The sequence below is a fragment of the Acinetobacter sp. NIPH 1852 genome, assembly GCF_022549455.1.
GTDB lineage: Bacteria > Pseudomonadota > Gammaproteobacteria > Pseudomonadales > Moraxellaceae > Acinetobacter.
Map to the genome: position 1 here is coordinate 1 of NZ_JAKZGG010000024.1, position 48,950 is coordinate 48,950.

The 48,950-nt window shown below is 38.1% G+C and carries 39 protein-coding genes and 1 tRNA gene; 25 read left to right on the forward strand and 15 right to left on the reverse strand.

The window, feature by feature from the left end; all coding sequences use genetic code 11:
* The 8 genes from MMO38_RS15020 to MMO38_RS15055 form a co-directional block, all read left to right on the forward strand.
* Positions 1 to 2,932, forward strand: a 2,932-nt coding sequence (locus MMO38_RS15020; RefSeq protein ID WP_241324045.1) for a BapA/Bap/LapF family large adhesin, incomplete at its 5' end; no start/stop codon positions are given.
* Positions 2,933 to 3,066: 134 nt separating this feature from the next.
* A complete protein-coding gene (locus MMO38_RS15025; protein ID WP_241324046.1) occupies positions 3,067 to 4,734 on the forward strand; it encodes a poly alpha-glucosyltransferase in 1,668 nt (555 codons plus the stop codon).
* A gap of 4 nt (positions 4,735 to 4,738) precedes the next feature.
* Entirely contained in the window at positions 4,739 to 7,930 is a 3,192-nt protein-coding gene (locus MMO38_RS15030) for a CapA family protein (RefSeq protein WP_241324047.1), read from the forward strand.
* 37 nt (positions 7,931 to 7,967) lie between these two features.
* Positions 7,968 to 9,728: a WavE lipopolysaccharide synthesis family protein gene (locus MMO38_RS15035; protein WP_241324048.1), complete on the forward strand. Its 1,761-nt coding sequence runs from the start codon at positions 7,968 to 7,970 to the stop codon at positions 9,726 to 9,728.
* 10 nt (positions 9,729 to 9,738) lie between these two features.
* Entirely contained in the window at positions 9,739 to 10,104 is a 366-nt protein-coding gene (locus MMO38_RS15040) for a capsular biosynthesis protein (protein ID WP_241324049.1), read from the forward strand.
* Positions 10,105 to 10,114: 10 nt separating this feature from the next.
* Complete coding sequence (locus MMO38_RS15045; RefSeq protein ID WP_241324050.1) at positions 10,115 to 10,819, forward strand: capsular biosynthesis protein; 705 nt, start codon at positions 10,115 to 10,117, stop codon at positions 10,817 to 10,819.
* 10 nt (positions 10,820 to 10,829) lie between these two features.
* The gene (locus tag MMO38_RS15050; protein WP_241324051.1) at positions 10,830 to 12,395 is read left to right on the forward strand and encodes a phosphotransferase; all 1,566 of its coding nucleotides are present in this window, start codon (positions 10,830 to 10,832) and stop codon (positions 12,393 to 12,395) included.
* A gap of 95 nt (positions 12,396 to 12,490) precedes the next feature.
* Positions 12,491 to 13,195 carry a zinc-dependent metalloprotease gene (locus MMO38_RS15055; RefSeq protein ID WP_241324052.1) on the forward strand — a complete coding sequence of 235 codons (705 nt, stop codon included), beginning with the start codon at positions 12,491 to 12,493 and terminating at the stop codon, positions 13,193 to 13,195.
* Positions 13,196 to 13,203: 8 nt separating this feature from the next.
* On the opposite strand, the gene MMO38_RS15060 is transcribed toward MMO38_RS15055, so the two are convergent.
* Positions 13,204 to 13,941 (reverse strand): metalloprotease, encoded by a 738-nt coding sequence (locus MMO38_RS15060; protein WP_241324053.1) that lies wholly within the window; start codon positions 13,939 to 13,941, stop codon positions 13,204 to 13,206.
* 96 nt (positions 13,942 to 14,037) lie between these two features.
* Between MMO38_RS15060 and MMO38_RS15065 the strand changes: the two genes are divergently transcribed.
* The gene (locus tag MMO38_RS15065; RefSeq protein ID WP_241324054.1) at positions 14,038 to 14,352 is read left to right on the forward strand and encodes an MGMT family protein; all 315 of its coding nucleotides are present in this window, start codon (positions 14,038 to 14,040) and stop codon (positions 14,350 to 14,352) included.
* 98 nt (positions 14,353 to 14,450) lie between these two features.
* Positions 14,451 to 14,957 carry a hypothetical protein gene (locus MMO38_RS15070; protein ID WP_241324055.1) on the forward strand — a complete coding sequence of 169 codons (507 nt, stop codon included), beginning with the start codon at positions 14,451 to 14,453 and terminating at the stop codon, positions 14,955 to 14,957.
* 127 nt (positions 14,958 to 15,084) lie between these two features.
* On the opposite strand, the gene MMO38_RS15075 is transcribed toward MMO38_RS15070, so the two are convergent.
* From MMO38_RS15075 to carA, 5 genes are all read right to left on the reverse strand, one after another.
* Entirely contained in the window at positions 15,085 to 15,522 is a 438-nt protein-coding gene (locus MMO38_RS15075) for a universal stress protein (protein WP_004669163.1), read from the reverse strand.
* Between the two features lie 235 nt (positions 15,523 to 15,757).
* Entirely contained in the window at positions 15,758 to 16,381 is a 624-nt protein-coding gene (locus MMO38_RS15080; protein ID WP_005195596.1) for a CatB-related O-acetyltransferase, read from the reverse strand.
* A 73-nt stretch (positions 16,382 to 16,454) separates the two neighbouring features.
* A complete protein-coding gene (gene greA, locus MMO38_RS15085) occupies positions 16,455 to 16,931 on the reverse strand; it encodes a transcription elongation factor GreA (protein WP_004669155.1) in 477 nt (158 codons plus the stop codon).
* Positions 16,932 to 17,022: 91 nt separating this feature from the next.
* A complete protein-coding gene (gene carB / locus MMO38_RS15090; protein ID WP_005195606.1) occupies positions 17,023 to 20,256 on the reverse strand; it encodes a carbamoyl-phosphate synthase large subunit in 3,234 nt (1,077 codons plus the stop codon).
* A 17-nt stretch (positions 20,257 to 20,273) separates the two neighbouring features.
* Positions 20,274 to 21,413 carry a glutamine-hydrolyzing carbamoyl-phosphate synthase small subunit gene (carA, locus tag MMO38_RS15095; RefSeq protein WP_121928563.1) on the reverse strand — a complete coding sequence of 380 codons (1,140 nt, stop codon included), beginning with the start codon at positions 21,411 to 21,413 and terminating at the stop codon, positions 20,274 to 20,276.
* A gap of 362 nt (positions 21,414 to 21,775) precedes the next feature.
* Here carA and MMO38_RS15100 point away from each other — a divergent pair, with 362 nt between their 5' ends.
* Positions 21,776 to 22,318, forward strand: a complete 543-nt coding sequence (locus tag MMO38_RS15100) for a hypothetical protein (RefSeq protein WP_004669149.1) — start codon at positions 21,776 to 21,778, stop codon at positions 22,316 to 22,318.
* A 55-nt stretch (positions 22,319 to 22,373) separates the two neighbouring features.
* Here MMO38_RS15100 and MMO38_RS15105 read toward each other — a convergent pair whose 3' ends face one another.
* Together MMO38_RS15105 and yhbY are read right to left on the reverse strand one after the other, a co-directional pair.
* The gene (locus tag MMO38_RS15105; RefSeq protein WP_241324056.1) at positions 22,374 to 22,910 is read right to left on the reverse strand and encodes a DOMON-like domain-containing protein; all 537 of its coding nucleotides are present in this window, start codon (positions 22,908 to 22,910) and stop codon (positions 22,374 to 22,376) included.
* A gap of 5 nt (positions 22,911 to 22,915) precedes the next feature.
* A complete protein-coding gene (gene yhbY / locus MMO38_RS15110) occupies positions 22,916 to 23,239 on the reverse strand; it encodes a ribosome assembly RNA-binding protein YhbY (protein WP_004669144.1) in 324 nt (107 codons plus the stop codon).
* A gap of 226 nt (positions 23,240 to 23,465) precedes the next feature.
* Between yhbY and rlmE the strand changes: the two genes are divergently transcribed.
* The 6 genes from rlmE (at position 23,466) to MMO38_RS15140 (ending at position 30,350) form a co-directional block, all read left to right on the forward strand.
* Entirely contained in the window at positions 23,466 to 24,116 is a 651-nt protein-coding gene (rlmE, locus tag MMO38_RS15115; protein ID WP_004669142.1) for a 23S rRNA (uridine(2552)-2'-O)-methyltransferase RlmE, read from the forward strand.
* A gap of 137 nt (positions 24,117 to 24,253) precedes the next feature.
* The gene (gene ftsH / locus MMO38_RS15120) at positions 24,254 to 26,149 is read left to right on the forward strand and encodes an ATP-dependent zinc metalloprotease FtsH (protein WP_005195612.1); all 1,896 of its coding nucleotides are present in this window, start codon (positions 24,254 to 24,256) and stop codon (positions 26,147 to 26,149) included.
* Between the two features lie 132 nt (positions 26,150 to 26,281).
* Complete coding sequence (gene folP, locus MMO38_RS15125; RefSeq protein WP_241324057.1) at positions 26,282 to 27,133, forward strand: dihydropteroate synthase; 852 nt, start codon at positions 26,282 to 26,284, stop codon at positions 27,131 to 27,133.
* Positions 27,134 to 27,256: 123 nt separating this feature from the next.
* A complete protein-coding gene (locus MMO38_RS15130; protein ID WP_241324058.1) occupies positions 27,257 to 28,852 on the forward strand; it encodes a VWA domain-containing protein in 1,596 nt (531 codons plus the stop codon).
* Positions 28,853 to 28,939: 87 nt separating this feature from the next.
* Positions 28,940 to 29,860, forward strand: coding sequence for a pyridoxal-phosphate dependent enzyme (locus tag MMO38_RS15135; protein ID WP_241324059.1), 921 nt, complete (start codon positions 28,940 to 28,942; stop codon positions 29,858 to 29,860).
* Positions 29,861 to 30,035: 175 nt separating this feature from the next.
* Complete coding sequence (locus MMO38_RS15140) at positions 30,036 to 30,350, forward strand: DUF5713 family protein (protein WP_241324060.1); 315 nt, start codon at positions 30,036 to 30,038, stop codon at positions 30,348 to 30,350.
* A gap of 35 nt (positions 30,351 to 30,385) precedes the next feature.
* On the opposite strand, the gene MMO38_RS15145 is transcribed toward MMO38_RS15140, so the two are convergent.
* Together MMO38_RS15145 and MMO38_RS15150 are read right to left on the reverse strand one after the other, a co-directional pair.
* Complete coding sequence (locus MMO38_RS15145) at positions 30,386 to 31,981, reverse strand: CocE/NonD family hydrolase (protein WP_241324061.1); 1,596 nt, start codon at positions 31,979 to 31,981, stop codon at positions 30,386 to 30,388.
* Positions 31,982 to 32,080: 99 nt separating this feature from the next.
* The gene (locus MMO38_RS15150) at positions 32,081 to 33,031 is read right to left on the reverse strand and encodes a DMT family transporter (protein WP_241324062.1); all 951 of its coding nucleotides are present in this window, start codon (positions 33,029 to 33,031) and stop codon (positions 32,081 to 32,083) included.
* Positions 33,032 to 33,432: 401 nt separating this feature from the next.
* On the opposite strand from MMO38_RS15150, the gene pnuC reads away from it, so the two are divergent.
* Positions 33,433 to 34,008 carry a nicotinamide riboside transporter PnuC gene (gene pnuC / locus MMO38_RS15155; RefSeq protein WP_277602883.1) on the forward strand — a complete coding sequence of 192 codons (576 nt, stop codon included), beginning with the start codon at positions 33,433 to 33,435 and terminating at the stop codon, positions 34,006 to 34,008.
* Between the two features lie 45 nt (positions 34,009 to 34,053).
* On the opposite strand, the gene MMO38_RS15160 is transcribed toward pnuC, so the two are convergent.
* Together MMO38_RS15160 and MMO38_RS15165 are read right to left on the reverse strand one after the other, a co-directional pair.
* Entirely contained in the window at positions 34,054 to 35,199 is a 1,146-nt protein-coding gene (locus tag MMO38_RS15160) for a glycerophosphodiester phosphodiesterase (protein WP_241324063.1), read from the reverse strand.
* A gap of 171 nt (positions 35,200 to 35,370) precedes the next feature.
* Positions 35,371 to 36,984, reverse strand: coding sequence for a phosphoethanolamine transferase (locus tag MMO38_RS15165; protein ID WP_241324064.1), 1,614 nt, complete (start codon positions 36,982 to 36,984; stop codon positions 35,371 to 35,373).
* 329 nt (positions 36,985 to 37,313) lie between these two features.
* On the opposite strand from MMO38_RS15165, the gene MMO38_RS15170 reads away from it, so the two are divergent.
* The 3 genes from MMO38_RS15170 to MMO38_RS15180 all read left to right on the forward strand — a co-directional run bounded on the left by MMO38_RS15170 (position 37,314) and on the right by MMO38_RS15180 (position 42,693).
* Positions 37,314 to 40,415, forward strand: coding sequence for an efflux RND transporter permease subunit (locus tag MMO38_RS15170; RefSeq protein ID WP_241324065.1), 3,102 nt, complete (start codon positions 37,314 to 37,316; stop codon positions 40,413 to 40,415).
* A 282-nt stretch (positions 40,416 to 40,697) separates the two neighbouring features.
* Entirely contained in the window at positions 40,698 to 42,035 is a 1,338-nt protein-coding gene (mgtE, locus tag MMO38_RS15175) for a magnesium transporter (RefSeq protein WP_241324066.1), read from the forward strand.
* 73 nt (positions 42,036 to 42,108) lie between these two features.
* Positions 42,109 to 42,693, forward strand: coding sequence for a DUF4112 domain-containing protein (locus MMO38_RS15180; protein WP_241324067.1), 585 nt, complete (start codon positions 42,109 to 42,111; stop codon positions 42,691 to 42,693).
* 57 nt (positions 42,694 to 42,750) lie between these two features.
* Here the strand turns inward: MMO38_RS15180 and htpX are convergent, their stop codons facing one another.
* Together htpX and MMO38_RS15190 are read right to left on the reverse strand one after the other, a co-directional pair.
* On the reverse strand, positions 42,751 to 43,656 hold the full coding sequence (htpX, locus tag MMO38_RS15185; RefSeq protein WP_004669119.1) for a protease HtpX: 906 nt from the start codon (positions 43,654 to 43,656) through the stop codon (positions 42,751 to 42,753).
* A 219-nt stretch (positions 43,657 to 43,875) separates the two neighbouring features.
* The gene (locus MMO38_RS15190) at positions 43,876 to 44,757 is read right to left on the reverse strand and encodes a lytic transglycosylase domain-containing protein (RefSeq protein ID WP_241324068.1); all 882 of its coding nucleotides are present in this window, start codon (positions 44,755 to 44,757) and stop codon (positions 43,876 to 43,878) included.
* Positions 44,758 to 45,252: 495 nt separating this feature from the next.
* Between MMO38_RS15190 and ttcA the strand changes: the two genes are divergently transcribed.
* Positions 45,253 to 46,158 carry a tRNA 2-thiocytidine(32) synthetase TtcA gene (ttcA, locus tag MMO38_RS15195; protein WP_005195634.1) on the forward strand — a complete coding sequence of 302 codons (906 nt, stop codon included), beginning with the start codon at positions 45,253 to 45,255 and terminating at the stop codon, positions 46,156 to 46,158.
* 197 nt (positions 46,159 to 46,355) lie between these two features.
* Entirely contained in the window at positions 46,356 to 46,739 is a 384-nt protein-coding gene (locus MMO38_RS15200; protein ID WP_004669116.1) for an SCP2 sterol-binding domain-containing protein, read from the forward strand.
* Between the two features lie 47 nt (positions 46,740 to 46,786).
* Here the strand turns inward: MMO38_RS15200 and MMO38_RS15205 are convergent, their stop codons facing one another.
* Positions 46,787 to 47,896 (reverse strand): transglycosylase SLT domain-containing protein, encoded by a 1,110-nt coding sequence (locus MMO38_RS15205; RefSeq protein ID WP_005195636.1) that lies wholly within the window; start codon positions 47,894 to 47,896, stop codon positions 46,787 to 46,789.
* Positions 47,897 to 48,271: 375 nt separating this feature from the next.
* On the opposite strand from MMO38_RS15205, the gene greB reads away from it, so the two are divergent.
* Positions 48,272 to 48,760, forward strand: coding sequence for a transcription elongation factor GreB (gene greB / locus MMO38_RS15210; RefSeq protein ID WP_005195637.1), 489 nt, complete (start codon positions 48,272 to 48,274; stop codon positions 48,758 to 48,760).
* Between the two features lie 96 nt (positions 48,761 to 48,856).
* A tRNA-Ser gene (locus MMO38_RS15215) sits at positions 48,857 to 48,946 on the forward strand.
* The last annotated feature ends 4 nt before the right edge of the window (positions 48,947 to 48,950 follow it).

The following is a 48,950-nucleotide window of genomic DNA, read 5'->3' on the forward strand; positions in this document are numbered from 1 at the left end:
TGTTGACGAAGATGGCAACTGGAGTGTTCCAAACCCAGGCAATCTAGAAGATGGAGACGAAGTTACTGCGGTTGCAACAGACCCAGCAGGCAACACCTCTGATCCAGCAACAGCGATTGTGGACACAACCCCACCTTTAATTGCATTCGATAATGTTGATGATGCGTTTGTTAATGCTCTACCGTTGCAAGTTGGAGATGATGTTTCAGTGGGTAGTCATACTTACTTGTTACTCGCTTCTCTAGCAGGGCTTGATCTACAGCTCGGCTCGGCAGGCATTGGTTTCAACATTGATGAAGGTCATACAGGTGATATGACGTTCAACTACAGTGCACTGATTAGTGCGGATGCGTTGGCTGACTATGTACTTGTTCTTCAAAAATTTGATGAAGAAACAGGACAATGGACTGCAGTGACTGGTCCAGGTCAAGCTGATCTATTGAGCTTGTCATTGTTTGGTGGTACTACAGTAACGGTTGATGGACTTGAAGAAGGTCAATACCGTGCCTTCATGGCCTTTGATGGATTGCTTGGCGTAGGATTGCTAGGTACTTTGTCAGGAACTGCAGATCTTTACGATCAATCACAAATTGGTGGTTATGAAGTTATAGCCGCTGAAGGTAACGTCATTACTGATGCTGGTATTGATGGTGACGTTGATGTTATTACAGACACCACCGTTGTCAGTATGGTAAATGGTGTAGCCGTAGTAGATGGTGGAACAACCATTGATGGAACCTATGGTACCTTGGTGATCAATCCAGATGGCAGTTATACCTACACACCATTTAGTGGTGATGCAGGTTTAGGTCAAGTGGATCCATTTGTTTATACCTTATTTGATCCTGTAACAGGTCAAACTGCAAGTGCAACCCTCTATCTACATATAGATAGTGATGATGTCGATATGACATGGAACCCAGCAGATCCATCTCAACCTGCAACAGTAGATATTGTTGCAACAGATGATCTGAATGTTGCAGAAATCAATCCACAAGCATTGCTTGTCGGTGATGATATTCCATCAGGTAGTCATACTTACTTGTTACTTACTTCTCTAGCTGGTCTAGATTTACAAGTAGGTTCAGCAGGTATCAACTTCAATATTGATGACGGTCATACTGGTGATATGACATTCAACTACAGTGCATTGATTAGTGGAGATTTATTAGCAGACTACGTACTGTGTATTCAGAAGTTTGATGAAGAAACAGGACAATGGACTTCGATCACAGGTTCAGGTGATGCTGATCTGTTGAGTTTGGCACTGTTCGGTGGAACAACGATCACTGTTGATGGACTTGAGGCTGGTCAATACCGCGCCTTCATGGCCTTCGATGGATTGTTTGGCTTAGGTTTAGTAGGCACCTTGTCTGCAACCATGGATCTTTATGATCAATCGCAAGTTGGTGGTTATGAAGTGGTAGCGGCATCAGGTAATGTCATTACTGATGATGGTATTGATGGTAATGCCGATGTTACGACACCATTTACGACTGTTAGCAGTGTCAATGGCGTAGCAGTTGTTGCTGGTGGAACAACCATAGACGGCACTTACGGTACCTTGGTCATTCAACCAAACGGAAGCTACACCTATACACCGTTCAATGATGTAACTGGCTTAGGTCAAGTGGATCAATTCACTTATACCTTATCGGATCCTATTGGTGGAGCTGATGCGGCAAGTGCAACGCTGTACTTCCATATCGATAGTAGTGTTGTAGATATGACTTGGAATCCAGCGGATCCATCAGAACCTGCAACATTCACATTTACTGCAACCGATGATGTCGATACTGCATCACTGTTGATGGTAAATGAAGTGGACAATGACTACTTTAATGCCTCGGCTTCATTGTTAGGTATTTTAGCAACCACACAGACCTATACATCAGGCACATTCACATTAGATTCTAATATGGATGCGAATGGATTGATTACAGTTAACTCTTTGGCAACTGCAGGAAGTGTTAACATTAATTTAAATCTACAGATGAATATAGGTGGTGTTTGGACAACAGTAGCGAATGATAATTACTCTGGAATAATCTCGTTACTTGGTACTTTGGCATCACTAGATCTATCTACTTTAGATTTAGCTGCTGGAACCTACCGTATCCAAACTACGATGCAACAACCATTGTTCGGTGGATTGGCAGCATTAGTTGGTATCAATACTGATGTAAATGTTACTTATCTTGACCAGTTTGTAGTAGCTGACACAATTGTTGCTGAAGGTAATATCTTCGGTAATGATTCAACAGGTTCTACATTCACTCAACTACAAGTAACAGATGCAAATGGCAATGTAATCGATGTTTCATATGGCACTGTGATCGAAGGCCTACATGGTAATCTAGTGATTAGTGCAAATGGTGATTACACTTATACACCAACATCGGGTACTACCGGTGGCAGTGAAAGCTTCAGTTATACCTTGACTCACTTGAATGGTGAAACAGTGACAGCAACATTGAACATCAATGTTGGTTACACGATCCAAGGCAGTACAGGTAATGACATCATTATTGACAGTGCTGGTGATGATCTGATCTATGCAGGAGCAGGAAATGATACGATCAATACTGCAAATGGTGGTTCTGATACCTTAATCTTTGATCTGTTGAATGCTGCAGATGGTACAGGTGGAAATGGAAGTGATACTTGGGAGAATTTCCATGTTGGAGATACTTCTATAGATGGTGAAGCTGATAAGATTGATATCAGTGATCTGTTGATTGGTTACGCTGGTGATGGAAGTGAAGCATCCCTAAGCGCTTATGTGAATGTCACCTTCGATGGTACTGATACGATTATTAGTATAGATCGAGACGGTGGGGCTGGAGTACATAGCTCAACAGAGCTTCTTACATTGAAAAATGTAGATACCTCTTTAGATGAGCTACTACAAAACAATCAGCTTTTGTTCTAATCTAAATTGATCAAAAAAGAGGACCTTCGGGTCCTCTTTTTTTTAATAAAAAAAGTAAACGCATATTTTAAAATCAGTGTTATATGCTATATTTTGAATCAGGATAAATGTTTATAAACAATAAAGTGGAAGATATGACCGTTCAAACTTATAATGAACTACAAGACTTTAAAAAGAATTTAGAGAAGTGGATTGATGAACAAATACAAAGTAATAAAATAAATCAACAAGCCTATTGTATTTTTTTATCTTATGGAGATAGCAACCAAAGGTGTAACGTTTGGAATAATGTAGACACTAATATTAAGTTGGTTGTAAAAAGATTATTGAGCTTTATAGAAAAAATCTTTGAGAAAAATAAGAAACTACTTAAGTTTATAAAAATTGATTTTGCGCATAACGTAGAAAAACAGCCTTGGCCAAGTGTTGTTTATCAAGTCATCAACCAAGAGCATAATAATCATTTTCGTAAAGGTATTAGCTTGGATGAAAACTTCAATATTGCTTTTATGGAACAAGAGATTTATGGTCGGGCAATTATACGAGGATTGCGCTATGATCAAGCCAATTTCTTTGATGAACAAAATCTAAATAATGCGATCAATAAAAAATATCCAAATATTCAGAAAAAAATTACCTTAGATCAACTTCAATTTGTATGGACCTTTGAAACCTACGGTGCTATTTATGAAGCCAATCAATTTGTAGAGTTACAAAGTGGTGACTGTCAGAATGGTGTTAGGGTGTTAACTGAGAATAAAAAAGAGCATTTAACGAGCTTAGTTGAAAACAATGCAAATTTTTTATATCAGCAAATTCAGGAAAGTGGACGTTTTATTTACGGTTATTTCCCTGCTTTTGATCGTGAGTTAAAAAGCTATAATACGGTACGTCATTGTACTTCTGTATATGCTTTGATAGAAAGTTTTGAGGTAAAAGAACAAAAAGAATATTGGGAAAAAATATACAAAGCCATTGAATATGCAATAGATACTTTCTATCGAGAAAAACAAGAAAATGTCGCATTTATGATTGATGGGGAAAAAGACCAAGAAATTAAATTAGGGTCAAATGCAGCTGCAATTTTGATGTTCACGAAATATCAGGAGCTTACCCAAGATGATCGCTATCTAAAATACGCAGAGGCAATTGCCAATGGTATTTTAGCAATGATCGATGCAGAAGGGCAGACCACACATGTATTACATTACCCAAGTTATGAAATAAAAGAAAAATTCCGTATCGTTTATTATGATGGAGAAGCCGCATTAGCATTATTACGTTTATATCAGCTTAATCATGATGAAAAATTATTGGCTACAGTAAAATTAATGTTCGAACATTTTATTGAGAAAAAATATGATAAATACCATGATCATTGGTTGAGTTATTGTACCAATGAATTGACTAAAATATGTCCTGAAGAAAAATACTTTCAATTTGGTTTGAATAATTATTTAAAACATATGAATTTTATTAAAAACAGAAAAACAGTTTATGCAACATTTCTAGAGATGTTAATGTCTGTCTATAAGATGGTCAACCGGTTAAAAGAACAAGGATATAATGATCTATATGACAAAGCTGAATTTGAAAAATTAAAAGAACTGATTGAAATAAGAAGTGAATTTCAGCGCAATGGTTATTTCTATTCTGAAGTTGCAATGTATATGGAACGACCAGATAAAATATTAAATGCATTTTATGTGCGTCACGACCGTTTTAGAACACGTATAGATGATCAAGAACATAATTTATCTGGATATGTTGCCTATGTGAATTATTTTAAAAATGGTGAGTAGCCTCATGATAAATAAATATATAATAGAAAAAATAATACCAGGTACTTGGTATAGAGAACCCCAAGAGAATTGGTGTGTAAGACATATTTCAGAGAATAAATTAAATTGTAAAAAAGATGAAACGCTCTTTATTGCTATGGATAAAGAGACATGGCTAAAAGGAACTGGAAATACTGGTGTTTACGCGAAATGGGTTGATACACATGAGCTAGTTCATACCTTTTCAGATCATGTAAAAGGAGTGATTGCTCAACGTCCTGTTCCCGAGTTACCTGAATATATTCCACAATATATCGTAGAAAATTCATACGATTTTATTAGTGGCTGTGCAGAACATACAAGAAAGAATATAAAAAGTAAAACGATTGCAATTACTGGCACTGTTGGAAAAAGTAGTACCAAGAACTATTTAAATATGTTGTTGCAAGCTTATGGTTCAACTTATGCAACGATTGGAAACCATAACTCAAGAACGGGCGTAAAATTGACGGTATCAAATGCCATGTTTGAGCCAGATTATTTGATTATCGAAACTGCAATGGCATCGTTATGGATGGACAGTGGCAGTATCAGCCGTTTATCACGTCCAAATATTGCGATTATTACAGAAATAGGTGTGGGGCAAAAAGGTTATGATGAAGATAAAACCGCAGAGTTTAAAAGTCGAATTGCTGATGGTTTAAGTGAAAATGGTTTAGTTATTCTAAATCGAGATATAAAGAATTATGCTCAGTTAGTTCAGTATGTTCATCGTTATAGCAAAAATATTTTAAGTTATGGTCAACACGTTGGTGCTGATATTCGTTTAGAACGAGTAGAAGATGGCTTTACAGTTCAAATAAAAGAAAAAAAACACCATGTTCAGATAGATCATTATGTAGATGATGGTACATTAAGTAATATGACAGCATCGTTAGCCACGTTATACGCACTTGATCTTGATTTAAAGAAAGTTTTGAAATTATTCAATAATATAAACAATAAGGACTCAACATTAGCAGTCTCTTATATCAAGGATAAAGATGCTTACTTAATCGATGATACCTATAATGCAGAATATCTTTCGATGCTTAATGCTTTCAAGTTCTGTCACAATAAATTTAAGAATAATAGAAAACTATTAATAGTTGGAGATATTATTAATTTAGCAGATAAGTCCCGAGAGGTTCATGAGAGGTTACTTAGCCCAATACTTGAAAATGAATTCGAACAGATCGCTACTTTTGGTAAGGATACACTTTACTTAAATCAACTTTTACCCAAAGATCGAAATTTGGGGCATTTTACTGATGCAAAGCAATGTGCCAAACTAGTCAGAAGTATTTTGCAAGTCAATGATGTTGTACTTGTTAAAGGCTCAAGACGAAACTCAACCATTGCGACGATTCCTAGTCTGATTGTTGCTCCAGAGCAAGCGAGCACTCAACTAAACAATAATGTTAATCAATATGTGGCTGCAAATTTATCTCATTCGAATTTTTCAGGAGAAATATGGCAGACTAAAACAGAGTATGGGATTGGTTCACTCGTTTTAATTTATTTGGCTTTAAGGAAATATGCCTTAGACGAAGTTCAATTGAATTCGATTTATAAAGTCACTGCAAATGTAAATAGGGAAGCCAAAGGAAACAATGCCTTAGGGTTGTTTTTAGGGGAAAGTTACTATTTCTGCCAAATACTACAATATGCAATTTTAACGCAAAAACCTGATTGCATTTTGGCTCTTGCTGAACATTTATATCAAACAACAGGTGAAGCATTAAAAGAGATAAAGAAAGAAGCGGAAATTTTGGGTATAGATCCAAATAAAATTCTGAATGTGACGGGCCGAAATTTAAGAGATGTTGCTCAAACTAAAACATTTTTAGAAATTTTTAAAGTCAGTAAAAAAATATTTGAGTTACCTGCTCATTTTAGGAATGAATTTTTTGTAGATATTACCTATTTTAAGGGCGCAATTTTACGACCAGTCACAGCCGTTGCTTCTGATGTTAGCTTAGATGGTTTTTTATTTGTAGGTGATCGAAGTAGACGAGTCTATGTGGGCTATAGTCAGCAATCACATAAAAAAATAAGTATTCACTATACAGATGGGGAGAATGCAAAGATTGAGCATGTATTACCGTATTACCAAGCTTTTGATGAATTGCCAGGCCCTAAAAAAATATATGCAAAAAGCCCCTTTGTTAATATCTTAGGTGATACATACTTTGGTGAGTCTTATACTAAAATTAGAAAGAAAAGAGGTGCAATAGATGCATTACAAAAGTATGGTTATACACACTCGTTCGAGAAAATAGCTCCATTCTTTGCTAAAGAAGATATTAATATTGCAAACTTTGAAGCAGTTTTTACAGTTAGTGATACAGAGCAATCACCTTTAGAAAAAATTAAACCTTTTATTTTAGGTGCAGATGCCGAAAAAACCTTAAATGAGTTTTTACATAGAAATATCAATCATGTCGTACTCGCGAATAATCATTTAAAAGATTATGGGAGTGAAAGCCTAGAATTTACTTTAGACCAATTTGACAAGAAGTCGATCGCGTATATAGGTGCTGGGCGTAATCAAAACCAAGCACATGAGTATTTTGAAATTGATTGGAAAGGTAAGAAACTAGCGGTCTTTAATGGTTATTGGCATAGAGATACTGCTTACAACAAATTTGATTTCTATGCTTTAGGACAACGTGATGGTGTAGCTTGTACCAATGGTATTCTTCTCGAACAGATAAAAGCATATAGAACTTGCTTTCCTCAAAACAAAATTATGGTGATTAGTCATTGGGGAGTGGATTTTAAACCGATTCAAGACGAGCAGACTCGAATTGCAAAATTGCTTGTTTCTTGTGGCGCTGATTTGATTGTAGGTCATGGTCCACATACCATTCAACCTATTGAATATATTGATGGAAAACCAATTATTTATAGTATAGGAAATGGAGTATTTAATAGCAATGGAGAGTATGAAAAACATCAAGCAATGCCTTTTGGTTGCATCGTTAGATTAGATATGGATAAACAGTTGGTAAAGCTTTATCCAATTTTTACTAATAATTTAAAGACATTTTGGCAACCTCAACAGGTAAATAAAGATCAATTTATAGAAATAAAAACAAAAATCCTGAAAAATGAAATTGAAGTATCTAATGATGAAGAAGATAAGCTAGGTTATTTTTTTAGTATTACATTCTAATTAAAATTTAATTTTATTAGATAATTGGAGAATAATAATGGAAAAGAAAAAAACTAGTTTATGGGCTGTTATCTGTGGGAATATTCGAGATGAATTAGATTTTAAACTTACATTGACCAAAATAGTTAAACTGAGAAGTGAGTTAAAGGTTGATCATATCGTATTTTCAACATGGAATGGTGAAATAGATAAATATACTGGCTTGAGAGAGCAGTTAAAATCTCTAAAAATCTATGTGTTAGAGGGTGAACCATTGACAAAGGAGATAGAGTCAACACCCAGCAACTCAGTGAATTATTGGAGACAAGCAAGACAGTTGTTAAGTGCGCTTGATATCATTCCTAAAAATGATTTTGTATTACGGCTTAGAACAGATCGTAGTCTTAATTATATTAACTACATGGATAAACAAGATATATTTTCCAATTATAAATACAAAGTTAAAACATTTGGTAATTTCCCTAAAATTCTGAATTATCAAGTAATAGTATTCCGTCCAAGAACGGTTCGTTTATTTCAGATGACAGATTTTGTATTGCTTGGGCAGAATAAAGATTTATATAAACTGATAAATTTTAATTTTTATGATCTTGATATTCAAAAACCTGTAGTCGCAAATATCCAATGGTTTGCTTATCCATTTCTTAAAGAATTTCCTGTTTTAAGAGACTATTTGCGTTTTACTCGATATACACAAATGGTTCCTGTTTTAAGAAACTACGTTGAAAAATATCAGGAAGAATCTATCTTTCCTGAGGTATACTATAAGGTATATGCAATATATTTGCTCGCGTTATATACGCATTTTAAAATTATCAGCCCAGAAAGGTTAAATCAGGATGGAAAAAATGAAGTAGGTTTTCATCATTTTTTTACAAGTAGCAAGAATAGAGGTCTAAAATATCAAAGCTTAGGAACCATTATTTTAGATAGTGAAATCGTTAAGATGGCAGTCAGTGGGAAACTACAGAAAACATTAGCTTATGATAGGTTTATGGACTATGTGGAACGTGCAATACATAATGATGAAGATGACGATATATTTGATTTGAGTCATGATGATTATCGACAGACAGTAGAATTTTTTAACAATAATCATTTTGAATGTGATACTGATGTTGTCTGGTTAAAGAAAATTAATCGACATCCATTAAATATAAATAAATTAAACTTTTATACAGAGGTTGAAAATCAAGTTGACCTAAACTGTCTACCAATTAGCAAAGCTGAATGGGAGAAACTTACATATACAGGTTTAATTGAGCGTGACCTGTACAAGTTTTGGTTGGGTAAAGATAAGGTAGCGTTTGAAATCTCTGAAAAAATGTTATTGCCGATTGCAAGAACTGGTAATGAGTGCGCAATATACGTATTGTTAGACATGTTATACAATAATAATGTGTTATTAATAAATTTTGATGAAATTATTAGGATTGCTATTTTTTATATAAATATTCGGTTAGGTAATAAAAGTATTAGTAGTATCACAATTTGTATTACATTGATATTGATCAAGCTTCATGTGGAGGGTAGAGTCGAGTTAAAGAGATTTAAAGATATTAACGCTATAATTCTTTCAAAATTTATGGATGAAGAAGGTATTGCTGCTTTACTATCAAGTAGCAGTGAAGAGATTATATCTAAAATTATTGATCAAATTAACCTAAACATTCAAGATTATCACTTGAAGAGCCTTCTTCTTTCTATAATTAATAATGAAAAAATAAGTTCTGAATTAATTAATCATTTTCGAGGCGATGAGTTAATAGTAGCAAATAAAAAGTGGTTAACATTATAGTGGAAATGATATGAAAAGATTGGTTTTAGATATCGATGATACAATTTGTACGACATTAAATGGTGATTATAAAAATTCAGTCCCAAATTATGATGTGATTGAAAAGGTTAAGTCATATCATCAACAAGGTTTTGAAATATGTTTTTATACGAGCCGAAACGTAAGGACTTTTCAGAGTAATGTCGGAAAAATAAATGCACATACACTACCTATAATCATTGATTGGTTAAATCAATATAATATTCCGTATGATGAGATTTATATCGGAAAACCTTGGTGTGGTTTTGATGGTTTTTATGTAGATGACAAAGCGATACGGCCTGATGAGTTTGTAAACCTTTCTTATGATGAAATATGTAAGCTTATAAAAAAATAGTGAGATAATTATGATCGTAATTCCTATGGCAGGTTACAGTTCACGTTTTTTTAAAGCTGGTTACACTGTACCCAAATACATGCTTGATCTAGGCTGTGAAAGTGTTTTTGAGTGGTCCTTATCATCATTCAAAGATTACTACAAAAGTGATTTTTTCTTATTTATTATTTTTGATCAATATAATACTTATGATTTTGTAGAAGAAATGCTAAAAAAAATTGGTATTGAAAAATATAAGATAATTACACTGACAGAAAGAACATTAGGCCAAGCTGATACTGTATATCAAGGTATTAAAGAAATAGTTACTGATGATGAAATGTATATTTTTAATATCGACTCTAGATTGAAGACATTTAAAAAAATGGAAGAATTTCCTGAAAAAGATGGCTATTTGGAAGTTTTTATAGGGGATGGTGAGCATTGGTCTTTTGTTCAATCAGGTGAAAATAACCAAGTATTGAAAACTACCGAAAAAATTAGAATATCTAACTTATGTAGCAATGGTTTGTATTACTTTAAATCTATTCAATTATATAAAAAATACTTTAATGAGGAGTTAGAAAAAAAAATTGAAAGTGAGCTATATATAGCTCCAATGTATAATAACTATATAAGAGATGGAAAAAATATTGTTTATAAATTAGTAGAATCATCAGATATTGAATTTTGTGGAACACCACAAGAATACTTGGAAACATTAAATAAAATTTAGAGTAGGTAGTATGATATTAATAGCTTCTGGTGCTTATGTAACTTCAGATTTTCAGGTTGAATTAGGAAAAATTCCGCCTTGTTTGCTACCTGTCGGCAATAAAAAACTAATAGAACTACAAGTGGCTACCTTAAAAAATACTTTTAAAGATGAAGAAATATTTTTAACGTTACCCGAAAGCTATCATCTATCAAGTGCAGAGGTAAGAATCTTATCTTCTTTACATGTAAACCTTGTTTTTATTCCAGATGATTTTAAGCTTACAGAATCAATTTTATATGTGCTAAATACAAATGAATATCTGCATAGAGAAGAAGCCCTTTACTTATTGCATGGAGATACTTATTTTTCTGATTTCAATGGATTTGAAAAAGTAGATATACTTGCAGTTGCCAAGTCTTTTAGTAGCTATAATTGGGAAGTAGTGAGAAGCACCAATCAGCATGCACTTGTTTGGTGTGGTTTTTTCTCATTTTCATCTATAAGTTACTTATTGAAAGCTTTAACGATCAAGAAAAATAGTTTCGTTGACGCAATTAAATTTTATAGTGATCACTATCACTTGGATGAGTTTGAAGTTAAAAACTGGTTCGATTTTGGTCATGCAAATACCTATTTCTTTTCTCGTGCGAATATCACTACAGAACGTGCATTTAATAATCTTAATATTTCAAATGGTGTAGTGAAAAAACAAGGAAAACCCAATGTAAAGATTGACGCTGAGGCTTTGTGGTATATAAATGTACCGACTAGATTGAAAAAATATATACCCGTACTTTTAGACTACCAAAAAGATAAAACAAATAGCTACTATTGCTTAGAATATCTACCTTATATTCCATTAAATGAATTGTTTGTACATGGGAAAAATGAAACATTACAATGGAATAAAATACTTGATAAAATATTTTCATATATGTCTACCTCTATGTTATCCAAAGAGGATGTAATTGATATTGAGTTCACTTCTCAAAATATTAGAAATTTATATATGGATAAGTCGAGATCTAGATTTAAACAATATTTAGATGATCAAGGTATTCTAGAAGATAAAGTTGTAGTTTATAAAGATAAAAAACTACCAAAACTATCTCAATTATTAGAGGATTGCATAGAGAAAGTAGAAAAAGTTAAGGTTATCTATGGCGTTATGCATGGTGATCTTTGTTTTAGCAATATTCTATTTGATTCTAGAGGAGATCGTATCAAAGTCATTGATCCAAGAGGCTTAAATTTTAAAAATGAGTTTTCATTATTTGGTGATATTAAATATGATCTTGCAAAAGTAACACATTCTATCGTTGGGATGTATGATTTCATTATTTCTGGATACTATAAATTAGAAGAGACTGCAAATGGATCAATTCAGATTGTTTTTGACATAGATGAGCGAACAAAAAAAATATCCCACCAATTTATTGAGGATTTTGAGGTTGATGGGGTAAATGTTAAAGAGATCATACCTTTAGTTATCTTATTATTTTTATCGATGCTTCCTTTACATTCGGATAGACCTGATAGACAAAAAGCAATGTTCTATAATGCATTAAGGTTGTATTATGAATACATAGTTTAAATTATTATTTAACAAACTTAGCTAAATGAATTGTATAAGTATCATCAGAGATATAAAAAAGTAATTTTAATCAATAGCTAATGAGGTATACGGTGATGAAAAGTAAATTTTATTGTGTACTTCTCTTAAGTGTTGCTAATGTTTCATGTGTTGCATCTAGTAAAAAATATGAGACTTTTGATATACATTTCGTTGTGATTACGCCAAATCCCTTAGCCCATTCCACTGTAAAACTAGCGCAGTTAAAAAATGAAGTAGATATTCTCAATACTTATTTCGTAAAGGAAGATCGTTCTCCTATTATTAAATTTAACTTTAAAAGTGCATCCTTTTATAATGAGATCCAAAACTCATCTTGTTCTTTTGTTGCATTGAATAATGGTAATCGTGTTTATAATGCTGATATTTGGGCAAGACATTTTAATCTATGTAATGATCCAAAAGTTAGAGATCCACACGCTATAAACTTCTATGTTTTCGATAGTTATACGCTAAAACAAGGTTTTAAAAACCGGGATGGACATGGTAAAAGAAATGGAAATCGACCGTTTTTACTTTTGGATTGGGAAAGATTGAATCATAACGTACAAGCCCCAGAAGAACATGAGATGGGACATGCATTTGGCCTAAATCACGTATGTGCTTTAGGTGCAAAACCTGACTCTTCAACTAATATTATGGCTTCATCATGTAAGGGTGGTTCCACTGGGAAGAGAGATATTGGTTTCAATGACGAGCAAGTGAAGAAAATCATGCATTATGTTCCTTTGATTAAGGAAAAACTAGCAGTGAAAAAGTAGCTTTTGTTCTACTTTGCCCTTTGATAATATTCCAAAATTGTCGAGACTTGCTCACGATTAAATCCAATATTACGCTGTCCACCGCTACCAAGTTTACAGTCAGCACTGGTCATGATATTTGTAGAATCTTTTAGCTTGGCACCTGGTGCACAAACATGTCTTAAACCAAAAGCATGCCCCATTTCATGAGGAGTGGCCGCTTGAATTCGATAATTTAATCTTTGCCAGTCAATTAAAATAAAAGGTTGTCCTCCATTACGAAATCCCCAGCTTGTCACATCCCTATATTTAAATTTTTCGTTATATGAATCATAAATAATGAAAAGAACTTCTTTTTCTTTTCGGTGTGGAAAACACCGTTTCACCGCATCAGGGATGTTTTCTGTTACTAGAGATCTAGGTTGGTTTAGCTGATAGGCAAGATCACATTTACGTTGGCTGAAGTTTTGATATGAATAATATCGATATGGTTTAAATCTAAATATTTTTTGATTGTTTTCATCTACAAAATATTGATTTAATATATTTATTTCTCTCAGCATTTGATTTTTATTATCAAACTCTTTTGCTTTAGGAGTATTGGTTGTATAGACGAAACTTACATAGACGACAGGTAAAGTCTGGTCTTCCTCTTTTAGAACTTTTGAAGGATATGATTCTAATGCTATATATTTTTTGTCTGGTGTACTGCACGCAACACAAATAAAACTCAAAAGGATGAACGTTGTAATTTTTTTATATGACATAATTTGATTCTCTTGCGCAGTTAAGTTTTATATAGATCGCGAGTATTGTTGTGTGATTTTTGACTCATAATAGCAATTTTTTGAGGTTTTTTCACGTTGAATGACCATGAATTACATCGACAGATTTTAGAAGTTATTGCACTGATTCCCAATGGCAAAGTTGCAAGTTATGGGCAAATTGCAAAATTGGCGGGTCTGCCTAAACATGCGCGATTAGTGGGTTACGTTTTAAAGCATTTAGATAAAGACAGCAAGATTCCTTGGCATCGAGTCATTAACGCGCAAGGGAAAATCAGTGTGTTACGAATAAACGATAAAGGTGAAAATATTCAACAAAGCTTGTTGGAGCAGGAGGGGGTATATTTTCTGAATGGCAAAGTGAATTTGAAGGTTTATGGTTGGACTATTTGATAAAAAATAAAGCTAAAACACCACCAATATATTGAATCTAAATTACGTTTTAAATACAATCAGCATACATAATGTTACGTATGTTTTTTGGTATTGAAATGAAAAAATTATCTATTGTTTTTGGGGTTGTTGCGCTTAGTTTATCGGGCTGTGCAAGTATCATGTCTGGCAGAACTCAAACCATGACCTTTGAAAGTACACCAGAACTTAGCGATATTACAATTTTTAATAAAGCTGGAAAAAAGGTACATGTGGGTCAAGCACCGGTTACGGTAAACCTAAAGCGCAGTGCGGGCTTCTTTGTTCCTGAGCGTTATACGGTTGTATTTGAAAAAGAAGGATATGAGAAAAAAACAATTAATGTTTCCTCTCATGTAAATGGCTGGTATGTGGGGAATATTCTACTTGGCGGTTTGATTGGCTTATTAATCGTTGATCCTGCAACAGGTGCGATGTATAGCTTGAGTGCCAAAGAGACAAATATTGTGCTAAATGCCTTGAATAAAGGCGATATAAACGTCGATGCTCAATCATTAACAATTGTTTCGACGACCGAGCTACCAAAAGATGTTTTAGATAAAGCAAAACCGATCCCGATGAATTAAGTTTGTTGGTCTATCAGTGTAAAAAAGCATGGTAAATATAATTACCATGCTTTTTTATTGGCTGAACCGTTGTTACTTTTATTCAGTTAAATGTGGAAGAAAAGCAGGGTGTTGGTGTTTTATAGATTTAACGGATGATGAGCACTGGAATATGGCTTTCGGCTAAAACTTTTTGAGCAACACTGCCCAAAACAAATTGTTTAAAACCTGTCCGTCCGTGTGAACCCATAATAATGAGGTCTGTGCCTAGATTTTGTGCAGCACCAATAATTTCTTGGTGAACAGAAAGACCTTCCAATATTCGGGTGCTCACTGTAACGCCTAATGCTTCAAATTTCTCTTCAGCTTTCGTCAGATTGTCTTGCACATAGCCTTTAACGCGTTCAATCAATTCATTGCTTTGACCAAAACGTAGGTAGGTATCGGCTAAATATGGATCTAGTGTCACGACGCCAACGACTGTAATTTGGCTGTCTAATGCTTTGGCCAGTTGAGCAGCTTCCCGAATGACATTGCTTGCAGTTTCTGAGTCATCGATAGCGACTAAAATGTTTTGATAGGTCATGTTTATTACTCCTTGTATTTACGATGTTCTATTGAATTAGCTTATAAAATTTTGTTTAAAATATGCTTTATAGTTTCTATATTAAACCTGTTATTTATAAAATAAAACCTAGTATTTTTATAGGGATAGTTGTTGTTTATGCGCTTATCGTGAAGCAATGATACAGTTGAAAATAAATGAAAATTCTTTCAAAAATTAGAGTGATTGTATATCAATGGCTTAGGGTGATAATTGATCAATTTTCTTTAAGATAATCGGCCAATTGATCAATATCGTTTGTTTGTAACAGGTCGCGTATTTTTAAGATTTTCTTTTCATCTAAGGTATAAAGCTTCAAGGCCAATAGCTTTTCTATCTGCTCTGGAGGAAATCGATATTTAATTACTTTTGCAGGTACACCACCGATAATCGCATAAGCGGGCACATCTTGCGTTACCACAGCTCCCGTCGCCACCACAGCACCTTCACCGAGTTTAACCCCTTGCATAATCATGGCACGACTGCCAATCCAGCAGCCATCTGCAATAATCGTATCGCCAGCAGGTAGAAAGCTACGGGTATCAAACGGGAAAGTCGAGATCCAATCGGGACGATGTAATTGGTTACCACCCATCATAATCACGCACTCTGCACCAAAGCAGACGAAATTACCGATATAAAGCTGATCAATAGGCTTTTCTTGTGTTGATGGTTTGTCGTGTAAATAACGTACCACACAACGTTCAAAACCTTGATCCCAATAGGCAGAATAATAACTATAATTGCCTTTAATATGAATATTTGGATTTTTAACTGTCTTGGAAATAAACTCGAACTCACACCAATGTTTTAACGGCGTATTGATTAGTGTAGTGTCCATGTTGACTCCAAAAGCATTATAAATCTTGCTGAATAAAAACCCCTCTAAAGAGGGGTTAAGTTAATATGAAATATTAAAGATATTCCACACTCACGATTTCGTATTCAACTTCACCTTGTGGTGTTTGGATTTTGGCTTCATCGCCTTCGCTTTTACCAAGTAGACCACGGGCAATAGGTGAGTTCACTGAGATTTTATTAATTTTAAAATCTGCTTCATCATCACCGACGATTTTATAAGTCTTACGTTCTTCGGTATCAAGGTTTTCAATGGTTACCGTTACACCAAATACTACACGACCATTTTGTTCGAGTGTTTTGACATCAATTTCTTGTACTGCACCGAGTTTACCTTCGATATCCTGAATACGGCCTTCACAAAAACCTTGCTGTTCACGCGCAGCATGATATTCAGCATTTTCTTTTAAGTCACCATGTTCACGAGCTTCCGCAATCGCTTGAATGATACGTGGTCGATCAACCATTTTTAACTTTTGTAATTCTTTCTCTAAGGCAACTTTGCCTTCGGGAGTCATCGGATAACGTTGCATTCTAGTCCCCTCTAAATGGGTTGGGAAAATACAGGATTAAAAAAAGAAAAAGCCCGCCACCAATAAGGTGGCGGGACTTATCGGTAAATAATTAACCTACAGTTTGTAAATCTTGCAAGCGGTATACATCCATTGGCAATTTCACAGCAAATGCTTGGCAAACTGCTTCTGCACCATTGATCGTCGTGGTGTAATACACCTTGCCTTGTAGGGCTGCACGGCGAATCATGGCAGAATCATATTGAGCTTGTTTGCCTTCAGTTGTGTTGACAATAAGATGAATTTCACCATTTTTCAAGCGATCAACAATATGAGGGCGGCCTTCAGTTACTTTATTGACCGCTTCACACGCTAATCCAGCCTCTTTAAGGACTTGGTAAGTACCATTGGTTGCAATGAGTTTGAAACCATAAGCGATTAACTGTTTAGCGATATTGGCAATGTATTTCTTGTCTGATTCACGAACAGATAAGAAAGCATGTTTCACTTCGCCTTCAGTTGGTAAGCCCGGTAAACGTTCATTTGAACCGAGTACCGCTTTATAGAATGCTTCACCAAAAGTTTGACCAACACCCATCACTTCACCTGTAGACTTCATCTCAGGACCAAGCATTGGATCAACACCTTGGAACTTAGCGAATGGGAATACAGCTTCCTTCACAGCAAAGTGTGTTGGAATAATTTCTTTAGTGAAACCTTGTGATTCAAGTGATTGACCTGCCATACAGCGTGCAGCCACTTTTGCTAACGATTCACCAATACATTTAGAAACGAATGGAACTGTACGTGATGCACGTGGGTTCACTTCAAGGATATAAATGTCATTGCCTTTAACCGCAAACTGGACGTTCATTAAACCGATTACGCCAAGTTCTTTTGCCATTGCAACAGTTTGACGACGCATTTCATCCTGAACTTCTGGTGAAAGCGAGTACGGCGGAATTGAACATGCAGAGTCACCTGAGTGAATACCTGCTTGTTCGATATGCTGCATGATGCCGCCAATTACAACGTCTTTACCGTCAGATACACAATCAACGTCAACTTCAGTTGCATCATCTAGGAAACGGTCAAGGAGGACAGGGGCTTCATTCGACGCTTGAACTGCTTCACGAAGGTAGCGTTTAAGTTCATCTTCGTTATAGACGATTTCCATTGCACGACCACCCAATACATAGGATGGGCGAACGACCAATGGATAGCCGACTTTAGCCGCTTCAGAAATACCTTCTTCAGCCGATTTAACAATACTGTTGTTTGGTTGACGAAGCTGTAAACGTTGAATCATTTGCTGGAAACGTTCGCGGTCTTCTGCGCGGTCAATCGCATCTGGTGACGTACCAATAATTGGTGTACCTGCTTCTTCTAAAGCACGTGCCAATTTTAATGGTGTCTGACCACCGTACTGTACGATCACGCCTTTAGGCTTCTCTATACGAACGATTTCGAGTACATCTTCAAGTGTTACTGGCTCGAAGTATAAACGGTCAGATGTGTCATAGTCAGTCGAAACCGTTTCAGGGTTACAGTTGACCATAATTGTTTCATAACCATCTTCACGCATTGCAAGAGCAGCATGTACACAGCAATAGTCAAACTCGATACCTTGACCAATACGGTTCGGACCGCCACCAATCACCATGATCTTGTCACGATTTGATGGATTGGCTTCACATTCTTCATCATAAGTTGAGTACATGTAAGCTGTGTCAGATTCAAACTCAGCAGCACAAGTATCAACACGTTTGTAAACTGGATATACACCCAAGTTCCAACGTTGTTTACGGAATTGCTTTTGTGAAATACCCATCAAGTCCGCAATACGAAGGTCTGATAAACCTTTGCGTTTGAATGAACGGATATTGTCAGCGTTTAAGTCACCAAAACCTAAAGTCTTTACTTGGGCTTCAGCTTTAACGATATCTTCGATTTGGATCAAGAACCAACGGTCAATCTTAGTTGCTTCAAATACATCATCAAGTGAGAAACCATGACGGAATGCATCAGCAACGTACCAAATTCGCTCAGGACCTGGAACTTTAAGTTCTTTTAGAATAACGTCTTTTGCATTGGCAGCACCGACTTCGATTTTTTCATCAAAGCCGCTTACGCCCACTTCAAGACCACGAAGTGCTTTTTGTACAGATTCTTGGAAGTTACGACCAATCGCCATGACTTCGCCCACAGATTTCATCTGAGTTGTTAATACAGGCTCAGCTTGTGGGAATTTTTCGAAGTTAAAACGAGGGATCTTAGTAACAACGTAGTCAATTGCTGGTTCAAAGCTTGCAGGAGTGATACCACCCGTGATGTCATTTTTCAATTCATCTAGTGTATAACCGACTGCTAGTTTTGCAGCAATCTTCGCAATAGGGAAACCTGTTGCTTTCGAAGCCAATGCAGATGAACGAGAAACACGCGGGTTCATCTCGATCACGACCATACGACCATCGACTGGATTAATACCAAACTGAACGTTTGAACCACCCGTTTCTACACCGATTTCACGAAGAACAGCAACCGATGCATTACGCATGATTTGATATTCTTTATCTGTTAGTGTTTGAGCAGGGGCAACGGTAATTGAGTCACCAGTGTGTACGCCCATTGGGTCAAAGTTTTCGATCGCACATACGATAATACAGTTGTCGTTTTTGTCACGAACAACTTCCATTTCGTATTCTTTCCAACCAATTAAAGATTCATCGATCAATAATTGTTTGGTCGGAGAAAGATCGAAACCACGTTCACAGATTTCAATAAATTCTTCTTTGTTATATGCAATACCGCCACCAGAGCCACCCATCGTAAATGATGGACGAATGATCACTGGGAAACCGAATCGTGATTGAATTTCCAGTGCATGTTCCATGCTTTCAGCAACATCAGCACGAGGACATTCCAATCCGATTTTACGCATTGCGATGTCAAACAGTTTACGGTCTTCGGCTTTCTCAATCGCTTCTTTCGATGCGCCGATGAGTTCAACATTATATTTTTCTAGAACGCCATGTTCATCTAGTGCAAGCGCACAGTTCAATGCTGTTTGACCACCCATTGTTGGGAGGACTGCATCAGGGCGTTCTTTTTCAATGATTTGTGCAACAGTTTGCCAAGTGATTGGCTCAATATACGTTGCATCTGCCATTGAAGGGTCGGTCATGATGGTCGCTGGATTCGAGTTGACCAAAATAACGCGGAAACCTTCTTCACGAAGGGCTTTACATGCTTGTGCACCAGAGTAGTCAAACTCACATGCTTGACCAATGACAATTGGACCTGCACCAATAATTAAGATGCTTTTAATATCCGTACGTTTAGGCATAATTTACTCGCTCTTGATTACTGTTTAGATGCTTCAATTAATTCAATAAAATGATCGAATAATGGAGCACAGTCATGTGGGCCAGGACTCGCTTCAGGGTGACCTTGAAAGCTGAATGCTGGTTTGTCAGTACGATGAATACCTTGGTTTGTACCGTCAAACAGTGAGCGATGAGTCACTTTTAAGTTTGTTGGTAAGGTACTTTCATCAACAGCAAAGCCATGGTTTTGAGAGGTAATCATCACTGTACCTTTCTCAAGATTTTGTACAGGATGGTTGGCACCATGATGACCATGATTCATTTTCATGGTTTTTGCGCCAGAAGCGAGTGCTAAAATTTGATGACCTAAACAAATACCGAACACAGGTAAGTTTGTTGTTTCAACAATGGTTTTTACTGCTGCAATCGCATAATCACATGCTGCTGGATCACCAGGACCATTTGATAAGAACACGCCATCTGGATTTAACGCGAGCACTTGCTCAGCAGGGGTTTGCGCAGGAACAACCGTCAGTTTGCAACCACGGTCCGCAAGCATACGTAAGATGTTGGTTTTGACACCATAATCGTATGCCACAACATGAAACTTCATTTCAGGTTGAGTAAAGCCTTGATTTAAAACCCAAGAGCCTTCAGTCCATTCAAAACCTTCAGGATCACAGCATTCTTTAGCAAGGTCTAAACCAGTCAAGCCGCCAAATGCACGTGCTTTGGCAATTGCTTCTTCTTCTGTAATATTTTCGCCAGCAAGGATGCAACCATTTTGTGCACCTTTGTCACGTAAAATACGTGTCAGTTTGCGTGTATCAATATCAGCAATCGCAACAACATTGTGTTGTTGTAAATACTCACTTAGAGATTGTTCAGCACGGAAATTACTGTGTAATAAAGGAAGATCACGAATAATCAAACCATTCGCCCATACTTTATGGATACGACCTGATTCAACGTCTTCGCTATTACAGCCTGTATTTCCGATATGAGGATAAGTCAGCGTCACAATTTGTTGTGCGTAACTTGGATCAGTCAAAATTTCTTGATAGCCAGTCATGGCGGTATTAAAAACGACTTCACCAGTCGTATTTCCCGATGCACCGATAGACGTTCCTTTAAAGACCGTTCCATCAGCGAGGGCTAAAATGGCGGGGATGCTCAAACCAAAGCTCCTGAACTAAAACCACAAAAATAAGGCTGTAAAAAAGCGAGAAGACATAAAAAAAGGCAGGCTGTCTTTAAAAAAACATGGCCTCCTTCTGGTCTGCTCGCTTATAACTTAACAGCGCATTATACGCATGAGTGTGCCAGAAGTCTATGAGTTTTATTTATTAAAAGTAGGAAATGCTGGATTTCTTTAATTGCGTAGACGTGGATTGGTGTCTATTGCAAAATCCGTCATTTTTAGATCGACATCGTGAGATATTATGCAAATTGTCTAACAATTTATTGGTGGTTTTAGACAAAAGCGTTTTATCTTATCTTTAGCCAAAAAATCAACAATCAGTATAGAGGGGAATCATAATGGCTGAGAATCAAACTACAGCAGCAGCTGAAGAAGTGAAAGACGTTGTTGTTGAAAAAACTGCAAAAGCGAAAGAAGTTGTAGCTGAGAAAACGGCTAAGGCGAAAGAAGTTGTTGCAGAAAAAACAGCAAAAGCAAAAGAAGTGATTGCTGAGACTCAAGAGCAAGCAAAAGAAGTGATTGCTGAGACTCAAGAGCAGGTTAAAGAAGCTTTAGCCGATACTCAAGCAAAAATTGAAACTGAAGCAAAAGAGTTGAATCAAAATATTCAAACTCAACTTACGCAAATCAAGCAAGATATCTTACAGCGTATTGATGTGATCAAGACTCAATTGAACTCGTCTCAAGGTAACTTGGTTGAGCTCAAAAATGCATTGAAAACTGAGTTAAATACTTTAATCGAAGATTTAACCAAAGTGAGCAAAGAGCTTAAAGATGACATCAGTCAAATTTCAGTGAAACATAAAGATACTTTAGTGGATAGCTTTAAGCGTACTAAAGGTCAAGCGGTTGAAGCTTGGAACAAAGTACGTGCAAATTAAGCACTAACGACGTTAGATTAAAAAAGCGAGAAATTTATTTCTCGCTTTTTTTGTTTTAAAATTGATGTAACCAATCTCGTTTATTATGGAAGTCTGCTTGGGGACTACTATGCTGCATCGCAAAATACTGAACGCCTTGAGTGGTGTTCATTACTGCTGTTAAGCCTAAATATAAGTCAGACCATTTTAATTGATGTTGTTGCATAAATTTGGATAAATCTAAGCTGACATTCAAACCATAATGAGTGCGTTGTAAATGATTTAGCTCGATGTCGTATGCTGCAACCGGCGGCATATTTTCAGGAAAGCGGTATTCTTCAAATTGGTACACTTGCCAAGCTTGTGAAGGGGAGAGGTTGATTTCACGATAGAAATCTTGGTCTTTCACACCCACAAAGAGTTCAAAACAAGTGTTTTCCCACAAAAAGTCCTGACGTGGGTGTGCCGCGACTTTTTCTGGATAAATCAAAAACTGATTTGGATCACTCACCCAGAAAGCAACATTTAAGGTTGCTGGGGTTTGCTGCTCAATCGCTCCCACCACAGTAATACTGTGAAAACGATCAAAAGCAGAAAGATCATAACTTGCCATTGCGATTACTGACTTAGATGAGCAAAACGAACGAGGTTAGATAAGTGTTGATTTTGTTTTGCCGCTTTTTTGTAGAGCAAAACGATTTTACCGATCTTTTGTACTGCTTCAGCACCAGTAGCTTCAACAATTGCATCAACCACAGCTGCACGCGCTTCGCGATCTTCACCTGCAATCTTTACTTTAATCAATTCATGATCATTTAACGCACGATGCGCTTCTTCAATTACACTTTCTGTAAGCCCTTGACCACCAATCATGACAACTGGATTAAGTGCATGACCGATTTGACGTAAACGTTTACGTTCATGGATAGATAAAGCTGCCATTGAAAATACCTGATTTGAAAAACGACCTAGTATAGCTTGCATCCCGATTCTAAGATAGATTCAGGATGCAAGCACTTGCGGTAAATGTATGGAAAACTGCTGAAATGAACCATGATGATGATCAAAAAACTGCAAAAGATCGTCGCATTGAATGGCTTCGATACTGTAATAAGCTGAATTTTCACGTACAATGATCAATCAGAGGTTTTTTGAAATTTAGAGAGTTATGGCGACACGCATTACCAATCAAAAATTGTCGAAAAGCAGTCGTGTGTGGATGAGAGAGCACTTAGACGACCCTTTTGTAAAAAAAGCGCAAAAGGAAGGTTATCGTGCACGTGCAGCATATAAGCTACTTGAGATCCAAGAAAAATATAAAATGATCAAGCCGGGTATGACGGTGGTTGATTTAGGTGCAGCACCGGGTAGTTGGTCGCAAATTGCGGGTAAATTGGTCGGCGCGAACGGTTTGGTTGTTGCTTCGGATATTTTAGCAATGGATGCATTGCCCGATGTGACCTTCTTACAAGGTGATTTCCGCGAAGAAGAAGTTTTCGAAAAATTGTTAAATATTTTAAATGGGCGTCAAGTAGATATTGTAATTTCAGATATGGCCCCCAATACATCAGGTAATAAGGCTGTTGATCAACCACGTCAAATTTACTTATGTGAATTGGCTTTGGACTTTGCTCAGAAGGTATTAGGACCGAATGGCCAGTTTTTGGTTAAAGTGTTCCAAGGTACTGGATTTGATGAGTTTAGAAAACAGGTGGTCGATAGTTTTGATGTGTTAAAAACAGCTAAACCAGCGGCGTCGCGTGCTCGATCAAAAGAGGTTTTTTTGATTGGACAAGGTCGTAAAAAGGCCTTGAAATAAAAAGTATACTTGCCAAGTTGTTAAAAATTGTGCATTTTGTACCTTTTAAGTTTTTTGCAACGCAAATTCATTGCTGTTTTTGTGAAGGTCAGCCAAGATTAGGTATGATCAAATTAGATTGATATGGGAATAAAGCCTTGAGCGATTACTTCAAGAATGCCGTATTGTGGCTCGTCATACTCGGTGTTCTGATTTTGATTTTTAGCAACGTCAGTGACCGAAATAAGCCTGCGGCGATGAAATACTCTGATTTCGTTGCAGCGGTGAATGCTGGACAAATTAAACAAGTCACCATTGATGGTTTAAATATCAGTGGTGAAAAAACTGATAGTTCTCCATTTGAGACCGTTCGTCCACAAGTAGAAGACACTCAGTTGCTACCAAGCTTAAACAAACAAAATGTCGTGGTTGAGGGCATCGCGCCACAACGCCAAGGCATTTTGATGCAACTTCTCATCGCAAGTTTCCCAATATTGCTTATTATTTTGTTGTTCATGTTCTTTATGCGCAACATGGGGGGCGGTGCCGGTGGTAAGAACGGCCCAATGAGTTTTGGTAAGTCAAAAGCCAAAATGCTATCTGAAGATCAGATCAAGATCACTTTTGTGGATGTTGCTGGTTGTGATGAAGCAAAACAAGAAGTGGTTGAAATCGTTGATTTCTTAAAAGACCCATCCAAATTTAAACGTCTTGGAGCAACAATTCCACGTGGCGTATTAATGGTTGGTCCTCCTGGTACAGGTAAAACCTTATTAGCGAAAGCAATTGCTGGTGAAGCTAAAGTTCCATTCTTTAGTATTTCAGGTTCTGATTTCGTCGAAATGTTCGTTGGTGTAGGTGCATCGCGTGTTCGTGATATGTTTGAACAAGCAAAACGAAATGCACCATGTATCATCTTTATTGATGAGATTGATGCAGTTGGTCGTCACCGTGGTTCAGGTACAGGTGGTGGTCATGATGAACGTGAGCAAACACTCAACCAAATGTTAGTCGAGATGGACGGTTTTGAGGGCAACGAAGGCGTTATCGTTATTGCTGCAACCAACCGTGCTGATGTTCTCGATAAAGCACTTCTTCGTCCAGGACGTTTTGACCGTCAAGTGATGGTTGGCTTGCCTGACATTCGTGGTCGTGAGCAAATCCTCAACGTACACTTGAAGAAACTTCCTTCTGTGACAGGTGTGGATCTCAAAATCCTTGCACGTGGTACACCAGGATTCTCAGGTGCACAGCTCGCAAACTTAGTCAATGAGGCTGCATTGTTTGCTGCCCGTCGTAATAAAAATACGGTGGATATGCATGACTTTGAAGATGCTAAAGACAAGATTTATATGGGGCCTGAACGTAAATCGATGGTGCTTCGCGAAGAAGAACGTCGTGCTACGGCTTATCATGAAGCAGGACATGCGATTGTTGCTGAAATCTTACCGGGCACAGATCCAGTTCATAAGGTTACAATCATGCCGCGTGGTTGGGCGCTAGGCGTTACTTGGCAGCTTCCTGAACAAGACCAAACTAGTCATTATAAAGACAAGATGCTAAATGAGCTTTCCATTTTATTTGGTGGTCGTATAGCCGAAGAAGTATTCATTAACCAAATGTCTACTGGTGCATCAAATGACTTTGAACGTGCAACCAAAATGGCACGTGCAATGGTGACCAAGTATGGAATGTCTGATGCACTTGGTGTAATGGTGTATGAAGATGAGAACCAAAGTGGATTCTTTGGTAATGTCGGTAGTCGCACCATTTCTGAAGCCACACAACAAAAGGTGGATGAAGAGGTACGCCGTATTCTCGATCAGCAGTACAAAGTTGCTCGTGATATCTTAGAAAGTAATCAAGATATTGCACATGCAATGGTAAAAGCATTGATGGATTGGGAAACCATTGATCGCGATCAAATCCGTGACATCATGGAAGGCCGTGATCCACAACCACCAAAAGTATATGTGGCTGAAAATCCAGTGGCTGATTTTGAACCGCCTAAAGATGGTCCATCTACACCTCCACCATTGCCAGCGATGGGTTAAAAGATTTGAAAATGAAAGAGCGACTTAGGTCGCTCTTTTTTTGTCTTGGTTTTGACCTAAGCTGAAAATAAATCATCAAACATTAAACATTGTTCTTGTTACTATAATGCGATTAAAGTGAGGAGCGTTTTGATGAAGTTGATGCCATTACCACAGCAGCAGTTACAGTGTGGTCGTTTTACATTAGATTTATCTCAGCCTCACATTATGGGAATCCTCAATGTAACACCTGATTCATTTAGCGATGGTGGGCAGTATCATCACCGAGATCAAGCCATCAAACATGCGCTGCAAATGATTGAGGATGGTGCAACTATTATTGATATAGGTGGTGAGTCTACTCGCCCGAATGCATCACCAGTTGCTATAGAAGAAGAAATCCGCCGTGTTATTCCTGTCGTTGAAGCGCTATCAGAATATGATGTGATCATCTCGATTGATACCAGTCAACCTGAAGTCATTCGCGCAGCCATTCAAGCAGGTGCACATATTTGGAATGATGTACGCGCATTAACTCGTCCGCAAGCCTTAGCAACGGCTGCTGAGCTCAACATTCCAGTGGTATTGATGCATATGCGTGGTGAACCAACCAATATGAATCAACTTGATCAGTATGACGATGTCACTGAAGATGTGATAAATGAATTACAACAACGATTAGATCAAGCGCTTGCTGCTGGGATTAGACCTGAACATATAATTCTTGATCCGGGGTTTGGTTTTGCCAAAAACGCACAACAAAATTTCCAACTGCTTAATGCGTTTTGGAAACTGACTCAAATGGGCTATCCAATTTTATCAGGCTTGTCACGGAAGCGTTTTATTGGTGAAGCATTAAATGGTGTTGTCGCCCAAGAGAGAGCGGTCGGTAGTGTGATGGGGCATTTGCTCAGTATTCAACAAGGGGCAAGCATTGTGCGAGCACACGACGTGAAAGCAACAAGTGATGCTGTAAAAGTTTGGAATGCAATGCGTTTAGCATAATTGTTACAGAGAAAGGGTGGAACTAGGGATACATTTAAATACGATGAATCTTTATTTTTGCATACAACAATTTGAATACCGCTATTCATTTGAAAAGACAAAATAAAACTTGGGGATTATAAAATGTATCAAGGCACAAAAATATTTTCACTTTCCTTACTCGGTTGTATGATCGCAGCTTGCCAACCGATGTCGAGTTCTCAGCAACATATGATCGGGGTGGGAGTATATGAACTGGCTCAAGCACCAAGTTTTGCACAGGCTGTTATGCCTATCCCCATATCGGAACAGCAGCGCCTAGAACAAGATACAGAGCAGTACCAAAAAAATGAAGTCAACCCTGTTGTTCGTGTGAGCCAGCAACCTATTTCCACCTTTAGTATAGATGTCGATACAGGTAGTTATAGTAATACGCGCCGTTTTTTAAATAACGGACGCTTACCACCTGTAGATGCTGTGCGCGTAGAGGAAATGCTGAATTATTTTGATTATCAGTATCCACAGCCTGTAGGTGTGCATCCATTTTCTGTGACCACTGAAACCGTAGATTCACCATGGAAACAAAATGCCAAACTCATCAAAATCGGGATTCAGGCCAAGGATTTAGCACTTGCACAACTGCCACCTGCAAATTTAGTTTTCCTTGTAGATGTATCGGGGAGTATGAGTGCGCCAGATAAGTTGCCATTGGTGAAGCAAACATTACGCTTGTTGACTGAACAATTACGACCACAAGATAAAGTCACGATTATTACCTACGCCAGTGGTGAAAAACTGGTGCTTAAACCGACTTCAGGTGATCAAAAAGATAAGATTTTAGCTGTTATTAATGCATTAAAAGCAAATGGTGCAACCGCTGGCGAGCAGGCGATCCAACTGGCATATCAGCAAGCTGAGAAAGCTTTTGTGAAAAATGGGATTAACCGTATTTTACTGGCAACAGATGGTGACTTTAATGTGGGGATCACCGACTTTAATACTTTAAAAGGTATGGTGGCTGAAAAGCGCAAAAGTGGTATTTCTTTAACAACGCTGGGTTTTGGTACTGGAAATTATAACGAACAGTTAATGGAACAATTGGCCGATGCAGGTGATGGCAATTATAGCTATATCGATAATAAAAATGAGGCCAAAAAAGTAGTTCAGCGTCAGCTTTCATCGACACTTGCAACGGTTGCGCAAGATGTCAAAATTCAGGTCGAGTTTAATCCTGCAACGGTCAAAGAGTATCGTCTGGTTGGTTATGAAAATCGCATGTTGAAACAAGAAGATTTTAATAATGATAAAGTAGATGCAGGGGATATCGGTGCAGGGCATCGTGTGACCGCATTTTATGAAATTATTCCCGTGGGTCAGCAGGGCTGGTTAAATGACTCGCGCTATCAAGCACAGACAAAGATCGATGCTGCTAAAAAATCAGAATACGCTTTTGTGAATTTACGCTATAAGCTACCGAATCAAGACAAGAGTATTTTATTGAATCAAGCCGTGAAAATGGGCAGTAAACCGCTTGCCCAAGCGCATAGTGATACTCGTTTTGCGGTCGCTGTTGCCTCTTATGCCCAACAACTCAAAGGTGGGCAATACAATGGTTCAGTCGGATGGGATCAGATTATTCAACTGGCACAACAGTCTGCTCAACCTGACCCGTATCAAATGCGTGAGGAGTTTGTCGAACTTGCTAAAATTGCTAAAAGTTTAAGCGCTAAAAAAGATTGAATATTCATGTTATAAAAGTGGTCGGTAACGATGAGTTAACCGACCATGAATAGTACTTATTTATAGCATGATGGAATAACAATCACGATGAAAACACCATTAATTAGATCAAGTGAATTAAGCGAACTCAATAACTGTAATGTCTGGTTGAAAATGGAGTCTGCTCAGCCTACAGGTTCTTTTAAACAAAGAAGTATCGGCAATGCTTGTCTAAAATACGTAGAAAAAGGGGCAAAGAAATTCATTAGCTCTTCTGGTGGCAATGCAGGTATTTCAGTCGCTTATATGGGAAAAGTACTTAATATCCCTGTCACTGTTATTGTGCCTAAAACGACTTCGCAAAAAGCGATTGATTTAATGCTGCAACAAGAAGCCGAGGTGATTGTCCAAGGTGAGTCTTGGGTGGAGGCCAATGAACTGGCACTTTCATTGGTGAATGATGAGGCTGTTTATATCCATCCCTTCGATGATCAATATTTATGGGATGGTGTTGCAACGATTATTGATGAAGTCGTTGCAGACGGCATCTATCCGAATGCTGTCATTTTATCAGTAGGAGGAGGCAGTTTAATCTCTGGAATTCATCAAGGTTTAAAACGGAATCATCTAGATATTCCAATTTATGCGATTGAAACGGATGGAACAGCTTCTTTGAATACCGCAATGAAGATGGGCAAGCATATAAAGCTAGATGAAGTGACGGGGATTGCAACAACACTTGCAGCAAAACAAGTCTGTGAAAATGCCTTTTTAATTTCGCAAAGTGAAAATGTTCAAGGTATGACTGTTTCGGATCAAGACGCGGTAACTGCATGTCTGAAATTTTTAGATGATCATCGAACATTGGTTGAGCCAGCTTGTGGCGCAACATTATCCATTCTGTATGATAAAAAAATTAGCTTTGCACCAACAGAGGATGTACTGGTGATCGTATGTGGTGGCGCATCTATTACCTTTGAACAACTTTCAAAATATGCTGAGCAATTTTCTGTACAAACAGTGGCTTAAATGTATCAATTAGCTTTAGCAATATTTTTCCTTATCCCTACAATGGGATAGGTTGAAATCGAATAAGGTTAATTGATCTAGAGTGGTCGGAAAAACCGCTTTTTTTATGCCTAAATATCGTGATTTTTGCGGGATTGTGGTATAAGCATGGCGTTTTATTGGCATATTATTTTTTATGTTTGAAAATTTACTCCTCCCCATGTTTGATGATGAATATTATCCCGATATTCTGGTTGCTGAAGTCAAACAACATATTCATCAGTTCGCAAAAAAAGTCAGTCGTTCTGGCTTATCTGAAACTGAGATTTATCGTTTTGCGAATCTGACTATCATCGAAATTAATGAAATGAAACCGCAGTTCGAAGAGCTGGATTCATCTTTAGATGATGCTGCGGCGGATTATATTGCTGAAGCAATGATGATGATCGTGCAAGAAGCGGGTTATTTCGATATTGAAATGGAAGAATTAATTGTGAATCGAGAGTGGTAGATGTCACTCTCGATCTTCAATTTCAAATAAAATTTCTAATGAGAATCTATCCATAGTTTGGGTAAAATAATTTGTCCTGAAACCCAAGCTTCTATTTTAGCTTGTTGAAATTTTTGATAATAAATACTTTCGCTATTGATCAGTAAACCCAAGGTATCACCCTGTTTCAGCTCCCCATTTATACTCGGTAGCTCAATGCTTTGTAGTGATTTATTGCGATCTGCTAAGTCTAAGGTAATCTGATCATAAATTTGTTTTCTGCCTTGATTAAAAGGGGCGGTTTGTTCATTTAAAACAACATATTTTCCCGTTTCTTTAGATTTTACTGCAACAGATATAAATAACACGGGATCACTTGATTCAGTTTTTGCTTCGACATTTAAGCTTAAGCGAGGCGCACCAGTGATATGCGTAACTTGCTGTGCCACATGAATCGGGACAAATACAGCTTGGGTTGTGGTTGCTGCGATCCATGTTCTATTTAGTGTGTAGGAGGTGGTTGGGTTTAAATCAGTGAGATGTGTGACTGGGCTATGATCCACGCATAATTCAGGCAGTTGCATTTTGGGTGTTTTATCTTTTAACTTCTGATCGAACCACATTAAGATCGTATCTTGCAAGTTATGGTCTTGTTTGTCGCTACAACGCACAGATTTTCCGATATACCAGAAAGGTGTTTGACCTGATGGCGACTGTTGTGCCAATGGTTGCAGATGTCCGCCTTGTACCCCGATTAAATGGACTTTGTGCCGCGCCTGTTTGATACATTCAGCGGCTTTTACGCCCTCATTGAACGGGAATAATATATCTCTAAATCCTTGAATAATCAGTGCATCTGCTTGAGGTGCTTGGTCATGTTCACAAAACCAGCGCGCTTGATGTGTTTTTAGAAAATCATAAGATGATGCATTGAGTTGCCCTTGTTGTGTTTCTCGATAGGCTTGTTTAAGTTCGGGGTCAAATTTATTCCAATTCCACCAATCGCCGATTAAATTTAAGAAACCAATCCAGTTGCTTTTAGGAACACCATTTGGCGCAAGACTATTTATGAGATCATACCAAGTGGTAATCGGAACAATCGCTTGTAAGCGTGGGTCCAATGCCGATGCGAGATACTGTACGCCACCTGCATAAGACTCACCGATCATGCCAGCACGAACGCCGTTTTGGTTTTCTGCCAATTGAGGCAGGTGCTTTTCAGCCCAGTTCAGAATGCTAATCACATCCTGTGCTTCTTTATCTGGATCAGCCAGACGGATTTTACCTTGACTATTACCATGCCCCCGCTGGTCATAACTAATCACCCAATAGCCTTGTTTCCATGCAGTTTTGGCGACTTGTCCAGTAGGCAATAGAAAGCCATATAAACTCAGTTCAGGACGCTTCATCCGAGATAAACCAAAGCCATGGGTATGTATGAGTAAAGGTGCTGTTTGTCCAACTTTTAAATGCGGCTGATAGACAGTAAAAGCCAACACTGTTCCATCCGAGCTGATGGTTTTGGCCTGATAATAACGCTGCTTTAACTCGACTGTTTTCTGATGCGCGTGAATGGGCGTCGGTGAGTGATAAGCACAACCTTGTATGATTAACGCAAAGCTCAAAAATATCCATAAAAGGTAAGTACGCATAGATTCTTTCATCCTTGAATAAATCTTTGAGAAGTCTAATGATCAGATACTATAATCTAAAGTGATAGATCATTTTACTGATCTATCACTTTTACTGTCTTATACATTAGGTGATTGCTTGCGATATGCATATAAAAATAGACCACAGCATAGGCATATCAAGCCAATAATTAAATGCGAACTGAGTGGCTCATGGTTGAGCGTGATTCCCCAAAGTGTTGCCAATACAGGAGTTATGATCATGATGAGCATCACTGTAGTCGGATTCAGTTTTTGAATTAAATGATAATAAAAAATCATAGCAAGGACTGAGGAAAATAATGCGCTATACAGCAATGCCATAGTGGCTTGTGGACTTGGCAGTTGTGTTGGAATTTCTGAGATAAAAAAGGGTAATAAACAGAGGTAGCCGATCCATGAAATTAAGGTCGAGCCAGCGGTTTGAGTAATTGGATGAACCTCTGCACCTACTTTTGCAACGGCTAACATCGAGAGTACATATAGCAAAACCGCAATAATTTCATAGACAATGCCGAGCATATCGAGCTGAACATCATCTGTAGCTAAACCCATTGTCAGTATTAAGCCGAGAAAGGCTAGAATTAAACCGCACCATTGACGTGGGTGAAAGTGCTCACGTTTTAAAATAAAGACTGCAATCAAACCCGACCATAATGGTGCTGTGCCATAAATAATTGAAATCATACCCGATGGCACACGTGTCGCGCCCATATAACAAAAAGTCATAGAACCAAATAACCCAATTGCACTTGCTGTATAACTGGTGATTGCTTTGAAATTTATGCTGAGTTTGAGTCCAAAGTAAAACAGACAAATAAAGGTAAGTGGAATGGCGAGACTGTATCGTAGAAACAAACCCCAAGCCCAATGAATATCTTGCACTGTCCATACCGCTGCTAACGGGGTAAATGACCAAATGAGAACAACTGCAATAAATTGACCGACTGGCGCAGGGCGTGGGGAAGTAGCGGCGACAGTCGGTTGTATCTGTGGCGGGGATATAAAACTTTTTTCATGCAATTGTGACATGGGGGGCTCCAGTAATAACAGTAGGTTTGAATGTTCAGAAATCAAGGCGAAAAAAAGGCCGCCATTGAGGCGACCTATGTTTCATGTCATGTTATTTTTTAACGCGTCATCGGATCAAATAACATTGCAAAGCCTCCTCGTATAGACATGCACACACGTCGCCACATTGCATTGGAGAGAATGCAATCTGCGATACATGCGAGATCCAGAGCGGGGACTTTGTTCATGTGAGTTATATTAAAAATAAGCTTAAGATTTTTATAGCATAAGGTCTGAATAAAAAATAGTCATTGTTCTCAATAAGCTTGAAAATATATCAATGCAGCTTGAAGATTTATAGTTGCTTAAATTTAAGATCTTTTCATAATGACATTATTCGATATTTAAACAGAAGTTTTCCCTTGTCTCCTTTAGAAATCATTGCCGTCTTGATGAGTATTATCGGTGTCACCTTGACCATTCAACGTCATATGTGGTGTTGGGGTTTCAATATTTTGGCTTGTGCATTGTACGCTTATCTTTTTTTCGCCTATAAATTGTATGCCGAAACCATTCTGCAATTCTTCTTTATCGCATTCAATTGCTATGGTTTTTATTTTTGGTTAAAAGGTAAACGTCAAGACCATGAGATTCGGATTGAGCCGATCGGCATTCAAATGGCAATTGCTCAAATCTGTTTGGCTGCAATGGGCGGGTTATTATTGGGTCTCATTTTAAAGCATTTTACGGATGCTGCTGTGCCGATGTTAGATTCTCAGCTTGCTGCATTTAGTTTACTTGCAACCTATTGGACCAGCCAAAAACATATTGCAACTTGGCTACTTTGGATCTTTGTGGACATCGTTTATGTGGGCATGTTTATTTATAAAGAACTGTTTTTAACAGCAGCTTTATATGCCGCATTTGTGGGCTTGGCGACTTATGGCTGGTGGCAGTGGCAACAGGTGCAACGAAAGCAGTTGATGAAACAAGCATAAATAAGGACAGCCGAGTTTGGCTGTCCTTATGATTGAGTGATTCGATTATTTAGACGGTGTTGCGAGATATTCTTTTACTGCTTGACGTGCAATCGCTGGATCATCAGCAAATACACCATCCACACCCGCTTTGAAATAAAGCTGTAATTCTTTGATTGATCCTGTTGGACAACGCTCGGCTGCTTTTGATGCTTCAGCACTACATTTTAAAGTCTCAGGTAAGAAGTTATTTTCTGGACGGAATGTATATGGATGTACTTTCAGGCCGACTTGATGAGCATCAGGAATAAACGACGTGGTTTCGGTCATGGCTGCATCTTTAAAGATATAAGGCTTCCACGGCCCAACGCCATTTGCATAGGTTGCAACATCTTTTAAGCCTTGTGCTGTCGCCATATCCGCATAGGTGGTTGAGATATTTTGCGCAACATAATCTGCTGGTTGTGCTGTTTTCTCATCATACAGTTGGATGAGCTGAGCATGTTTGATACTTTTATGTAGATCAAGCTGTTGTTTTAAATATTTTAAATTGCTCACTTCAAATGACTGTAAATAGATCGGGGCAATGTCACGGCTATATTTATATTTGGCTAATGTTTTTAGCAATGTATCTTCCATTGCCAAATTCTGTTTTTGGAAAAAAGTTGGGTGTTTGGTTTCGATATATAAACCAATGATTTTACCTGTTTTTTTATAATGCGCTTCAGCCAGTTCAATGATTTGCTCTAAGGTTGGTATGTGATATAAATCATTGTATTGTTGATTGGCTGGTCGATATTGTGGAATACGTTCACGCGCTTTAAGTTGTTGTAGTTCTTTGAGGCTAAAGTCCTCGGTGAACCAACCTTCAAAAGTGACGCCGTCAATGATTTTTGTGGTTTTACGATCGGAAAATTCTGGCAGGCTGGCAACATTGGTGGTACCGCTGATTTCATTTTCATGGCGGGCGATCAAAACACCATCTTTGGTTGAGACCAGATCAGGTTCAATAAAATCTGCGCCATCATCAATCGCTTTTTGATAAGCCTCAAGGGTATGTTCAGGTCGAAGTGCACTTGCGCCACGATGTCCGACCACTAAAATTTGTGGCAATTGATATTGTGGTTGATTGGCGTTGGATGACGCATTGTCATCATTGTTACAACCCACAAGGCCGATCAGACAGAGACTCGCGACTGTTTGCTTTAACATACATAAACTCATGTGTTTTTATTTGAGTCATTAGTGTGCTGATTGAATTTATCAAATGGATGACAAAGAGATGATCATTTGATGAAATTACAAATAATTTTTAGATAAAACAATCGAAATTGAGTATCCAATTTTACTCAATGTTAAAAAGAATATTCTATCAATCAAAATCTAATGCTTTTTTTCCCAATAGGGCCAGTTGATTTCAGGGCTAAAGTGATAATCTTTGTCTAGCCAATAGGACTGGGGTGGGGCATATTTATCTTTGAGTCCCATGATTTGCATGAGATTATTATCGAGTTCAGCGGTGTTGATGGTTTGAGTTCGATCTACACCTGTTGATGGCATATGGTCATACCACATAATGACTGGAACTTGATAACCAGCCTTGGTATTTGGACTATGTCCGGCATAATCCATCTCATGACCAACTTCATTACCGTGATCTGAAACAACGGTAAATGATCTAAAGTCTTGGTTCTTTTCAGCGATAAGTTTATCTAAAATCTGAGCCAATAAACTGTCTTGATACAAGATCGCATTGTCGTAGTGGTTACGCATAGAACGTATCCATGGATCAATATCATTTTTCTTGAGTAGCATTTCGACCGCATCATTACTGTCAGCGCTAAACTTATTGAAAGCCGCAGGATAGCGTTCTTTATAGTTTGGATGTGTGCCAATCATATGAAGAATGATTAACTTTTTAGGCTCAGGGTCTGCAAGGGCTTGCGCGTAAGCAGGGATGAGATTTTCATCTAAAGAGGTGCTGCTACGCCCAGAACGTGTATTTTTATACACGGCTTTATCCGCATAAGAACCGAACAATGAGGAAAGGTAAATATCATCTTGATTGCTGAGCCAGTAAATTTTATAACCCGCTGCTTTTGCATAAGCAAGTATGCTTTCGGGTGAGTAACGATCATGTTCAGACGCAGGACTTTCAGTTAAGAGTACTCGTAATGCATTAATGGTTGAGGGCGATGGTGAAAAAGCATTACAAAACACTTTAATTTGGTTGATTCTTTTTGAAAGCTCTGGTGTGGTGTCTCGCGTATAACCACATAGGCCGAGATCAAGACTGGTAATACTTTCAGACAAGACCAATACATGGGTTTGTTTCTGTCTAGTTGGATCTACAACGATTAGATTTTGTTTCGCACTACGATCCCATTGATGGTGAACATCTTTATGTTTTGTGATTCGATCTCTGAAGTTTTCAATTTTTTCCTGATAATTACTCCAAAATACAATCGGATGAACGTTACGTGATGGTTTCATCAGATAGCAAGTCAAAGTAAGAAGGACCAAAAAGATGATCCATGCACGATAAAAATGGCTGTGCCAAAGTTGTTTGAAGTTTTCAGTTTTTAAATACTTAAACGCAATATAGTGATAGGCGATCGTCAGCGAAACTAAACCTACCAGCACAGCAATAATGCTGATCGCGTGAAGCTGGAAAAACTCCCAAGTTTCGGTATAACTGGTATTTGCAATCGCTTCAATAATAAAATAGGCTTCATTGTCACTGCTAAATAAAATCCAAGTACTGGAGCGTAACAGTGAGTCGAACCAGAAAATCAGCCACCAAATGATGGACAGAATATACCAAGATTTTTTATTTTGAATGGCTGCCAAATATAAAAAAATTGCACCGGGTAGTGATAAAAAACCAAGTCTTAAGCCATCAGACAAGTTACCTGAAAAAATTAATAAACCGCCAGTAATCAAAGCTGGTAGCAAAATGAATAAGAGAATATTAAAGTTCTTCAGAGTGACCTTCATAGATGTTTAATAAGATTAGGAGCGCAATAAGCGTGCTACTATCGGTTTTAGATTCGCTGTTGTCAATCTGAATTTAGGAACTCATTGATCGCAAAGTAATTTCAATTTCTCATTTTTTTAGTTGTTTGAATTTAATCAGTTTATTTTGCTATGGATCTGTTTTAATGTGCGTGAAAAATCCATAATTTCTTCGTAATTCTGGCTTTTTGCAATGATATGTTAATAGGGATAGTGTTTCCTTATTGGCTCAGTAATGATCAGCGTTTATATTTGCCAATTTTATCTATCTTTTTGACAAATTGACTGTTTCAGGAATGGAATGAACAGCCATGTTATCTAAATTTTTTATTGATCGTCCCATTTTTGCAGGTGTCTTAGCGATTATCGTGATGGCTGTTGGGTTACTTGCTGTTCTAAATTTACCTGTAGAGCGCTATCCCGATATTGCTCCTCCTAGAATCACTGTATCGACCAATTATAGTGGTGCAGATGCACAAGCGGTTGAAGACAGTGTTACGCAAGTCTTAGAACAACAAATTAAAGGAATTGACCATCTTCTTTATTTTAGTTCAAGTAGTGATGCTAATGGTAACAGTCGGATTAGTTTGTTTTTTGCGCAAGGCACTGATCCTGATCAGGCGCAAGTGCAAGTTCAAAATGCAATTAATGGCGCAATCAATCGTTTACCAGCCGACGTACAAAGACAGGGGGTGAATGTTCGTAAATCGCTCAGTGATTCTTTTATGGTCATTGGCCTAGCCGATGCTTCTGGACGTTCTACCAATATCGATATCTCTGATTATTTAACCAATCATTTTGAGTTAAATCTGAGTCGTCTCGAAGGTGTTGGGGAAATCAGTGTTTTTGGCTCACAGTACGCGATGCGTATTTGGTTGGATCCTAAAAAATTACAACAATACCAACTCAGTGTCAGTGAAGTCCGTACGGCTTTAGAAAATCAGAATGCTCAAGTGGCAGCAGGTGCGATTGGGCAGTTACCGAGTGTAGATGATCAATATTTAAATGCCAAAGTCACCTCAGGCTCTTTATTGCGTACGCCTGAGCAATTTGAAAACATTATTCTCAAAGCAAATAGCGATGGCGGCATGGTCTATCTAAAAGATATTGCCCGAGTCGAGATTGGTGCAGAAAACTATCAGATTTTTAACCGAATCAACGGTTATCCCGCTTCGGGGCTTTCAGTTTCATTGGCTGTGGGCGCCAATGTGATGCAAACTGCGGATTTAGTTTACCAAGAAATAGAACGGTTAAAAAAAGGATTGCCTGAAGGTTATTTCGTGGTCTATCCACGTGATGATACCCCCTTTGTAAAAGAATCAATGTCTCAGGTGGTGACCACACTGGTTGAAGCGATCATTTTGGTTGTACTGGTGATGTTCCTTTTCTTACAGAATTGGCGAGCAACCTTGATCCCTGCGGTAACGGTTCCAGTGGTGATTCTAGGGACTTTTGCAGTGCTTGCTGTATTGGGAATGAGCATTAACACCCTGACGCTATTTGCAATGGTGCTTGCGATTGGGTTGTTGGTAGATGATGCAATCGTTGTGGTTGAAAATGTTGAACGGATCATGCATGAGCAGAAACTGGATGCAAAACAAGCCAGTATTCAGTCTATGCAAGAGATTAGCGGGGCATTGGTTGGGATTACCTTAGTATTGACAGCAGTATTTATCCCAATGTCATTTTTTACCGGTGCAACGGGGATTATTTATCGCCAATTTTCGATTACTTTAGTCGCAGCGATGTCTTTATCATTGCTGGTGGCATTGATTCTTACCCCTGCTTTATGTGCGATTTTATTAAAACCACAGCAACAGAAAGCCAAATGGGCCGTGTACTTTGAGCGTGGATTAGATCGTGTTCGAAGTTTTTATCTGAATGTCGCCAAAAAGGTGATACAGCTTAAATTTTTGTCGCTTGTCGCTTTATTGTTTTTGGTTGGTGCTTTTGCTTGGACCTATCGTGAATTACCCACCAGTTTTTTACCACAAGAAGATCAGGGGATCTTAGGTGTTCAGTTTCGCCTAGCTGAAGGCACGCCGATGAGTCAAACCCAAGTTATCGGCAAACAAATTTCAGACTATTTCTTGGCAGAAGAAAAAGATAATTTAAATGGCATCATGGTGATACATGGACGCAACTTCTCAGGCTCGGGTCAAAACCTAGGGCAAGCCTTTGTTTCTTTGAAACATTGGGATGATCGTCCAGGTGTGAAAAATAGTGCACAAGAAATTCGTGCACGTGCTATGAAGCATTTTGCTCAAAATAATCAGGCACGTATTATGGTAATGATGCCTGCGGTCATACGAGGGTTAGGCAATTCAGACAAAATCAATTTTTGGCTACAAGATACCCAAGGCTCTGGGCGAGATAGCCTCATTCGGTCTTTTGAAAATCTTCAACAGCAGGGCAATGCATTAAGTAGCATCGAAAACCTTGATAAAAAAAGCAATGATGATCAGGCTGTTCTCAATATTAAGATTGATCATCGTACTGCGATGCTACACAGTCTAAACATTAATGAAATTAATCGTACAATCTCGACGGCTTGGAGTGGAAGCTATATCAATGATTTTATTGATCGTGGTCGAATCAAACGTGTTTATTTGCAAGGTGATGCACCTTATCGTTCTAAACCTGAAGACTTGAGCTTTTGGCATGTGAAAAATGCACAAGGACAAATGATTCCCTTTACTCAATTTAGCCAAGTTGAATGGCAGGGCGCACCACCCTTGTTGGAACGTTTTATGGGCTATCCTGCGATTGAATTAGAAGCTGATGCCGCCAGTGGTTTTAGTAGTGGTCAAGGCATGCGAGCAATGGCAAATATTGTGGCACAAATGCCTGAAGTGGGATTGGCGTGGAGTGGTCTATCCTATCAAGAACAGCAATCAAGTAATCAAGCGATTTGGTTATATTTGATTTCGATTGCTTTTATTTTCTTGTGCCTAGCTGCTTTATATGAAAGCTGGTCTATTCCTTCGGTGGTCATGGCAGCTATTCCACTCGGTATCGGGGGAACGATCTTATTTAGTTACTGGTTTGGTTTTGCCAATGATATTTACTTCCAGATCGCACTGCTCACCACCATCGGGTTGTCTTGTAAAAATGCCATCTTAATGGTTGAGTTTGCAGCCAGTTTACAACAGCGGGGACGCAATGTTCTTGATGCTGCGCTTTATGCTGCTGGACTACGTTTACGTCCGATCCTTATGACCTCAATTGCATTTGGTGCAGGGGTGATTCCGTTAATGTTCTCGACAGGTGCTGGGGCACTCAGCCGTCAAGCCATTGGCTATAGTGTTTTTGGTGGTGTTGTCTTCGGCACAGTGCTTGTTCTTATTTTCATTCCTTTAATGTATGTGTTGATCCGATCAATTTTTAAAGGGAAAACCGTTGCAGTGAGTTGAGTTTTTAAATATTTTTGCGCTTAAATATTTTTGATAGAAACAAAAAATCACATATTCCATGTAGATAAAGGCTTGCGTCCGCTTGACTCAAGCCTTTACTATGCACGCGCCGTATAAACGGTTAATTGAGGATTAATTGCCTAAATGGACACGCAGAGTTGTAGTTTATTACGAATTACACATTATTTTCATAAAAATCAGAATGAAGGTCGTTACTCGACAGTAAAATAATATGCTGTGTCTAACTCTTCATTGCTGATCTATTGTAGTGAAGAGGTAGAGATGAGCTACAACAACTTTTTATATTTATTGCAAGATGCATTAGAAAAAAACCATGTTGAACTTGCACTTGCATCGCTTGAAACTTTCCCCGCAGTTGATATTGCTGATCTTTTGACGCAGCTTCCAATCGAACAAAGCCAATTGTTATTGAAGCATTTGCCTGATAGAGCTTATGTTTTTTCTTATCTTCCGCCAAATGAACAAGTCAAACTCGCCAAAGCAATGCCAAGAAATATTCTGGCTGAAATCGTCGGTGAAATGTCATCGGACAAACGAGCTGATGTTTTTAAATGCTTAGATAAACAACAACAAAAAGCATTGCTTCCTGCACTGGCCCAAGCTGAAAGAGAAGACATTCGTCAACTTTCATCATATCTAGAGGGAACCGCAGGGGCGATTATGAGCTCCGAATATGCGACCTTAAAACCCAATATTATGGTCAAAGATGCAATTAAAATGTTGCGTCTTGAAGCACCAGATACAGAAACCATTTATTTTGCTTATGTATTGGATGAAGCACGAAAAATATTAGGAGTCTTGTCATTAAAACAATTGATCCTTGCACCTGCAACGCAGAATATTAGTGAGCTGATGGTTACCCATGTTTTGACTGCTTATGTAGATACCGATCAAGATGAGGTTGCTAAAACCATCGCAAGATATGACTTATTGGCACTCCCAATTCTTGATCATCAAGACATGATGGTCGGGATCGTGACCTATGATGATGCGATGGATGTCGCCAGTGAAGAAGCAACTGAAGATTTCTTAAAAGTCGGTGCGGTGAATGCATCTTCGAAACTGAGCATTAAAACAGCCCCAATTTTACAACTGTATCAAAAGCGCGTTTTTTGGTTGGTATTTTTAGTATTTGGTAGTTTGCTTTCTGGGATTGGGATTGCACATTACGAGGATGTCATTGCACAAAATCTAGTATTGGTCTTTTTCTTACCTCTTCTGGTCGGTAGTGGAGGGAATGCAGGTTCTCAATCTTCAACTTTGATGGTACGTGCTTTGGCAACGGGGGATGTGCAATTTAAAGATTGGTTTGCGCTGCTCGGTCGGGAAAGCTTAGTTGCCTTCTGCTTAGGTGGCACGATGGCGATCGCCGTATCATTATTGGGTTATTTCCGTGGAGATGAATTAATCGCACTGGTTTTAGCATTGAGTATGATGGGAATCGTGTTAATGGGCTGTTTGATTGGTATGAGTCTGCCATTTATTCTAAATCGATTTGGGCTAGATCCAGCAAGTGCGTCAGCGCCATTAGTCACTTCAATATGTGATGCGACTGGAGTGATTGTCTATCTATTTATTGCTTCTATGATCTTATTTTAGTTGTAAAAATAATACCCTCTCGATTTAAAAAGTATTTATGATCAAGCTATAAACTTGGTTTAAGGTTGGGCAAATGTCAGAACAAAAAAAATTAACTCAGCAGCAAGCAATCGTTGTGGAGCGTGATTTGGCGAAATTCGCCAATACGATGGACAACTTGGTACGAATTCCGTTCACTAAGCAAGGTGTTGGTGCGGATGCAGCATTGAGTACGATTCCTTTTGCGGGCGATATAGCAGGTTTTGTTCTGACATTATATGCGTTCAAAAAAGCCAGAGAAGTGGGTGTTCCGCAACATAAACTCAATGGTGTGGTGAAACTTGCGATCTTAGATATGTTGGTTGGTTTTGTACCGATTGTAGGGACTTTATTTGACGTGTTTATTCGGCCAAGCCGTAAAACCCTTGAGATTGTACATAATCATATCCGTGAGGAATATCAAGTACACAGTGATATTCATGTGGTGCATCCATTTTTGCATGAATCTCTAGAGCAAAAACAGAAAACCTCAGCATTTTGGCGTAATCCGATTGTGAGCTGGGTTTGGCTGCGGATACCTGATTTGCTCGGCATCGCCGTTTTGATTTTACTTGTGCTTGCACTTTGGCTTGGCTTGAGTTACGCGTGGCAGTTGTATCAGTCTTTTACAATCGGTTGATTTTGAACTAAAAATAAAGCCTCCAATTTGGAAGCTTTATTGATGTATCTGTTTGGATTAGTGAACGTTTAATTGCTTTAATGCAGCAACACGTTGTTCAATGCTTGGGTGGGTGTGGAACAATGCAGCTAAGCTAAAACCTTGTTCTTTACCTTCCGCGATTGCAAATGCTTTCATTTCTTTCGGCATTTGATCTGGCATTTCTGATTCTGCTTGTAAGCGAAGTAGTGCAGAAATCATTGCATCTTTACCAGCCAAACGTGCACCTGCTTCATCAGCACGATATTCACGTTGACGAGAGAACCACATTACGATGGTTGATGCCAAGATACCAAATACGATATCTAGAGCAATCGTAATCGCAAAATAGGCAATTCCTGGCGCTTCGCCATCTTCACGACCAAATACATTACGGTCAATAAAGTCCCCAGCAATACGCGCAAAGAACATAACGAAGGCATTGACTACACCTTGGATCAATGCAAGGGTAACCATATCACCATTTGCAACGTGACCAATTTCATGCGCAAGTACAGCACGAAGTTCATCTTTGTTCATACGTTCTAATAGACCTGTTGAAACAGCTACTAGTGCGTCGTTTTTATTCCAACCTGTTGCAAATGCATTAGATTGATAAGATGGGAAGATACCAACTTCAGGCATTTTAATACCTGCACGTTGGGATAATTGAGCAACTTCTTGTAATAACCACGCTTCGGCTTGATTACGAGGTGCATTCGGGTCGATTAATTCGGTCCCAGTGGTTTTTTTAGCCATCCACTTTGATAGGAATAGGGAAATCAAAGAACCTACCATACCAAAGACAAGGCAGATAACCATTAGGTTGCCTAGATTTAAGCCACCCGCGCCATGGTAACTACCGACACCGAAGAGTGACAAAATAATGCCAGCTACAACCAGTACCGCGAGGTTGGTTAGCAAGAACAAACCAATCCGCATCATTGAGAAAACCCTCTTATAAAGAAAAAGTGATCTGATTTATAAATATAAATCACCCCAATAATATGCAGGTTGAACCCCAAAAATTCAAGGGAAAAAATAGCTGTTATTGCATGTTTGCAAACAAAATAATGAATCTACAAAGAAACAAGCACTTAAAACTAATTTTAGCGTGAAAAAAGTAACAAATAATTGCTAGTTATCGTTGTTTTAATGTACATATTAATCCGTTAAACGGATATGGGCAGAAGCAGTGGCATTCGCTGTGGAGTAGCTGCCTGCTGGTGCATCTGTAAAGGTACCATCGGCCAAAGTGATGATTTGTCGATTGTACTGTCTTGATGTTGATGCGGTTTCGGCATTTGTACTGCTATTTGAGCCCGAATAATTAACCGATTGTGCGATCACTTGCCCATTGGTTGAATGAGCTGTCGGTTGAGATAAATTGGTCCCTAAACCTGATACATAGAGGTTTTGATAACGACTAGTGACACGACGAACATAATCCTGTGTTTCTCGGAATGGGGGGATGCCTTTATATTTATCGACATTGCCTTCTCCTGCGTTATAGGCAGCCAAGGCCAAGCGTGTATCACCTTTAAAGCGTTTCAGTAACCAACTTAAATACTTTGCACCCGCAAAAATATTTTGCTGAGGGTCGTAAGCATCCGAGACATTGAAGCGTTTAGCTGTCGCTGGCATCAACTGCATTAAGCCTTGGGCACCGACAGGTGAGCGTGCATTGACATTGAAACCAGATTCAGTGTGCATTACCGCTTTTATTAGGCCTTCTGAAACACCATGTTGTTGCGCTGCTTGACGGATCAAATGGTCGAAAGTATTTCGGTTACGGCTATAACTGGGTAGAACTGAAGCTTCGCTATTGCCCCAATTACGATAGCTATGGATATTGCTATCGGGATAATAAGTTGCTTTAACCACTTTTAAATGGCTGTACTCAGCTTTCTTTTTATTGGTCAGCAGTGTAGTACCATTGCTATCTTTAAATTGATAGATGGTTTGGCCAGCGTGCGCAGATACTGTTGTATTAAAAAAACCGATTGTCCCCAAATACAACATAAAAAAATAAGTTATTTTGTTCATCGTTATAATATTCACAAAAGATGAGCTTTAATTCATTTCAGCAGTGTAACAAAAAAATCTCTAAAAAGTACTTTCGCTACATTTTTTTATTTTTCTACTGTCTAACAAAAAATCAAGTCCTTTTGCTCGAATGTTCAGCAAAAAAAAAATTAAATTTTTTTTAAAATTTAAGTGTTGACTTATATAAGCTATTGTTTTTAATGGGTTAAAATGATTGGTTAAAAAATGATCAATTTGATTGAAAGCCTTATTCTAAGATAAAAAAAGTTTGTCAATAGCGAAGAAATCCACAATTTTATCCACAGTTTTTGTGGAAAACTGTGGAGAAGTCTGAAATATAAGCAATCTAGACGATTTTGATAACTTTTGATCAGAATTTTACCAGTATGAAACTCAAATATGACGATTGAGAGAAATTGAAAAATTCTTTAGGTGCGCATTTTTTCGGAATGGGATAAAATCTTGCGGTATTTTGTTTATGAGTAAATCACGTCTATGTACGCGCCAGTGGAGTCCAACCAAGGATTTAATTTCAAGCCAGAGCTTCCTACTAGTTCGGCCTATTATCGCTTGTTGAAAAAACTACGTCGCCAAGTGGGGCATGCAATTCGTGACTACAAGATGATCGAAGATGGCGATAAAGTCATGGTATGCGTATCGGGTGGTAAGGACAGTTATACCTTGCTCGATATCTTGCTGCAATTCAAACGTATTGCGCCGATTAATTTTGATATTGTTGCCGTTAATCTGGATCAAAAGCAACCTGGCTTTCCTGAGGATGTTTTGCCACGTTATATGGAAGAAAACAATATTCCATATTATATCCTTGAAAAAGATACCTATACCATTACCAAGCGCTTAACACCTGAAGGTAAGACTTATTGCGCCGTATGTTCTCGATTGCGTCGCGGTTCACTCTATGGCTTTGCCCAAGAAATTGGTGCGACGAAAGTGGCTTTAGGTCACCACCGTGATGATATTTTAGCGACATTCTTCCTGAACTTATTCCATGGTGGTAGTTTGAAAGCGATGCCACCGAAACTGCTGTCTTCAGATAAAAAGAATATTTTGATTCGTCCTTTGGCTTATGTTGAAGAAAAAGACATTATCAAATATGCAGAAATGCGTCAGTTCCCGATCATTCCATGTAACTTGTGTGGATCTCAAGAGAACTTACAGCGCGCGATTCTGAATGACATGTTGCGTGAGTGGGATAAGCAATATCCTAAGCGTTTACATAGTATTTTTGGCGCATTACAAAATGTATCGCCATCGCAGCTAGCTGATCGAGAGTTATTTGATTTTGAAGCGTTGGATGAACAGCGTGAGTTCGATATGAAAGATCCAGAAGAATTGAAAAATCGTCTAGATGTGGTGAATTTAAGTTTCGCTGCTGAATAAAATGTAATAAATTTTTTAAAGGCACTTTGTTAAGTGCCTTTTCTTTATAAATTTTTTAAAAATTGAATCCTACGTACAAAAAGTCATAGCCTAAAATAAAATATACGTGCTATAACATGGCACAAGCAAATTGCTTCATGTGATGTCGTCTGGATAGATGGCACAAGAAATTGAACAAATATATTTGAGGAATAATCATGGCTGCATTTTTAACTGATGATTGGTTTGCAACTGTCGATACACTTACTGCTGAAGCAGGTGATTTAAACTTGCCACCAGCACTGGCGAATTTGGCAATTAACTTGGTTGTAACAGATGCAGCTGGTAATACAGAGTTAGCTTTAGACGCTGGTAAAATCCAAAAAGGATTATCAACCAAGGCTAAAACAACTTTAAACATGGATGCTGAAACTTTACGTAAAGTATTCTTAGAGTTTGATATGGCTGCTGCAATGCAGGCGTTCATGACAGGTAAAATCAAAGTACAAGGCGATATGTCTCAACTTATGGCTTTACAGACGGCTAAGCCAAGCCAAGAACAAAAAGACTTATTCAAGAAAGTACTTGAGCAAACTGCTTAAATTCTTTTAAAAAAAAGCTTACCCATTCGGTAAGCTTTTTTTTATTTTTAAATATTAATTAGATCACTGGTTTTAATGTGTTCTAAGTAAGCACGAATACGTTTGACGTATTGCACGGCTTGTTTATGTCGACCATTTTTAGCTTGGTTACGCTGTAAATAATCATATAAATTTACCCATTGATTTGGGTCTTTACCTTGCGCTTTGATCCGTTTCTGTGCCTGACTTACTGCACCTGGCCCCATATTATAAGCCACTAAGGCATACCAGTTACGGTCAGGGTAGGGAACATTGGCAAATTGATCCAGCATCAGATCATAATACTTGGCACCACCTTGGATGCTTTGTACAGGATCAACACGGTTGGTTACACCCATCGCTTGAGCCGTACTATTCGTCAGCATCATTAAGCCACGTACGCCAGTAGGCGACACTGAAGTGGGTTTAAGATAAGATTCTTGATAACCAATTGCTGCCAATAAATGCCAATCTAAATTGTATTTAGATGCACTTTTCTTAAAGCTCGCTTTATAGATGGGTAAACGTTGATTCAAATCTTTTTGAATCGTTGACCAAGATTCGGGTTTAACCACATTGCGGTTGTAAAAAGAAGCAAGCTGCTGTGTTGTACCCAATTGTTTACTTTGGCAAATAAAACCACTTGCTGTCAGTGTGAGCGGATCATCAGCTTGTTTAAATACCCAATTGAATTGAGGATTTAAACCATTTTTGCTTAAGCTATCTTGATCGCCACAACTTGCTGAAAAAGAAACCAATTGTTTATTTTCAATCTGATTTAGATTCGCTGTCGTCATGGCCAGATTGGCTTTGCCTTGGGCGATCCATTTTAATGCAGTTGCATTATCTGGAACTGTTTTAAAATCGAGCTTTACATTTAAACTCTGTGCATAGTTTCGTGCTAAATCATAGCCAAAACCATGTAAAAACTGATCTTCTTTAAATACGATCGTTGGATTTTCAACTGCAACCACGGTTAATACATTGCTTGCCAAAACACTATTGTATTGATGTGATTTTTCAGCGCTCAAGCTATTAAAAGGGAGAATGACCACACCTAATGCTAAAGCTTGAAATGGAAGTTTGGAAGATAAAGAGTTAAGGCTAAGCCTCGACCCAGAACTTGAATTACTGTGCATGTTGTCTCCGCTACAGGTAATTTATGCCCTAAAAGTTCAGCAAAAAAATGCTCTAACTTTTTAAAGTTGATAAATTCAATAAGGGTGGGCAAATCATGACGCCATTCAAAATGACATTGAATTAATCTGGAAAAATGATGTTCGTGTTACACATCATTCACAAAGTGTATAAAAAATAAACAAAAAGTTAACTTAGGGGCGCATAATAAGCGGCAAAAATAGGATTGTCAAATTTTGAACAATAAAATACTGAGAGATTCATCACAACCGCATGATTTGAAAAAGAATAAAATTTATACACTTTAGTGATGTTGAAATAAGGAATACAATGCAACGACTTGTAAACAGACTGTTATATTAGCGTATTTTTTTCTTATGAAATCAAATTTAATTACTCGTAATGGACATGATTTGTTAGTCGCAGAGTTAAAAAAACTCTGGCATGAAGAACGCCCTGAGATTACTAAAAAAGTAAATTGGGCTGCTAGTTTAGGCGATCGGTCTGAAAATGCAGATTATCAATATAACAAACAAATACTTAGGAAAATTGATCGTCGTGTTCGATATCTGGGAAAACGTCTCGAAGAGTTGAAGATCATCGATTATGTACCCGAACAAGAAGGAAAAGTTTATTTTGGTGCTTGGGTTGAGATCGAAAATGATGCAGGCGAAAAGAAATCACTGCGTATCGTTGGTGTTGACGAGATCTATGATCATCATCCCCAACATATCTCAATTGAATCACCAATGGCACGTGCATTACTTGGTAAAGCCGTTGATGATGATGTTGAAGTCGATACGCCGCTTGGGAAAAAAGTATGGTATATCAACTCAATTCGTTATGAAAAAAACGAAAATTGTTAAAATAACAGGGTGTTGATTTTATTTTGATCATTTGATGCATGATTTTGCATAAAAGGTTTGCCAAGGAGCGGTTTTATTTATATGATAGCCGCCATTGGAAGCGTGGCAGAGCGGTTTAATGCACCGGTCTTGAAAACCGACGAGGGTGTGAGTCCTCCGTGAGTTCGAATCTCACCGCTTCCGCCAAATT

What these genes read in the sequence shown, in the direction of transcription:
- MMO38_RS15070 (WP_241324055.1), top strand. Translation starts at nt 14,451, where the DNA reads ATGAAAAAATTATCTATTGTTTTTGGGGTTGTTGCGCTTAGTTTATCG.
- MMO38_RS15035 (WP_241324048.1), top strand. Translation starts at nt 7,968, where the DNA reads ATGGAAAAGAAAAAAACTAGTTTATGGGCTGTTATCTGTGGGAATATT.
- MMO38_RS15025 (WP_241324046.1), top strand. Translation starts at nt 3,067, where the DNA reads ATGACCGTTCAAACTTATAATGAACTACAAGACTTTAAAAAGAATTTA.
- carB (WP_005195606.1), bottom strand. Translation starts at nt 20,256, where the DNA reads ATGCCTAAACGTACGGATATTAAAAGCATCTTAATTATTGGTGCAGGT.
- MMO38_RS15170 (WP_241324065.1), top strand. Translation starts at nt 37,314, where the DNA reads ATGTTATCTAAATTTTTTATTGATCGTCCCATTTTTGCAGGTGTCTTA.
- MMO38_RS15160 (WP_241324063.1), bottom strand. Translation starts at nt 35,199, where the DNA reads ATGTTAAAGCAAACAGTCGCGAGTCTCTGTCTGATCGGCCTTGTGGGT.
- MMO38_RS15180 (WP_241324067.1), top strand. Translation starts at nt 42,109, where the DNA reads ATGTCAGAACAAAAAAAATTAACTCAGCAGCAAGCAATCGTTGTGGAG.
- MMO38_RS15080 (WP_005195596.1), bottom strand. Translation starts at nt 16,381, where the DNA reads ATGGACACTACACTAATCAATACGCCGTTAAAACATTGGTGTGAGTTC.
- MMO38_RS15030 (WP_241324047.1), top strand. Translation starts at nt 4,739, where the DNA reads ATGATAAATAAATATATAATAGAAAAAATAATACCAGGTACTTGGTAT.
- folP (WP_241324057.1), top strand. Translation starts at nt 26,282, where the DNA reads ATGAAGTTGATGCCATTACCACAGCAGCAGTTACAGTGTGGTCGTTTT.
- greB (WP_005195637.1), top strand. Translation starts at nt 48,272, where the DNA reads ATGAAATCAAATTTAATTACTCGTAATGGACATGATTTGTTAGTCGCA.
- MMO38_RS15205 (WP_005195636.1), bottom strand. Translation starts at nt 47,896, where the DNA reads ATGCACAGTAATTCAAGTTCTGGGTCGAGGCTTAGCCTTAACTCTTTA.
- greA (WP_004669155.1), bottom strand. Translation starts at nt 16,931, where the DNA reads ATGCAACGTTATCCGATGACTCCCGAAGGCAAAGTTGCCTTAGAGAAA.
- rlmE (WP_004669142.1), top strand. Translation starts at nt 23,466, where the DNA reads ATGGCGACACGCATTACCAATCAAAAATTGTCGAAAAGCAGTCGTGTG.
- yhbY (WP_004669144.1), bottom strand. Translation starts at nt 23,239, where the DNA reads ATGGCAGCTTTATCTATCCATGAACGTAAACGTTTACGTCAAATCGGT.
- mgtE (WP_241324066.1), top strand. Translation starts at nt 40,698, where the DNA reads ATGAGCTACAACAACTTTTTATATTTATTGCAAGATGCATTAGAAAAA.
- MMO38_RS15105 (WP_241324056.1), bottom strand. Translation starts at nt 22,910, where the DNA reads ATGGCAAGTTATGATCTTTCTGCTTTTGATCGTTTTCACAGTATTACT.
- MMO38_RS15135 (WP_241324059.1), top strand. Translation starts at nt 28,940, where the DNA reads ATGAAAACACCATTAATTAGATCAAGTGAATTAAGCGAACTCAATAAC.
- MMO38_RS15140 (WP_241324060.1), top strand. Translation starts at nt 30,036, where the DNA reads ATGTTTGAAAATTTACTCCTCCCCATGTTTGATGATGAATATTATCCC.
- MMO38_RS15165 (WP_241324064.1), bottom strand. Translation starts at nt 36,984, where the DNA reads ATGAAGGTCACTCTGAAGAACTTTAATATTCTCTTATTCATTTTGCTA.
- MMO38_RS15145 (WP_241324061.1), bottom strand. Translation starts at nt 31,981, where the DNA reads ATGCGTACTTACCTTTTATGGATATTTTTGAGCTTTGCGTTAATCATA.
- MMO38_RS15040 (WP_241324049.1), top strand. Translation starts at nt 9,739, where the DNA reads ATGAAAAGATTGGTTTTAGATATCGATGATACAATTTGTACGACATTA.
- MMO38_RS15045 (WP_241324050.1), top strand. Translation starts at nt 10,115, where the DNA reads ATGATCGTAATTCCTATGGCAGGTTACAGTTCACGTTTTTTTAAAGCT.
- ttcA (WP_005195634.1), top strand. Translation starts at nt 45,253, where the DNA reads ATGTACGCGCCAGTGGAGTCCAACCAAGGATTTAATTTCAAGCCAGAG.
- MMO38_RS15055 (WP_241324052.1), top strand. Translation starts at nt 12,491, where the DNA reads ATGAAAAGTAAATTTTATTGTGTACTTCTCTTAAGTGTTGCTAATGTT.
- MMO38_RS15050 (WP_241324051.1), top strand. Translation starts at nt 10,830, where the DNA reads ATGATATTAATAGCTTCTGGTGCTTATGTAACTTCAGATTTTCAGGTT.
- htpX (WP_004669119.1), bottom strand. Translation starts at nt 43,656, where the DNA reads ATGATGCGGATTGGTTTGTTCTTGCTAACCAACCTCGCGGTACTGGTT.
- MMO38_RS15190 (WP_241324068.1), bottom strand. Translation starts at nt 44,757, where the DNA reads ATGAACAAAATAACTTATTTTTTTATGTTGTATTTGGGGACAATCGGT.
- MMO38_RS15150 (WP_241324062.1), bottom strand. Translation starts at nt 33,031, where the DNA reads ATGTCACAATTGCATGAAAAAAGTTTTATATCCCCGCCACAGATACAA.
- MMO38_RS15130 (WP_241324058.1), top strand. Translation starts at nt 27,257, where the DNA reads ATGTATCAAGGCACAAAAATATTTTCACTTTCCTTACTCGGTTGTATG.
- MMO38_RS15200 (WP_004669116.1), top strand. Translation starts at nt 46,356, where the DNA reads ATGGCTGCATTTTTAACTGATGATTGGTTTGCAACTGTCGATACACTT.
- MMO38_RS15100 (WP_004669149.1), top strand. Translation starts at nt 21,776, where the DNA reads ATGGCTGAGAATCAAACTACAGCAGCAGCTGAAGAAGTGAAAGACGTT.
- MMO38_RS15075 (WP_004669163.1), bottom strand. Translation starts at nt 15,522, where the DNA reads ATGACCTATCAAAACATTTTAGTCGCTATCGATGACTCAGAAACTGCA.
- MMO38_RS15060 (WP_241324053.1), bottom strand. Translation starts at nt 13,941, where the DNA reads ATGTCATATAAAAAAATTACAACGTTCATCCTTTTGAGTTTTATTTGT.